Here is a 55,356-nt window from a genome sequence, read left to right on the forward strand (position 1 = left end):
CCACTCGCCGTCCCGTCCGCCGCGACCGTGAGCCTGACCAGCGCCTCCCCGCCGTAGTCCGGCCCCCACGGCGCGAGGATCACCCCTCCGACCGTCGACTGCTCGACCCAGGCGTGTGGCACATCGCCGACGGAGCACGTTGCCATGACGACGTCGTACGGCGCGCCCTGCGGGTAGCCCTCAGCGCCGTCGCCGACGACGGTCAGCGGGGCGTAACCGACCCGCGCGAGCCGTCGCTGTGCCCCTGCTGCGCTCTCCTCGTCCACCTCGATGGTGACGACATTGGCCGCCCCGACGCGTTCGCAGAGGAGGGCAGAGGTCCAGCCCGTACCGGTGCCGATCTCGGCCACCCGGGCACCCGGGGTCAGCGGCACCGCCCCGAGCATCGAAAACACCATCGTGGGCATGCTGTTGGACGTACTGGGCATGACGCCGGGCTCGTCGCCCTGGTGCTTGCCGTTGTCCCACTGGGTCGTCAGCGGAACGTCGGAGTAGACGGCACCCCACCAGGCAGCAGGATCCGTCCGCCGGTCGACGGCCCGCCCCTGCCGCACCCCGTCAGCGTGTCCTGGCCAGATGCGGTCAGGTACGAACAGGTGGCGCGGCACGTTGGTGTACGCCGGCAGCCACTGCGAGGACAGCGAGCCGTTGGCGATGAGCGCGGAGGCCAGCCGCGTACGACCCGCCTCCGCCATGTTCTCGGCATCCATCAACTACTTGCCGTCCGCCGGGCCCTGGCCGTCGGAGGTGTTGCCACCCTCCGAACTCCCCCCACCGCCATGCTTGTTGCCCGAGTTGCTGTCGTCCTGCTGACTGCCCCCGCTCCCGGAGCCGGTGCCCCCGCCGTGCTTGCCACCGTCGGCGTACAGCATCCATGCGCGCATGGTCTTCCCTTCGCAGTCGGTCGGTCGGTCCAAGGATGCTTCCTCGCACCGTTGTTCTCGACTCCATCGCCTTCGACGAGGATCAGGTGGCCTGCTCATGACTCAGCATCATGAGCGCCACTCTCGCGCCGCCGGAGCGAGCGCCGCGCGAGCAGCCGTCCATACTCGCCAGCCTCCGGCGCAAGTTCCTCGTAGCGGTCGATCGCGTCGCCCGCGCGGACGGTGTCCGATGCACAACCCACGCACCAGTTCCGGCCGGTGTCCAGGTCGCGCAGGGCGGCGACCACTGTCTTGCACCAGGAGCAGCGCTCTGCCAGGACGACTGCGCGCAGACAGGGTTCGCACCAGTTCTGACGGGTCTCGTGGTCGTGGAAGCGCGGGTCGGCGGCGTGACAACCGTGGCACGTCCGGCGGTGCCTGCCCCAGGTGACCGACGAGCCGCCGCCGGCCCTCAGCGGGTTACTCCGACGACTGCCAGCTGCTGGCTGGTATGGATCTGCGCGCCGGCCCGGACCGGGTCGAGCGCCCCGAGCCACGACAGCAGGGTGGTCGCCGTGTCCGCGACGATGTCCTCGACCCGCTGCGCGCTGAGGTTCGGGGGAAGGGCCGCGCGGAGCGCCGGGTGTTCGGCGGCCTGGTCGGCGAGCTGCTGGAGGATCCAGTGTCGGGTCAAGAGCTGGACGCCGAAAGTCATGTGCAACGACGCTGCGGTCTCCGTATGCCCGTAGTGAATCCAGCCCCGGGGAATGAACAGCACCTGCCCGGCCTCCAGACCGACCGTCATTGCGTCCCGCTCGACCCGCGCAAGCTGCTCGTCTGTGAACCCCACCCGAGTCCAGCGGTGACGGTCCAGCGGATCGGTGACGATTGGCGGATGCAGACGCCACACCTTCGCACCCTCGACCTGCGCGAGCAGGACGTGGTGGGTGTCCCAGTGCGGCCCGTAGCCGCGCGATTCGGCTGGAGTGCGATAGACGTTCGCCGTCACCGGATGACCGAGTTCGGAAGCCAACTGCCTTGCGAACGCAGTCAGCGGCGGCCAGGTCAGGTGCAGCCCGTTGAGGACCAGCGTGTACGTGGCGTGGTCCGCGTCGGGGGCGATCGCCGCAGTCGCGCCTTGATGCACCATGCCCACCTCGATCGAGCGCAGCGCGGGGTCGGCGATGATCCGTCTAGCGTCGTCCTGGGTGAACAGGGCGGCTAACGGGGGGACGCCTCGCTGATAGACCGTGGGCCGGTCGGGCCACCCGGTGAGGAACACACGCGGGTCGTCAACAAGCCATTCGAGAGCGGACATTCACGGCTCCGAATCAGAAGGGACGGGGCTCCTCACCGCCGGCACGACACGCGAGGAACCCGGTTCGGGGTGGTCAGATCAGGTGGTCGAACTCGCCGGCTCGCGCACCGTCGATGAACGCGCGCAGCTTGGCCCTGCTCGCGATCAGCGGAGCCTGCGACGGGTCGGTGGTGATGCCGATCGCGATCCGGCCCCCGGCGGTGAGGGCGAGCCCGATCGAGTCGTCGAGGTGGTTGACGTTGGACTTGCTGGACTTGATCCAGGTCAGGCCCGGCAGTGCAGGAGGGTTGTAGCCGGGGACTGTGACGGCGGTACTCATGTGAGTCTCCGTTCTGGAGCCGAGCGGCCACGCCAGATGACGGGCCGGAGCCTGCCGGGGTACACCAGAGGCGCCCCGAAGAGAGCAGCATGGCCGACAACGGTTATACGCATGTGCCAAGTTCTGCCATGACCAGCACGGTACTGAGCGGCGCCTACCGGGCTCTACCAACGTGTGCGGACTTGCGCGGGATCACCCGAGAGAGGTAATCGCCGATGTGATCAACGCACGTGCCGAGGCCCCATGGACTGCAAGCTCAGCAAGCGTCGCGAACGCCTCGGCATACAGCGCGATCTCGTGAGGTTGAGTGATCGTCAACCACGCGGACACGAGTTCCACGTTGACCTGTGCGTCGTCGAAGATCCAGAAATCCTCTACCGGATGCATGCCAGTCCGGTCAGCGGACTCTGGGATAATTCCAAGGCTGACGCTCGGCAGAGTGCTCACTGCCACAAGATGTCCAAGCTGGCCAGCCATCACGTCAGTTCCACCGATCAGCTTTCGAAGCGCGGACTCCTCGATCAGCGCAGCGAAGCGTCGGGAACCCTCGTAGAGCACCCGCTGCCGCCTGACGCGAACCGCAACAGCTTCTTCTACGTCCTCCGACAGCCTCCGTCGACGTGCCGTGCCCAGCAGAACCGCTCTCGTATACGCAGCAGTCTGGAAGGGGCCGGGAACCAGCCAAGAGGAGTACGAACGAAACCACCGCGTACGCTCGAACAACGGGGTGGCCGACTCCTGTGCACGCTTCAGACCAGCTCGCTCGAGTCGCCGCCACTCGACGTACGTCCCCTCGATTCCGCGGGCGGTGGCGATGAGGTCCGCGACCTGTTCCTCAGCTCCGCAGAACACTGTCCACAAACGGATGTCGGCGTCTGAGGGCGGCGTGCGGCCGTGCTCAATCCTTGAGCACTTCGACTCGTGCCAGCCCGCAAGAGCGGCCAACGCCCGCGCGGTGAGTCCGGAGTCCTTCCGAATCTCGCGCAGACGCTGGCCGAGGTCCCGCCGGGCCTGCTGAACTGTGGAGTACTGCGCAGCCATGAACGTCAGACCGGCCTGTACTCCTCGTGCGGTACCGCCCGACCCCAGACCGCCTCGAAGGCAGTCGAGCAGAGCTGGACGACAGCCTTGTCATCCGTCAGTTCCGGCGCCGTCGGCTCGCCGCTTCCGTCGAAGTGGTTGACGAGGAGCAGACGGTCATCGAACAGCCAGAAGTCGTTTCCAGGAAGCGCCAGATCGGTTGCCCGACGCCGAGACAGCCAACGGACATCCTCGCCTGCAGCGATGTTCAGACCGCTGGTGATCTCGTGCTCGAAGCGAACGTAGTCACTGATCGGCTCAGAGACGATCCGAGCCCGACGGAACACGACCCCACGGCTGATGGCCTCCGCCAGCAGTCCGGGCCACTCGGGAAAACGGACATCGGGATCGATGTGGCGACCAGCAGCCCAGTCGACGAACGCGGGGTCAGAGCGCATGTACCCGTCCCGCATCTCAAGGTGAACAGCCGACTGCGAACAATGCCGCAGCAGATCGTCAAACCTGTTCGGGTCCAGCGTCACTGCTCACCTCCGGGAAGAACTGCATCATGCGCTTCGGCCACTCGACCACGGTCTCGTGGTCCGGGATGTCCAGCTCGGCGAGACGCTGGGGATCCGTGACTTTCCAAGACTGCACCAGGTAAGTGTCGGTCTCATCGTCGTAGTAGAGCGTCGGCGAGTTGTTGACCGGCGACTCCGGGTCCTTGCCCAGCTTGTGCAGCGCCATGATGACCTCCGGCTCGACTGTGGACCATCGCTGGACTCATGCTTGCGCAACTCCGCGTCGGATCACCACCGATGTGCGCGAACTTGCACAGCCCAACAGTGTTCAGGGCCTCGTCCGCCGTGGACTTGTCCAGCAAGCTTCAGCGAGCCGCCCCGCGATCAGCAACCTGAGTGAACGGGGGCGGGGAAAGGGCGGGTACCGCCCCCGGCCGATGTGGGCTAGACGAGGAGGTGGTCTGCCCGGCCGGCCTTGATGTCGAGGATGAGAGCGCGGAGGGCATCGATCGAGTCGGTGAGGGGGTGCTCCTCCAGGCCATTGACGGCGATGTAGCCGTTGCCAGCGGCGTCAGTGCCCAAGCGGAAGCAGTTGCCAGAGTCCTGGCAGTAGGGACCTTCCCAAGTGATGTGAGCCATCAGCACTCCTGAGGACGGCAGAGGGTCAAACCGGGGCAACGGAGATCCGCTGCCCCGGCCGCCACGAACTACAGCAGATGGTCCGCCTTGCCCGCCTTGATGTCCAGGATCATCGTGCGCAACGCCTCTGCTGAGTCGGTGAGGTAGTGCTCCTCTTGACCCTTGACGGCGATGTAGGCGTTGCCTGTCTCGTCGGTACCCAGGCGGAAGCACGAGTTGCCTTCAGCGCAGAAGGGATCTTCCCAAGTGATGGTGGACATAGAGCTTCTCCTCAAAGTTGACGGGCGATCTCGCGGATGAAGTCACGGGACCGCTCCGGGCTCAGCGACAGCTCTTCCAACCGATCCAGCTGGGCCCGGTATTTCGAGAGCTGCCCCTCCGCATCCAGAAATTCGGGACCGTGTGCCCTGTCCACCTGCACAGTATCGAGCTGCGGCACGGGACCCTCGGCATAAAGGACGGTCTGACCTGCGCCGGGGAAGGCACCGCGCTCGAAGAGGACAACACGCACGGTGATGTTCTCCCGTTCGGACATGCCAAGCAGGTGCTCCAACTGCGCACGGGTGACCTGCCGACCTCCGAACTGCATCCGCAGGGCAGCCTCGTGCACAACAGCGACATAGCCCGGCAGCGCTTCGCGGGCGATCACCTGTTGACGCTCCGCGCGGTGGGCGAGTCGAAGCCCGACCTCGTGTTCGGGCAATGCTGGGACGGCGGCACGGAAGAGCGCCAATGCGTGGTCCGAGGTCTGCAACAGGCCAGGAACGTGCACGGTGTTGGCGGTACGCAGTCGCGTCGCCCGGGCTTCGAGTTCGGCGATGTCGAGCAGACCCTGAGGGAGACTGCCGCGATAGCGCTCCCACCAGCCCTTCTCGCCCGGCTGTGCCATCTCGACCAGCGCGTCGACGTATGCCTGGTCCGTGCAGTGGCAGTTGTAGGCCAGCGTGCGCAGGCGCTCAGGAGTGATCGGGCGCAGGCCTGACTCCATGTTGGAGATCTTGCCGCGATCCACACCGAGTAGACCCGCCGCGTACTCGGCGCTCATGCCCGCCGAGGTCCGGATCTTCCGCACCTCACTCCCCAAACGCTTCTGACGTTCAGTGAGAGCCGTTCTGGGAGTCATGCCGTTCCTTCCGTGCGACGTGGGACAAGTCTGCCTCGCCATGACACGAACCCACATCACCGGGACAAGTTGGCAGGAACGCGTGGCAAATTTACCCCGCCGCAGGCTACTCTCAGTATGGCAAGGATCACAGAAGGCGATGTCCTGAAGTGCACCGCGCGAGCATGCCCACCTGCCCCGGGAGCATCCGCGCCGGCTCAACTACCCCATCCCCGCGAGGAGTCAGCCATGCCTGGAATCCCGCTCCCGTCCATCCCCACCATCCCCGCCGTGCCGTCCTACTGGCGGTTCCCTGCCGAGCTGGCCTCCGTGCCGCGGGCCCGGCGGGTCGTCGGGGAGGCGCTTCCCAGGCCGGCCGATCCGCAAGTCTCCTATGAGCTGCGGCTCCTGACCTCGGAGCTGGTCACCAATGCGGTCCGACACGGTGCCCGCAGCAACGACGAGGAGATGATCGAACTCGTCTTCTGGACCGCTGACGGGCACTACTGGCTGGCGGTCTCCGATCCTGGATCGGGGCGGCCAGCGGTAGGTTCACCCGACTCCGAGGCTTGCGGCGGGCGCGGGCTCCTGCTGGTCGAGGCGCTCAGCGATGTCTGGGGTGTCGTTCCGCGACCGACGTGTGGGAAGTCCGTGGTAGCGGGGAAGCGGCTGCCCTGACCGGAGGGGGCAGGGCAGCCGCTCAGTGAATGGCTAGTCAGTCCTTGAACGTGCCGCCCTCTGCCGCCACCCGCTCCAGCAGTGCCGGCGGCGTGAACCGCTCGCCGTAGGCGGCGGCCAACTCCCGGGCCCGCGCGAGGAATCCGGCGACGCCCCCCTCGTACCCGTTGATGTACTGGAGCACCCCGCCCGTCCAGGCCGGGAAGCCGATGCCGAGGATCGAGCCGACGTTGGCGTCCGCCACGGACGTCAGCACGCCCTCCTCCAGGCAGCGGACCGAGTCCAGCGCCTCTGCGAAGAGCATCCGCTCCTTGAGGTCGAGGAAAGGCACCTCCGAAGCGCCGGGACGCGAGAAGTGCTCGCGCAGCCCCGGCCACAGCCGCACGCGCCGCCCGTCCCCGTCGTACTCGTAGAAGCCCGCGCCGCCGCTGCGCCCCGGGCGGCCGAACTCCTCGACCATCCGGTCCATCACCACATCGGCCGGGTGCTCGACCCAGGCCTCGCCCGCCTCCTCGGCGGCCCGTCGGGCCTCGCCGCGGATCCGGCGCGGGAGGGTCAGCGTCAGTTCGTCCAGCAGCGAGAGCACCTTCGCGGGGTAGCCCGCCTGGGCTGCGGCCTGCTCGATGCTGGCCGGCTCGACGCCCTCGCCGACCATCGCGACGCCCTCGTTGATGAACTGGCCGATCACGCGCGAGGTGAAGAAGCCGCGCGAGTCGTTGACGACGATCGGGGTCTTGCCGATCTGGCGGACCAGGTCGAACGCGCGCGCCACCGCCTCGTCCCCGGTCCGCTCGCCCTTGATGATCTCCACCAGCGGCATCTTGTCAACCGGCGAGAAGAAGTGCAGCCCGATGAAGTCGGAGGACCGCTCAACTCCCTCCGCCAGCAGGCTGATCGGCAGCGTGGAGGTGTTGGAGCAGAGCAGCGCGTCGGCCGCCAGCACCCCCTCCACCTCCTGGAAGACCTTGTGCTTGAGCGCGACGTCCTCGAAGACGGCCTCGATCACCGCGTCGCAGCCCGCCAGATCTGCCGGGTCGGCGCTCGGGGTGATCCGCGCCAGCAGCTCGGAGCGCTGCTCGGCGGTGCTGCGCCCGCGCGCGACCGCCTTGTCCAACAGCCCGGCGGAGTAGGCCTTTCCGCGCTCGGCGGCGTCCAGACTGACGTCCTTGAGGACGACCTCCATGCCCGCCTTGGCGCAGGAGTACGCGATGCCCGCGCCCATCATCCCGGCGCCGAGCACCGCGACCCGGCGCACCGTGCGCTTCTCGACCCCCGACGGGCGCCCGGCACCGGAGTTGACCGCCTGGGTGTCGAAGAAGAGGCCCTGGATCATGTTCTTGGCGGTCTGCCCGCAGACCAGCTCGGTGAAGTAGCGCGCCTCGATGACCATCGCGGTGTCCACGTCGACCTGGGAGCTCTCGACCGCCGCCGCGAGCACGTTGCGCGGCGCGGGGTAGGGGGCACCGGCCAGCTGCTTGCGCAGGTTGGCGGGGAACGCGGGCAGGTTGGCGGCCAGCGCCGGGGTGGCCGGGGTCCCGCCGGGGATCTTGTAGCCCTTGACGTCCCAGGGCTGCCGGGCGGTCTCGTTGGCCTCGATCCAGGCCTTCGCCTTCTCCAGCAACTCCTCCTGAGTGGAGGCGAGTTCGTGCACCAGGCCGACTTCGAGAGCCGCCGCAGGGCGGTACTGGCGACCGGTCAGCAGCACCTTCAGCAGCGCGTCCGCCAACCCGAGCATCCGGACGGTGCGGACGACGCCGCCACCGCCGGGCAGCAGGCCCAGCGTCACCTCGGGCAGGCCGATCTTGCTGCCCGGCGCGGTCAGCGCGATCCGGTGGTGGCAGGCGAGCGCGAGCTCCAGCCCGCCGCCCAGCGCGCTGCCGTTGATCGCCGCGACGACCGGCAGGCCGAGCGTCTCCAGGGTGCGCAGTGCGCGCTTGATCCGCAGCGAGGACTCGAAGACCTGCTCGGCCTGGTCGGGTCCGGCCGAGGAGAGCAGGCGCAGGTCGCCGCCGGCGAAGAAGGTCTTCTTGCCGGAGGTGACGATCACACCCCGCAGACCCTGCGCCTCCGAAAGGCGCGCCACCACGGCGTCGAACGCCTCGCTGAAGGCCGCGTTCATGGTGTTGACGGACTGCGTGGGGTCGTCCAGGACCAGCGTGACGATGCCGTCCTCGCCCTGCTCCCAGCGGATGATGGTGTCAGTCATGACAGAGTTCTCCAGAGAAGTGGGGAGGATCAGGCGAGGCGCTCGACGACGGTGGCGACGCCCATGCCGCCGCCGACGCACAGGGTGACCAGTCCGTAGCGCAGGTCGCGCCGCTCCAGCTCGTCGATCAGGGTGCCCAGGATCATCGCGCCGGTGGCGCCCAGCGGGTGGCCGAGCGCGATCGCGCCGCCGTTGACGTTCACCTGGTCGTGCCGGAAGCCGAGTTCGCGCATGAAGCGCAGCACGACCGAGGCGAAGGCCTCGTTGATCTCGACCAGGTCGATGTCGGCCGCGGTCAGGCCCGCCTTGGCCAGCGCCTTGCGGGCCGCGGGGGCCGGGCCGGTGAGCATGATGGTGGGCTCGGAGCCGGAGACCGCCGCCGAGACGATCCGGGCGCGCGGGCGCAGCCCGTAGCGCTCGCCGACCTCGCGCGAGCCGATCGCCACCAGCGCGGCGCCGTCCACGATGCCGGAGGAGTTGCCGGCCGTGTGGACGTGGTCGATGCTCTCCACCCAGTGGTACTTCTGCAGCGCGACGGCGTCGAACCCGCCCGCCTCGCCGATCCCGGCGAAGGCGGGCTTGAGGCCGCCCAGGGTCTCCACCGTGGTGCCGGGGCGCAGGTACTCGTCGCGGTCCAGCACGACCAGGCCGTTGCGGTCCCTGACCGGGACCACCGAGCGGTCGAAGAGGCCGTCCGCCTGGGCCTTGCCGGCGCGCGCCTGCGACACGGCGGCGAAGGCGTCCACGTCGGCGCGGGAGAGGCCCTCGATGGTGGCGATCAGGTCCGCGCCGATGCCCTGCGGGACGAAGCCGGACTCGTAGTTGGTCATCGGGTCCATCGCCCAGGCGCCGCCGTCCGAGCCCATCGGCACCCGGGACATCGACTCCACGCCGCCGGCCAGCACCAGATCCTCCCAGCCCGAACGGACCTTGGCCGCAGCCAGGTTGACGGACTCCAGGCCGGAGGCGCAGAACCGGTTCAGCTGCACGCCGGCCACCGTGTCGGGCAGGCCGGCGGCGACGGCCGCGATCCGGGCGATGTCGGAGCCCTGGTCGCCGAGCGGGCTGACCACGCCGAGCACCACGTCGTCGATCGCGGAGGGATCCAACTCAGGCATCCGGCTGCGGAGTTCGTGGATCAGGCCGACCACGAGGTCGACCGGCTTGGTGCCGTGCAGGGAACCGTTCCTGCCACGGCCGCGCGGCGTGCGGATCGCCTCGTAGACGTACGCTTCGGTGCTCACGATGACTGCCTCTCCGGGGAGTTGGTCGTACGGTCGAGGTTGGTCGTACGGTCGAGTTCTGGCAGACCCCAGTCGCGGGCCACCTCGGCGGTGTCCGCGCCGGGGCGTGCGGGTGGCAGGCGCAGCGCGCCGGGGGTGGCCGAGAAGCGCGGGGCCGGCGCGGGCTGGGTGACGCCGTCCACCCGGGGGTAGGTTCCGCGGGCCACCAGGTGCGAGTGGGCGGCGGCTTGACGCAGCGTCAGGACGGGTGCCACGCAGGCGTCAGTGCCGGCGAACACGGCGGTCCACTCGGCCGTGCTGCGGGTGGCGAAGCGCAGCGCGATCCGGGCCCGCAACTCGGGCCAGCGGGCCGTCTCGTACTGGCCGGGGGCGTCGTCGCCGAGCTCCAGCAGCCGGGCGAACTCCGCGTAGAACTGCGGTTCCAGCGCGCCGACCGCGAAGTGGCCGCCGTCCGAGGCCTGGTAGACGGCGTAGCAGGGCGCGCCGCCGTCCAGCAGGTTGACGCCCCGGCGGTCCTGCCAACTGCCCTGCGCCAGCAGGCCCCAGAACAGCGTGCCGAGGTGGGCGGCGCCGTCCACGATCGCGGCGTCCACCACCTGGCCGGCACCGGTGGTCCGGGCGTGCTGAAGGGCGGCGAGCAGGCCGACGGCGAGGTAGAGCGAGCCGCCCGCGTAGTCGCCGAGCAGGTTGACGGGTATCGCCGGCGGGCCGTCGGCCGGGCCGACCATACCGAGCAGCCCGCTCAGCGCGGTGTAGTCGATGTCGTGGCCGGCGCTGGCGGCCAGCGGGCCGTCCTGCCCCCAGCCGGTCATCCGGCCGTAGACCAGCGCGGGGTTTCGGGCCAGGCAGGCGTCCGGGCCGACGCCCAGGCGCTCGGCGACGCCCGGCCGGTACCCCTCGATCAGCAGGTCGGCCCGCTCGGCCAGCGCGAGCACCAGCTCCGGCCCGTCCGGCGCCTTGAGGTCGACCAGGACGGAGCGTTTGTTGCGGTTGGTGAGGTCGAGCGCCGGATCCCCGGCGAGCGGGGACGGACCGGGCCGGTCGACCCGGACCACGTCCGCCCCGAGGTCGCCGAGCAGCATGGCCGCGAACGGGCCCGGCCCGATCCCGGCCAGCTCCAGCACTCTCACTCCGGCCAGCGGGCCGGTCGGCGGTACCACCTGAGTCGTCTCCTCCAGAGCGTGACAGTGGAGCTGTAACACTCGCGATGGTATGCCGGTGACCCGCCGGTAACAAGGGCGTCCCGCCGGGCACTCGAAGGAGAGCGGAACGACCGACTCCACTCCCTGGCTACCCGCGGGTAGAGTGCAGCATTCGACCCGTACGACGAACTGGTGAGCACATGGCAGTCTGGACCCGACCCGCCCTCTGGTGGCGGCTGGCCATCGTCCTCTCCTCCGGGCTCGGACTGATCACCGGCACCGGTTCGCTGGTGTACTTCACGGTCGAGAGCAACGTCATCGTGCTCGGCTACTTCGCCGCGGCGGTCTACTGGATGACCAAGCGGGCCACCGTGGACGCCCCGGCGCCCCGGCTGCGCGGCGCGGCCACGCTGTACATCCTGATCACCGGCCTGGTCGCACACATCCTGCTCAACCACGGCGCCAACCCGCTGCCGGGTCTGGTCTCGGGGCCGGACCGGCTGCAGAACTGGTCCTCGTTCTTCCTGCACTACGTCTCGCCGGTGATGGTGGTGCTGGACTGGATCGTCCTGCGGCCGCGCAACGCCTCGCGCTGGAAGGACCTGCCGCTCTGGCTCTCCTTCCCGCTCGGCTACGCCCTGGTGACCGAGCTGCGGGCCGCGCTCTTCCCCCAGTTCCCGAACAAGTACCCGTACTTCTTCCTCGACCCGAGCCGGAACGGCTACGGCTGGGTGTGGCTGCAGATTGCGCAGCTCACCGTCGAGTTCGTCGTGCTCGCCTCGGTCGTGGTGGGCCTGGACCGGCTCGGTACCGCCGTCCGGACCAGGCTCCTGAAGCCTGCGGAAGCCTAGATCCGCCAGGAACGGATCCGGTCGGCCGCCGCGAAGACGTCCGCCTTGGTGTCCGCCACGTCGCGGGCCAGCTCGACCAGGGCGCCGTACGGCGGGTCGATGCCCTCCTTGGCGGCGTGCATGTACGCGGCGGTCGCCATACAGGCGTAGAGGTTGTTGCGGACCGGCAGCGGCCGCAGCAGCACGATGGTGTGCATCAGCGCGGCCGCGCACCACGCCGGGTCGGCGTCATGGCCGAGCTGCGCGGTGTTCACCCGGTGCCGGGCGACGGCGGCCTGAAGGGCCGAGTAGTCGCGGACGCTGAGGTCCTCCGGCGAGGCCTGCTCCTGGACGTCCAGGAGCCAGCGGATGTCGACGTGCAGGATCATCAGGCCGCACTGCGCTTCGCGGCAGGGGCGTCCTCCGGGAAGGCCGCGTCGAACTCCTCCAGGTGCGCGTTCCAGAACGCCACCGCGTGGTTGACGAACGTCCGGCGCTGCTGCTCGCGCACGCTGAGGTCGTGCACATAGGCCTTGACGCTCTTGCCGTCGGCCGCCGCCGCCTCGCGGATCGCGGCCAGTTCGGTCTCCGTGTACTCGATGTTGAGAGCTGGCATGCCGCCAGGGTACCGGACAGGTACCGCCTCCGGGAGGCCGCTCGGGAAGCACTCGAACAGATCCCGAAATCCACCTGCAACAGCACCTGCAACAGCACCTGCAACAGCACCGACCACTCACGGCGTTACTCGGACATGGAACACACCGCGACCACCGACTCGGCGCCACCAGGCCCGCTGGACTTCCTGGATTTCGCCGCCGCACGCGGGGGCCAACTGTTCAAGACCGCCTACCTGCTGACCGGCGGTGACAGCCACCTCGCGGAGGACCTGGTGCAGGAGGCGCTCAGCCGGATGTACGTCCGCTGGCGCCGGCTCTCGCGGCTGGAGAACCCGGCCGGCTACGCGCAGACCGTCCTGGTCAACACGTTCTTGTCCTGGCGGCGCAGGCGCAGCAGCACCGAGCGGGTGACCTACGAGTTCCCCGACATCGCCATCAACGACACCGACCCCACTCTGCGCCTCGCTCTCCTCCAGGCCCTGGCCGACGTCTCGCCGCAGGACCGCGCGGTTCTGGTGCTGCGCTTCTGGGAGGACCGCAGCGTCGAGGAGACCGCGGTCGCCCTGCGCCTGACCGCCACCGCGGTGCGCTCGCGCAGCCATCGGGCGCTGGCCCGGATGCGCGCCCTGCTCGGCGACAGCCTTGCCGAACCCGAACCCGAACGCACCGCGCGCTGATCCGCAGCTCGGCGCCCCTGCACAGCCGCAACCACCAAGGAAACGGTGCTCTGCCATGCCCATTGACGAGTCTTCGGACGACCCCTTCGAGAACGCCTTCGCCCTGGCCCTGCGCACGGCGGCCGACGTCTCCCCCGCGCGCGGCACCGAGGCCCTGGCGCTCGGCGCGGCCCGGCGCGGACAGCGCCGCAAGCGGCGCCGCAACGCCCTCGCCGGGGCCGGTGCCCTGGTCGTGCTGGTCGCCGGCGCCGGCGCGCTGACCGGCTGGGCCGATCCGGGCGGCGCGACCCGGGTGACCAGCCCGGCCACCACCTCCAGCCCGCCGCCCGCCGCGACGACCCCCACGGCCACCCTGCCCGCCGCACCCATCAGTGACGCGCAGCTGCTGACCCTCTTCAAGGCGCAGCTGCCAGCCACCTGGTCCCTCAGCGAGGCGACGAGCCACGGCACCGAGCCCGATCCGCAGCACACCGCGGTGGGCACCCTCGCCTCCGCCACGGTCGACGACGGCCACGGGAAGTCCTATGTCCAGATCGATTTCCAGCGTCTCTCCACCCCCGTGAACATGAACGCGGACTGGACTCAGTGCCCGGACAGGACGGATGAGCCGTTCACCGTGTGCAGCCGCACGACCCGCCCGGACGGCTCCACGCTGCTCGTCCTCCAGCGCTACGACCGCCCCGACCGCCGGGACGGCATCAAGCGCTGGTCCGCCCAGCTGCTGCGCCCGGACGGGACCGGGCTGACCCTCGTCGAGTCCAACACGCCGACCAACTCCAGCTACCAGGTCACCCGCGCGGATCCGCCGCTGACCGCGGACCGACTCGCCGCGATCGCCACCGACCCGAGCTGGAACCAGGTGATGGCCGCGATGCCCGCGCCGTACGTTCCGCCGTCGGGCCTCTACACCGGCAGCGACCCGATGCGGCAGAACTTCAACTGGCCCCCGACCGACAAGATCCTCGCCACCGCTGCCCCCCTGCTGCCCGCCGGCCTGACCGAGGCGGACACCGCCGGCAGTACCGACACGGCCCACTTCACGGTGGACGACGGCCACGGAAAGAGCCTGGTCGAGGTCACCGTCCAGGACTGGAGCATCTTCAAGGCGGGTGTCAGCAGCGGCGCCGACATCCCCGTCAACTTCCAGGGCGCCACCGTGCTGCCGGACGGCACCCAGGTGCTGCGCACCAGCGAGAAGGACTACGGCGGTGAGCCGGGCCTGGTCCGCAACACCGTGGACATCCTGCGCACCGACCACCTGCGGATCCTCGTGCAGGCGTTCAACGCCACCTCGCAGGCCCTCGCGCCGACCCGGGCGCTGCCCACCCTGACGCTCGACCAGCTCCAGGCGCTGGCCACCAGCGCGAGTTGGGAGAACGCCAAGAGCTGAGGCCTGGCCCGGGCCTCCCGCACAGGGGAGGGGAGGCCCGGGCCGCCTCCTACCGTGGAGCTACTGCGGATCCACCGGGTGCAGCCCGTCCTCGTCCAGGCTGAGCCAGCGGGTGATGCCGAGGCCGCGCAGGAACGGCAGGTCGTGGCTGGCCACGACCAGCGCGCCCTGGTACGACTCCAGTGCCTGGGTGAGCTGGCGGGTGCTCGCGAGGTCGAGGCTGTTGGTCGGCTCGTCGAGCAGCAGCAGCTGCGGCGCCGGGTCGGCCAGCAGCAGAGCCGCCAGGGTGGCCCGGAACCGCTCGCCGCCCGAGAGCGTGCCGGCCGGCTGGTCGGCCCGGGCGCCGCGGAACAGGAAGCGGGCCAGCCGCGCCCGCACCAGGTTGTCGCCGTGCGCGGGCGCGAACGCCTTGACGTTGTCGACCACGCTCAGCGCGTCGTCCAGCAGGTCGAGGCGCTGCGGCAGGTGGCGCAGCGCCACCGGGGTGGTGAGTTCGCCCTCCAGCGCCGGGAGTTCACCCGCGATGGTGCGCAGCAGGGTGGACTTGCCGGCGCCGTTGCGCCCGATCAGCGCGACCCGCTCCGGGCCGCGCAGCTGGAGCTTGACGCTCGGCCCGTACGCCGGGCGGACCCGGTCCAGGATCAACACCGTGCGCCCGGCCGGGACTTCGGTGCGCGGAAGGTCGATCCGGATCTCCGCGTCGTCGCGCACCGCCTCCTCGGCCGCCGTCAGTCGCCCGCGGGCGTCCTCCAGCCGCTCGGTGTGCATGCCGCGCACCCGCCCGGCGGTCTCCTCGCCCTGCCGCTTGAGCTTGCCCGAGATGATCTTCGGGTCGTTCCGCTGGTCGGAGCGCTTCTTGCCGTAGCGCGCGCTGCGCTCCAGCTTGATCCTGGCGTCCGCCAAGTCCCGTTTCTGGCGCTCGACATCGGCCTCGGCGTTGCGCAGGGCGCGCTCGGCCGTCTCCTGCTCGGCCGCCAACACCCGTTCGTAGGCAGCGTAGTTGCCGCCGTACCAGGTGACGCCGCCGTCCCGCAGGTCGGCGATCTGGTCGACGTGGGCCAGGAGTTCGCGGTCGTGGCTGACCACCACCAGCACGCCGGTGAAGCTCCGCACGGCCTCGTAGAGGCGGGCGCGAGCGGACAGGTCCAGGCTGTTGGTCGGCTCGTCCAGCAGCAGGATGTCCGGGCGCTCCAGCAGCAGCGCCGCCAGGCGCAGCAACACCACCTCACCGCCGGAGAGTTGACCGGTGGTCCGGTCGAGCTCGAGGGCGTCCAGGCCGAGCCGGTCCAGGGTCGCGCGGGCCCGTTCCTCGACGTCCCAGTCGTCCCCGAGGACGGTGAAGTGCCGCTCGTCGGCGTCGCCGGACTCGATCGCGTGCAGCGCCCGCCGCCGCTCGCGGATCCCGAGCGCCTCGTCGACCCTCAGTGTGGTGTCGAGCGCGATGTCCTGCGGCAGGTAGCCGACCTGGCCGGCCACCCGGACGGTGCCGAAGGTGGGCGTCAGCTCGCCCGAGAGCAGGCGCAGCAGCGTCGACTTGCCGGCGCCGTTGAGCCCGATCAGGCCGGTGCGGCCGGGGCCGACCGCGAGGTGGAAGCGGTCCAGGACGGTCCTGCCGTCGGGCCACTCGAAGCTCAGGTCGGTGCAGAGGACGGAGGTGGTGGTAGCCGATGCCATGGATGGCCTCCTGCGTGGTTGCTCGGAAAGGGCGGACGGCAACAACGGGAGAACACCGCGGGAGGACGTGCGGATGTGACGGGAAGGGTCCAGCGGACGGGCGTCACACCGAGGTCGAACAGCACGCTCCATAACCACCGCGCGGGGACTCAGCGCGGCGAGCGGTGTCTCGTGACCTCAGTAGAGCAACGGCCTTCTCCTGTTCCGGTGAACCAACGGGCACCACGGTAGGGCGGCCTCGCGGGACCGCGCAAAGTATTTTCCGGGCCGGGAGCCAACTAGGATCGAGCCATCATGAGTGCCACTCTCGTAACCAAGGATCTGAGCGCCGGCCACGGCGACCGCACCCTCTTCACCGGCCTTGACCTGGTCGTCGCCCCCGGCGAGGTGACCGGTCTGGTCGGCGTGAACGGCGCGGGAAAGTCGACGCTGCTGCGCCTGCTGGCCGGTCTCGACCAGCCCGAGGGCGGCTCGATCGCGCTCAGTCCGCCGTCCGCCACGGTCGGCCACCTGCCGCAGGAGCCGGACCGCCGTCCGGGTGAGTCGGTCCGGGAGTTCCTGGCCCGGCGCACCGGCGTGGCGGCCGCCCAGGCGGCCCTGGACGAGGCGACCGCGGGCCTGGTGGAGGGCCGTCCGGGCGCCGACGACGCGTACGCCGACAGCCTGGACCGCTGGCTCAACCTGGGCGGAGCGGACCTGGAGGAGCGGGCCGAGGAGGTCGCCGACTCGCTCGGCCTCAAGGTGAGCCTGGACCTGCCGATGACCGCGCTCTCCGGTGGCCAGGCCGCCCGCGCGGGCCTGGCCTCGCTGCTGCTCTCGCGCTACGACGTCTTCCTGCTCGACGAGCCGACCAACGACCTGGACCTGGACGGCCTGGCCCGCCTGGAGTCCTTCGTCACCGGGCTGCGCGCCGGCACCGTGGTGATCAGCCACGACCGCGAGTTCCTGGCCCGGACGGTCACCCGGGTCCTGGAGCTGGACCTCGCCCAGCAGCAGATCCGGCTGTACGGCGGCGGCTACGAGTCCTACCTCGCCGAGCGTGAGCGCGCCCGCACGCACGCCCGCGAGGAGTACGAGGAGTACGCCGACACCAAGGCGAGCCTGGAGGCCCGCTCCCGGATGCAGAAGGGCTGGGCGGACAAGGGCGTGCGCAACGCGCTCAAGAAGAGCCCGGACAACGACAAGAACCGCAAGGCCGCGGCCCTCTCCTCCTCCGAGAAGCAGGCCGCCAAGGCCAAGCAGACCCAGCGCATGATCGAGCGCCTGGACGTGGTGGAGGAGCCGCGCAAGGAGTGGGAGCTGCGGATGGAGATCGCCGCCGCCCCGCGCTCCGGCTCGGTGGTCGCCACGCTGCGACAGGCCGTCGTGCGACTCGGCGACTTCGTCTTCGGTCCGGTGGACCTGCAGATCGACTGGGCCGACCGGGTGGCCATCACCGGCGCCAACGGCTCGGGCAAGTCCACGCTGCTGGCCGCTCTCCTCGGGCGGCTCGAACTCGACTCCGGCCAGGCCTCGTTGGGATCCGGCGTGGTGGTCGGCGAGGTGGACCAGGCACGCGGCCTGTTCCTCGGCGGCGAGCCGCTGATGGAGGCCTTCGGCGCGGCCGTACCCGAGCTGAACGAGGCCGATCTGCGCACCCTGCTGGCCAAGTTCGGGCTCAAGGCGGCGCACGTGCTGCGGCCCGCGGCCACCCTGTCGCCCGGTGAGCGGACCCGGGCGGCGCTCGCTCTGCTCCAGGCCCGCGGGGTCAACCTGCTGGTCCTGGACGAGCCGACGAACCACCTGGACCTGGCCGCCATCGAGCAGCTGGAGTCGGCGCTGGCCGGCTACACCGGGACGCTGCTGCTGGTCACCCACGACCGGCGGATGCTGGAGGCGGTCTCGGTGAACCGCCGGATCGCGGTCGAGGGCGGCCGGGTCACCGAACTGTAGTTCCCAGTGGTCTGAACCACCCTCTTCCCTGCCGCGCGGTCATGTGCTGTGCTGTCGACCATGGTTGACAGCACAGCGGCCGCGACGGACCACCCGACCGTCCCGCTCCGCCCGATGACGGTGCCCGCCCACGAGGCCGAGGCCCGCAGCAGGACCTTCCACCAGGTGATGGCCCAGCGCCGGACCGTCCGCGACTACTCGACCCGCCCGATCCCGGACGGGGTGATCGACTGGGCCGTCCGGACCGCCGCCACCGCGCCGAGCGGGGCACACGTCCAGCCCTGGCGCTTCGTGGTGATCACCGACCCCGAGCGCAAGCGCGCGCTGCGCGAGGCCGCCGAGGCGGAGGAGCGCGAGTTCTACGCCCACCGCGCCTCCGAGGAGTGGCTGGCGGCGCTGGCCCCGATCGGCACCGACTGGCGCAAGCCGTTCCTTGAGGACGCGCCGGCCGTGATCGTGGTCTTCGAGGTGCACAAGGGCCCGCAGTCGCCGCGGCCGTACTACACCAAGGAGTCGGTGGGCATCGCCGTCGGTCTGCTGCTGGCGAGCCTGCACCAGGCGGGCCTGGCCACCCTCACCCACACGCCGAGCCCGATGCGCTTCCTCAACGAGGTCTGCGAACGCCCCGCCGAGGAGCGGGCCTCGTACGTCATCCCGGTCGGCTACCCGGCCGAGGACGCCCGGGTTCCCGACCTGCACCGCAAGGGGCTGGAGGAGGTCCTGATACGCCTGTGACACCCGAGGAATCCCCTGGTCAGCGGCCTGACCGGGTGCCATCATGCTTGTCATGAACCGCACTCTGGACGAGACCGTCCCACCCCTGCCCGCCGGCGTACGCCCTCCGGAGCGGCTCGACCTGCCGGGCGGCGTCTCGCTGCACCGGCGCGCCCCCGCCCACGCCGGCCCGATGAACGCCGCGGTGACCCGCAACCTGGAGCACCTGCGGCCGTGGATGCCCTGGGCGGGGTCGGCGCCGACGATGGAGGAGAGCCGGGAGATCGCGCAGAGCGGATGGCAGGCCTGGGCGGACGGCACCGACTTCCTGTACGTCGCCGGGCTGGAGGGCGAACCGGACGTCATCGTCGGCGCGTTCGGGCTGCACGGCCGGATCGGCCCGGGCGCCCTGGAGATCGGCTACTGGGTGGACTTCGACCACACCGGCCGCGGCATCGCCACCCAGGCGGCGGCGGCGCTCACCACCGCCGCCCTGGAGCTGCCCGGCATCCACCGCGTCGAGATCCGCTGCGACGAGTCGAACGCGGCCAGCGCCGCCGTCCCGCGCAGGCTCGACTACCGCCTCGACCGGATCCAGCAGGACGCCCCGATCACCGCCCCCTCCGAGACCGGCCGCAAGCTGATCTGGGTCAAGGAGGCGTAGGGCCGTAGGGAGCTACGCCAGGAACTCGCCGACCAGCGCGGCGAACTCCTCGGGCGTCAGCACCTGGATCCCCAGCTGCTCCGCCTTGGCCCGCTTCGAGCCGGCCTTCTCCCCCGCCACCAGCATCGCCGTCCGCGCGGAGACCGAGGAGGAGGCCGTGCCGCCGGCGCGCTCGACCAGCTCGTTCACCGCCGTGCGGGAGAGCTGGGCGAGTGCGCCGGTCATCGTGCCGGTGACCACCACCGCCTGGCCCGCCAGCGGGCCCGGCTGCTCCACCACCGCTACCTCGGGAGCAGCACCACCGGTCACCCCGGCGGCCGCCAACTTGTCTAGTACCTCGGAGAGTTCGGTGAGTTCCTCGACCACCAGCGCGGCCTTCTCGGCGCCGATCCCGGCCACCTGCGCGTACTGCTCGGCGTCCGCCGCCCGGATCGCCGCCATCGTGCCGAAGTGCCGCGCGATCCGCCGCGACATCGAGCGGCCCGTCCCGCGCACCCCCAGCGCGCAGAACACCTTGCCCAGCGGCTGCCGCCTGGCCTGCTCGATCGCGACCAGCAGGTTGTCGGCGCTGACCTCGCCCATCCGGTCCAGGCTCAGCAACTGCTCGCGGGTGAGGGTGAAGAGGTCGGCGAAGTCCGCCACCAGCCCTGCCTCGACGAGCTGGACCGCCCTGGTGCCGCCGAGGCCGGCGATGTCCAGCTGGTCGCGCCCGACCGCGTAGCGCACCGAGGCGACCGCCTGGCAGCTGCGGCCGCGCACGCACCGCCAGCGCTGCTGGGTGGTGTCGACGGCGTCCCCGCAGCACGGGCAGACGGCCGGGAACTCGATCGGCTGCTCCTCGCCGGTCCGCAGGTGGACGAGCGGCGCCTCGACCCGCGGGATCACGTCGCCCGCGCGGTAGAGCGAGACCTGGTCGCCCAGCATCAGGCCGCGCCGCGCGATGTCGGCGGGGTTGTGCAGGGTCGCATAGCGGACCGTCGCGCCGTCCACCACCACCGGCTCCAGCACCGCGCGCGGCGCGATCACGCCCGTCCGTCCGACGTTCCACTCCACCGCGAGCAGCCGGGTGATCCGGTGCGCGGCGGGCAGCTTGTACGCGACCGCCCAGCGCGGTGCGCGGGAGCCGGACCCGGCCGCCTCCTGGTCCGCGGCGGCGTCCGCCTTCACCACGATCCCGTCGATGCCGTACGGGAGTTCGGGGCGGGCGGCGGCGATCTCGGCGATCCGCTGCTGCACCTCCTCGACGCCTGCGCAGTGCCGCACCGCCGCCGTGGCCGCGCCCAGTTCGGCGATCCGGGCGATCACCTCGTGGTGCGGTCCGGCCAGGCCGGGCGCCGCGTACCCGAAGAAGCTCAGCTCCACCCGGTAGGGGCGGTCCTTGGCGCGCAGGGTGCCCGCCGCGCCGTTGCGCGGGTTGGCGAACGGGGTCGCGCCGTGCTCCGCGCGGGTGGCGTTGGCGCGCTCGAACTGCTCGTCGGTCAGCAGGACTTCACCGCGCAGCTCGATGTCGATCGGCTCGCCGAGCAGCGCGGGCAGGCCGAGCACGCTGCCCGCGGCGTGCGTGATGTCCTCGCCCGCCAGACCGTCCCCGCGGGTGACCAGCTGGACCAGGTGCCCGCCCCGGTAGTGGGCGGCCACCGCCAGACCGTCCAACTTCGGCTCCACCGACCAGCCGCCGGCCACCGGGCGGCCGAGCCGGCGCTCCAGCGAGGCCACCCAGGCCGCCAGCTCCTCGGGCGAGAAGACGTTGTCCAGGCTGAGCATCGGCACGCTGTGCGGCACGTCGCCGGAGACCGTGCCGCCCGCCACCCGCCCGGTCGGCGAGAGCGGCAGCACGGCCTCCGGGTGCGCCGCCTCGAAGGCGGCGATGGCCCGCACGAGCGCGTCGTACTCGTCGTCGTCCAACGCGGTCGCGCCGTCGGTGTAGTACGCCTTCGCCGCCTGGGCGGCGTCGGCGACGGCCTGGGCGTAGGCAGCAGGGGACAGCGAAAGGGTGGCTTCTGAGGTCATGTCGAACATTCTCGCGACCCCCACTGACAGTCAGGCCCGGTTCGGAACCATCTGCGCCCGGGACAGGATCGCCTCGGTGTCGACGCCCGAGGGCAGGGTGCCGAACGCGCCGCCGTGGTCGCCGGCGAGCCGCGAGGCGCAGAACGCGTCGGCCACCGCCGGGTCACCGTGGCGCACCAGCAGGGAGCCCTGCAGGGCCAGCGCCATCGACTCCACCAGCCGCCGGGTGCGGTACTCGACGTCCGCCAGGTCGCCCAGCTGCTTGCGCAGTTCGGCCACCGACGCGTCCAGCCGGCGGTCCGCGCCGGCGGCCGCGTCGACCTCGGCGAAGTAGGCGTCCAGCGACTGCGGGCTGCGCGCCATCGCCCGCAGCGCGTCCAGCGCGGCGACGTTGCCCGAGCCCTCCCAGATCGAGACCAGCGGCGCCTCGCGGTAGAGCCGCGGCATCCCCGACTCCTCGACGTAGCCGTTGCCGCCCAGGCACTCCAGCGCCTCGGCCGCGTGCGCCGGACCGCGCTTGCAGACCCAGTACTTGGAGACCGCGAGCCCGAGCCGCTTGAAGAGCGCCTCGCCCTCCTCGCCCGCCACCGCCCGGTCGGTCGCCTCGGCCAGCCGCAGCGCCACCGTGGTGGCCGCCTCGGACTCCACCACCAGGTCGGCCAGCACGTTGCGCATCAGCGGCTGGTCGATCAGTGCGGCGCCGAACGCCCGCCGGTGGGTGGCGTGCTGGACGGCCCGCAGGGCGCCGAGCCGCATCCCGGAGGCGGCCCCCAGGGTGCAGTCCAGCCGGGTCATGTTGACCATCTCGATGATGGTCGGCACCCCGCGCCCCTCCTCGCCGACCAGCCAGCCCACCGCGCCGTCGTACTCCAGCTCGGCGGAGGCGTTGGAGCGGTTGCCCAGCTTGTCCTTGAGCCGCTGGACGTACAGCGCGTTGCGCGAGCCGTCCGGCAGCACCCGGGGCAGCAGGAAGCAGCTCAGGCCGCCGGGCGCCTGGGCGAGGGTGAGGAAGACGTCCGACATCGGGGCCGAGGTGAACCACTTGTGGCCGGTGAGCCGGTAGGTGCCGTCGGCGGCCGGGACGGCGGTGGTGGTGTTGGCCCGGACGTCCGAGCCGCCCTGCTTCTCGGTCATCGACATGCCGGCGATCAGCCCGCGCTTGCCGTGCGGCTCGCGCAGCCCGAAGTCGTACTGCGTGGAGGCCAGCAACGGCTCCAGCCACTGCGCGAGTTCGGGCGTCGCGCGGAGCGCCGGGACGGAGGCGTAGGTCATCGAGATCGGGCAGCTGTGCCCGGCCTCGACCTGGCCCCACAGGTAGAACTTGGCCGCGCGGGCGGTGTGCGCGCCGGGGCGCGGGTCCTGCCAGGGCGCGGCGTGCATGCCGTGGCCGACCGCGACGCCCATCAGCTCGTGCCAGGCGGGGTGGAACTCCACCTCGTCGATCCGGTTCCCGAAGCGGTCGTGGGTGTGCAGCACCGGCTCGTTCTCGTTGGCCAACCGGCCCCACTCGGCGGCCTGTTCGCTGCCGGCCAGCGCGCCGAGCTCACGCAGCTCGGGCTCCACCCAGTCCGCGCCGGCCCGGCGCAGGGCGGCGAGCAGCGCCGGATCCTCGGCGGTGTTGTGGCCGTAGGGCAGCGGGACCTGGTTGGTGACCTCGTGCGTGCGTGCCATGACTGTCTCCCTACTCGCGGGTAATGTACCCGCCCAGCCTGCCGCATGGGTCCGCGGAATGGGAGGGGGCTCAACCTGTCCAGGGCCTAGGATCATGCGATGACGGAAACCACCGACCTCACGCAGCACGCCAGTGGCCGTTACCCGCTCCTCTTCGCGCCGCAGCGATGGGAGTGGGGCGGCATGGACGCCCAGTTCTCGGACCGACTGCCGCCGGACGAACTCATCACCAACATCCACCTGGTGGGGTTCGCCGACGAGTTGGTGGTGCTCTGCCGGGACGCCCGCGACCACTGGTTCCTGCCGGGCGGGACGCGCGAGCCGGCCGAGGGCATCGAGTCCTGCCTGACCCGCGAGCTGCGCGAGGAGGCCGGCGCGCGGATGCTGACCGCACCGGCCTGGATCGGCGCGCACCGCTGTGTGACGGACCGTCCGACGCCCTACCGGCCGTGGCAGCCGCACCCCGAGAAGGCCTGGCTCTGGGGCTGGGCGGAGGTGGTGGTGGACTCCGCGCCGACCAACCCGGACGACGGCGAGGAGGTCGTGGAGGTCCGCGCGGTGCCGCTCGCCGAGGCCTGCGAGCTGCTCACCCGCGGGCGCGAGCCGTGGTGGGCCGAGCTGGTGACCTTCGCGGCCGAGCAGCGGGCCGCTCACTGACCCGGCGGCGGGGGCGTGGAAAGTCGACAGAGCCGACTTTCCACGCCGTCACAGCTGCTACTTCGTCAGCCCCGCACGCCGCAGCGCGTCGGCCATCGCACTGTTGCCTGCTGCGGGGGCCTGCGCGGCTCCGCCACCGCCACCACGCCGGTCCTGCCGCGGCGGACGCGCGGTGCGGTCGGCACGCTCCGAGCGCTCCGGGCGAGGCGCCCGCTCGACCTCGTCGTCCAGCCGCAGCGTCAGCCCGATCCGCTTGCGCGCCACGTCCACCGAGACGACCCGCACCTTGACCACGTCGCCCGACTTGACCACCTCGCGCGGGTCCTTGACGAAGTTCTTCGACAGCGCGGACACGTGCACCAGGCCGTCCTGGTGCACGCCGACGTCGACGAACGCGCCAAAGGCGGCGACGTTGGTCACCACACCCTCCAGCACCATGCCGGCCTCCAGGTCGCCGATCTTGTCGACGCCCTCCTTGAAGGTCGCGGTCTTGAACGCCGGACGCGGGTCGCGCCCCGGCTTGTCCAGCTCGCCGAGGATGTCGGTGACGGTCGGGATACCGAAGGTCTCGTCCGCGAACTCGGACGGACGCAGCGCCCGCAGCGCAGCGCCGTTGCCGATCAGGTCCTTGACCGAGCCGCCGGTCGAGGCCAGGATCCGGCGCACCACGGGGTACGCCTCCGGGTGCACGCTGGAGGCGTCCAGCGGGTCGTCGCCGCCGGGGATCCGCAGGAAGCCCGCGCACTGCTCGAACGCCTTCGGGCCCAGCCGCGCCACGTCCTTGAGCGCCCGCCGGGTGCGGAACGGGCCGTTGGCGTCGCGGTGCGCCACGATGTTGTCGGCGAGCGTGGCGGTGACGCCGGAGACCCGGGTGAGCAGCGGCGCGGAGGCGGTGTTGACGTCCACGCCCACCGCGTTGACGCAGTCCTCGACCACCGCGTCCAGCGACCGCGAGAGCTTCAACTCGCTGAGGTCGTGCTGGTACTGGCCGACGCCGATGGACTTGGGGTCGATCTTCACCAGCTCGGCCAGCGGGTCCTGGAGCCGCCGCGCGATCGAGACCGCGCCGCGGATCGAGACGTTGAGCTCCGGCAGCTCCTGCGAGGCGAAGGCGGAGGCCGAGTAGACCGAGGCACCGGCCTCCGAGACGATCGCCTTGGTGAGCTTCAGCTCCGGGTGGCGCTTGATCAGGTCCTCGGCCAGCTTGTCGGTCTCGCGCGAGGCGGTGCCGTTGCCGATCGAGATCAGGTCCACCCGGTGCTTGGCCGCCAGCGCCGCCAGGGTGGCGAGCGAGGCGTCCCACTTGTTGGCGGGCTGGTGCGGGTAGATCGTGTCGTGCGCGACCACCTTGCCGGTGTCGTCCACGATCGCGACCTTGACGCCGGTGCGGAAGCCCGGGTCCAGGCCCATCGTGGCGCGGGTGCCGGCCGGGGCGGCGAGCAGCAGGTCGCGCAGGTTGGCGGCGAAGACCTTGACCGCCTCGTCCTCGGCCTCCTGGCGAAGCCGGGTGCGCAGGTCGATGCCGAGCCGCACCAGGATCCGGGTGCGCCAGGCCCACCGCACGCTGTCGCCGAGCCACTTGTCGGCCGGGCGGCCGCGGTCGGCGATGCCGAAGCGCGCGGCGATCCGCTGCTCGTAGTCGCTCTCGCCGGGCAGGTCGGCCTCCTGTGCGCCGTCGAACGGCGACAGGTCGAGGTCGAGCACCTCCTCCTTCTCGCCGCGCAGCATCGCCAGGATGCGGTGCGAGGGGAGCTTGGTGAACGGCTCGGCGAAGTCGAAGTAGTCGGCGAACTTGGCGCCCTCCTGCTCCTTGCCGGCCCGCACGGTGGCGACCACCCGCCCGCGCGTCCACATCCGCTCGCGCAGCGTGCCGATCAGGTCGGCGTCCTCGGCGAACCGTTCCACCAGGATGGACCGGGCGCCCTCCAGCGCGGCGGCGGCGTCGGCCACCTGCTCGTTCAGGAAGGTCGCGGCCAGCGCGGCCGGGTCCTGCGAAGGGTCCGTCAGCAGCTGCTCGGCGAGCGGCTCCAGGCCGGCCTCGCGGGCGATCATCGCCTTGGTGCGCCGCTTGGGCTTGAACGGGAGGTAGATGTCCTCCAGCCGGGCCTTGGAGTCGGCGGCCAGGATCTGCGCGCGCAGCGCGTCGTCCAGCTTGCCCTGGCCCGCGATGGACTCCAGGACGGCGCTGCGCCGCTCCTCCAACTCGCGCAGGTAGCGCAGCCGCTCCTCCAGGGTGCGCAGCTGGGTGTCGTCGAGTTCGCCGGTCGCCTCCTTGCGGTAGCGGGCGATGAACGGCACCGTCGCGCCGCCGTCCAGCAGCTCGACGGCTGCCTTCACCTGACCTTCCCGGACGCCGAGTTCCTCGGCGATCTTCTGCCCGACTGCCCGTTCGGCTGCCTGTGCTGCTTGTGCTGCCTGTTCGGCTGGCGTGCTCACGAAGCCGGTCACCTTCTCCAGAGTTGCTCTCCGCGTACGTTCTGCATTCTGGCAGCTATGTCGGCGCTCCGGGACGGGCACGAGCGCGTACAGTCCGGTCATGGACGAAGCGCTGCTGGACCGGCTGGGTCGCGACAAGTACCTGCTGGTCACCTCCTTCCGCAAGGACGGCTCGCCGGTGGCGACCCCGGTGTGGGTGCTGCGCGACGGCGACGCGCTCGGGGTGTGGACGGCCACCGACTCCTGGAAGGTCAAGCGGATCCGCCGCCGCGCGGACGTCCTGGTCGGCCCGTGCGACATGCGCGGCAGGCCGACCGGCCCGTCGGTGCCGGCCACCGCCGAGGTCCTGGACGCCGCCGGCACCGCGAACTACCGGGTGCTGCTGGCCCGCAAGTACGGCCTGTTCGGGCGGCTGACGATGCTTGGCAGCCGCCTGCGCCGGGGCACCGCGGGCACGGTGGGCATCCGGATCACCCTGACCTAGACCACGGTCACCACAGCGGCCGCAGCCGCCCGGACGGCGCGAGTCGCGCCAGCGTGTCGCGCAGTTCGCGCAGCCGCTGCGGCCCCAACTCGGCCTCCCACGGGCGGACGGCCTCCGCCGCCGCCTCCTCGGCCGCGCGCGTGCAGGCCCAGCCGCGTTCGGTCAGCACGATCAGCCGGGCGCGCGCGTCGGCGGGGTGCGGGTGGCGCTCGACGTAGCCCTTGCCGACCAGCTCCTCGACCAGCTGGCTGGCCGCCTGCTTGGTCACGTCCAGGTGCTCGGCCAGCTCGCCGACGCTCGCGCCGTCGGGCGCGAGCCGCGCGAAGGCGTAGCCGTGCGCCGGGCGCAGGTCCTCGAAGCCGCGCCGCCGTACGCCGTCGTCGATCCGCCGGACCAGGTCGGCGGCCAGGCCCAGGACCAGCGGCGGAAGGCTCAGCGCGAGGTCGTCAGTCATGCCGGAAGTCTGCCAGCCGCTTGACTTTATAGGCAAGCTGCTTGACTATATAGACAAGCAGCTTGCCTACTTACCTCCAAGGAGCCCCGCCATGCCCGTCATCACCCCCGCCGACGCCACCACCCACGACCTGCACAACGCCCGCTTCAGCTCCTACGCCACCCCGACCACCGGCAGCACCGAACTCGCCGCCTGGCAGCTGGAGATCACCGCCGGCAGCGTCGGCGTGCCGCACACCATCACCCGCGAGGAGATCCTGCTCGTCCTCGACGGCGAGCTGCGCGTGTGGATCGACGGCGCCGAGCACACCGCCCGCACCGGCGACGCCGTCCTCGCCCCCACCGGCGCCCTCTTCGCCGTCGACAACCCCGCCGACCGCCCGGCCCGCGCCTGGGTCACCACCTCCGTCGGCCTCCAGGCCCGGCTCGCCGACGGCACCCTCATCACCCCGCCGTGGACCGTCTGAGTACGAGCCCGCTGCCTGCGGCCAGCACCACCACGACGGCCGGCAGCGCCCAGGCCGTGGCCCGCACGCCCCAGCACGCGATGACGTAGCCGCCCAGTGCCGCACCGAGCGGGACGGCACCGCTGGTGATCAGCGACACCAGGCCGACCAGGCGCCCCAGGGCGTCCGGGGGCACTGCACCGATCCGGCCGAGCGTGTTCACCACCGAGACGACCGTGCCGACCGCGCCCACGCCGCACCAGGAGAGGGTCAGCACCACGGGGTTCGCGGTGAGCGCCATCGGGAGGAGCGTGGCGGCCCAGAGCCAGAGCCCGGCCACGAACACCCGGCGCGGCGCGAAGCTCCTGGTGATCCGGGGGGCCAGTGCGGCCCCGACCACGCCGCCCGCTCCGGCGCTCGCCAGGATGATCCCGACCACCCACTCCGGGCGCCCCTCCTGCCGCGACTCCACCATGAGCAGCAGGATGGTGACCTGGAACAGCGCGTTGGTGGCCCCGGTGGCCACCGTGGAGACGGCGACGAAGCGGGACTGCCGGATCCACGAGAAGCCCTCCCGCGCCCGGCTCCGGAACGACTCGGCGCCGGTCGCCGACCGGGCCGCCACCGGGCCGAAGTCGCCCCGCAGCGCGGTGATGGTGCCCAGCGAGAGCAGATAGGAGAGGAAGTTCCCCGCGAACGGGATCCAGCGCGCGAGCTCCAGCAGCGCCGCCGCCAGCACCCGGCCCACCAGGATCGCGGCCGGCTGCTCGGCCTCGTAGAGCGAGAACGCCAGGCCGTACTGCGCTCTGGGCACCAGGTCCCGGATCGCCGCCACCTCGGCCAGGCTGAAGTACGCGAAGAGGACGCCCTCGCAGAGCGCGACCGCCACCAGGACCTCCGGCAGGTCCGCGGCGCCGACCAGGATCCACAGCGCCAGGGTCGCCGAGGTGGCCGCGCCGACCAGTTGGCAGCAGAGCATCGTCCGTCTGCGGTCCGCGTAGTCGGCCACGATCCCGGCGTGGACGTAGAACAGCAGGCTCGGACCGGACGACGCGAAGCTCACCCAGCCGGCCGTGACCGGCGAGCCGGAGACCTCCAGGGCCAGGATCGGATAGGCGATCCTGGCCCCGTAGGTCCCCATCAGCGAAATGCCGTTGCCGCCCCACAGCAGCAGGAAGTTCCGGTCGCGAAGAACACTGGTTCGAGCGATGCCCACAGATCTCCCATCGGCCTCAGACCCTCAGACCCTCGGACGCTCAGACCCTCAGATCGGAAAGCGCTCCAGCGCGGGCCGCTTGGGCGGCCGGCCGTCCCCTGAAGACTTCCCGGTGATCCGCCGCAGCAGCCACGGCCCGACGTGGATCCGCAGCCAGCGCAGATCCGCCCGGAGCTTCACCCCCCGGCCCACCGGGGCGGCGGGCGGCAGCGGTGCACGCCAGTCGAAGACCGCCGGACGCCCCAGCGCCTGGAGCACCGCCTCGGCGACCCGGCGGTGGCCCTCCGGCGACAGGTGCAGCCGGTCCTCGGCCCAGAGCCGGCGGTCGTCGAAGCAGTCGGCGGAGAACAGGTCCACCACCGCGACCCGGGGCCGGGTCCCCAGCCCCTCCACGAACTCCTTCATCCGCAGGATGGCCGGCAGCAGCCGTGCGCTGCCCGCCATTCTGCGGGTCGGATCGGTACTGGTGAAGAGCACCACCGTGCCGCCGGCGGCGAGCAGTTGCTCGGCCGCGGCACCCAGCTTCGCCTCCACGTCGGCGATGTCGCAGCCGGGCCGCAGCACGTCGTTCAACCCGCCGGCCAGCGTCACCAGCTCGGCGCCCAGCGCGACCGCCTCCCCCACCTGCTCCGCGCAGATCTGGCCGATCAGCTTGCCGCGCACCGCGAGGTTGGCGTACCGGAACTCACCGGGCGCCGCCTCCGCCGCCAAGCGGGCGGCCACCCGGTCGGCCCAGCCCCGGAACTGGCCGTCGGGGAGCAGCTCGTCGCACATGCCCTCGGTGAAGGAGTCTCCGACGGCGACCATGCTGCGATAGGACACCGGAGTGTCAGCGGGATAGCTCATACGCCCGACCCTACCGAGGAGTACCCGACTCACTGCGGTGCGGGCGCGGGGTCACGCCGCCGGGGACGCCGGCGGGTCGATCACGGAGCTGGTGATCCCGTTCGCGCCCAGGCCCCACTTGTCCAGGATCCGCCGGTAGGCGCCGTCGGCGATCAGCTCGTTCACCGCGTCCCTGACCGGTCCGGCCAGCGGCGAGCCCTTGGGGAGGGCGAAACCCACGTTGCTGCGGTCGTAGTCGTTGAGGTAGCGCAGCCCGGGCTGCTGGGTGACCGCGTAGCGCAGCACGCTGGCGGTGGTCATCAGGATGTCCACGTGGCCCTGGCGCAGCGCCAGGAAGTGGGCGGCCGCGTCCGAGTAGGTCTCGACCCTGTACGGCGGGCGGCCCTCCTTCGCGCACTCCCCCTGGGCCGCCGCCAGGGTGGCCTCGAAGGTGGTGCCCGCGCCGGTGCCCACCGTCAGCCCGCAGAGCTGGGAGAGCGCGGAGACGGAGTGCAGGCTGCTGTCCTGACGCACCGCGAAGCCGCCGCCGTCGGTCAGGTAGAGGACGAAGTCGACGGCCTGTTCACGGGCCGAGGTGACGGCGAGGTTCGCGGTACCCAGCTGGTAGTGGCCGGCGGCGAGGCCGGTGATCAGGGCGGCGCCGCTGACGGGCTGACGCTCGACGGTCAGGCCGAGCACCTTGGCGACCGCGTCCGCCATGTCGATGTCCACGCCGCGCGGCGGCCCGCCACCCTCGGGGCTGAAGGCGATGGGAGCGATGCCGACGGAGGAGCCGACCGTGAGCTTGCCGGTGGAGCGGACGGCTGCGGGCAGGCGGGCGGCGATCTCGGGGTCCGTCGCGATCGCCGAGACCACGTCCTCGGTGCCGAGCGTCCGGGTGTCCCGGTTCTCCGGCAGGGCGTCGGGCGAGCCACCGCACCCGGCGGCGGCCAGCAGCAGGCAGAGCAGCAGGCCCGCCGCCGCCGCCGTCGGCCGGCGACGAGGGCGGTGGACGGTCCGGGTGCGGCCGCGGGTGGGCATGCGTCCTCCTCAGGAATCGGGGCTCAGGGGTCAGAGCTCAGTGCGGGACGCCGGCAAGGAATCTGGCGGTCCGTTCGCTGGTCGGCGCGTCGAGCACCGCCGACGGTGGACCGCTCTCGACGATGCGGCCCCCGTCCAGCAGCGCGACCTGGTCCGCTACCTCGCGGACGAACCCCATCTCGTGGGTCACCACGAGCATCGTCATCCCGTCGTCCGCCAGGGATCTGATCACCTTCAGCACCTCGCCGACGAGTTCGGGGTCGAGCGCGCTGGTCGGCTCGTCGAAGAGCATCACCCGGGGTGCCATGGCCAGCGCCCGGGCGATGGCGACGCGCTGCTGCTGGCCGCCGGACAGCCGCCCCGGCAGGACGTCCGCCTTGTCCGCCAGGCCGACCCGGTCGAGCAGTTCCCGAGCCTGCCGCTCGGCCTCGCGCCGGGGCGTTCGGCGGACGGCGACCGGCGCCTCCACGATGTTGCGCAGCACGGTCAGGTGCGGGAAGAGCTGGAAGTTCTGGAAGACCATGCCGATCTGGGCGCGCCGGCGTGCGACCACGCGTTCCGGCAGCTCGTAGAGCCGGCCGCCGCGCCAGCCGTGGCCCAGCAGTTCACCGCCGACCAGGATGTGGCCGCGGTCGATCCGCTCCAGGCGGTTGACGCACCGCAGCAGGGTGCTCTTGCCCGAGCCGGAGGGCCCGATCACGCAGGTGACCGTTCCCGGTGGGACGGTGAGGCTGACCCCGTCCAGCACCTGCCGGCCGCCCAGGGCCTTGCCGACCTCGTGGATCTCCACCGCGGCCACCGTCACCGCGGGCTCCGGTGCGCGCCGAAGAACCGTTCCAGGTAGTGCTGGAGCACGCTGAGCACGGTGGTCAGCACGAGGTACCAGAGCGTGGCGACCAGCAGCAGCGGCACCACCAGGTAGTTGCGGTTGTAGACGAGCTGGGTGGCGAACAGCAGGTCCTGGACGGCGATCACGCTGACGATGGAGGTGCCCTTGATCAGCCCGATGACCTGGCTCCCGGCCGGCGGGAGGATCGCCCGCATCGCCTGCGGCAGCACGATCCGCCGCAGGGTCCGGGCCCGGGAGAGCCCGAGCGCCTGGGCCGCCTCGGTCTGCCCGCGGTCCACCGACAGGATCCCGGCGCGCACGATCTCCGCCGCCTGTCCGGCCTCGTGCAGGGTCAACCCGATGACGGCGGCGGCGAATCCGCCGATCAGGTGCCCGGTCGGGAAGCGGACGAACGCCGGCCCGAACGGGACACCCAGCGAGAGCCTCGGATAGAGCAGCGAGAGGTTGTACCAGAAGAGCAGTTGCACCAGCATCGGCACCGAGCGGAACAGCCAGGTGTAGCCGAAGCTCAGCGCGGACAGCACCGGGTTCCCGGACAGCCGCATCACGGCCAGCACGGTGCCGAGCGAGAAGCCGGCGACCAGGGCCACCGCGGTGAGCCACAGGGTGGTCAGCAGGCCCTGGACGATGACGTGCGAGGTGAAGTAGGTCCGGACGACGTCCCAGCGGAAGACCGGGTTGTCGCACAGCGCGTGCAGCGCCATCGCCGCCAGGAGCAGCGCGGCGGCGGCCGCGATCCACCGGCCCGGCCGCGGACGCGGACGGGCGAACGCGGCGTCGGGCACGGCGGGGTGCACGCCGTGCCGCGAGGACCGCACCGCGAGGGACGAGATCATGCCTGCTCCTAGCCGAACGCCGGCAGGACGTGCTCGGCGAAGAGGGTCATCGAGCGGGCGGACTCCTCGTACGGCATGTCGCCCGAGATCACCTGGAGGCTGACGGTGATCTCACCGAACCACTCCCGGATGTCCTCCAGTCGGGCCCGCACCTCGTCCGGCGTCCCCACCAGGGCTTTGCCTTCGGAGAGTTGGCGATCGAAGTCACCGTGGCCGACCCGGTCGACGATCTTCTCGTAGCCCGCGTAGTCGGCGCTGCTGGTGGTGCGCCAGGACGCGACGGCACTCGCCAGGGCGCGGTTGGCCCGCTCGGAGTAGGCGCGGCCGCGCTCGCGGGCCTCCTGCGGGTCGGGCGAGAGGTAGCAGCTGTAGCTCATGTGCACGTCCTCGTCGGTCGGTTGGAAACCCGCGTCGACCGCCGACTTGCGGTAGAGCGCGAGCATGTCCTGGACCTGCTCGCGCTTGTTGATGGACGGGACGAGCATCACCCCGTACCCGTTGCGGCCGGCCGCCTGCGCCGACGCCGGTGTCTTGGCCGTGGCCACCAGGATCCGCGGATGCGGCTGCTGGTACGGCCTGGGCAGCATGGTCACCGGCCCGAAGCGGTGGAAGCGCCCCTCCCAGACCACGTCCTCCTCCTGCCACAACCGGCGGCAGGCCTCGACGCCCTCGTCGAAGCGGGCCCGGCTCTCGTCCATCGACACCTCGAACGCCTCGAACTCGTCCGGCAGGAACGCCCGGCCGAAGCCGACGTCCAGCCGCCCCTTCGAGATGTTGTCCAGCATGGCGAGCTGGCCGGCCAGCTTCAGCGGGTGGGTGAAGGCCGGCAGGACCGCGCCGGTGACCAGGCGGACCCGGTGGGTCCGGGCCGCCGCCGCGGCCAGGAAGGTGACCGGGTCGGGGCTGTAGCCGCCGTACTCGGTGAAGTAGTGCTCCACCGTCTTGATGTGGTGGAAGCCCAGTCGGTCCGCGAGCTCCGCCAGTCGCAGGCACTCGTCGAAGTGCCGACCGGCGGGCTTCTCGGCCGGCCCGACCGTGGGGAAGAAGTTGATGCCGAACTTCATGGGTCCGCCTCGCTAGTCGAACCTGCCGGTCCTCGCCGGCAGGTGCACGGGTGGGGGCCAGGCCTGGTAGGCGCGGCGGTGGTAGATCAGGGTCGAGCGGTCCGACAGCGAAGCGGCCTCGATCCGGCCCAGGAACAGCCGGTGGTCCCCGGCCGGGATCTCGCGGTGGACCACGCACTCGGCACGGGCCGCCGTCCGGTCCGTCAGCAGCGGCGCTCCCCCGGCGTACGGCGACGGCCGCCAGCCGACGCCCGAGAACTTGTCCGGGCCCCGGCCCGCGAACCGCTCGGAGAGCTGCTCACCGTCCTCCGCAAGGAAGTTGACCGCGAACGCGCCGGCCCGCCGGAGCACCGGGAGGGTCCGCGAGTCCTTGTCCACGCAGACCAGCAGCAGCGGCGGGCTCTTGGAGACCGCGCACACCGTGCTGCTGGTGAACCCGTACGGGCGCCCCGCGGCGTCCGCCGCCGTCACCACGGCGACCACCGCCGGCAACGAGCCGAACAGCGCGCGGAACACGTCCTCCTCGACGGCCATCCCGATCCCTCCCCTCGGTGTCGCGGCCCACGCTCGTCGCGGGCACTAGAGACGGGATGGACGGGTGTTGGAGACCGCCGCCGCCGGGGCCCGCTCGGCGAGCACCCGGTCGAGCAGCGCGGTGGCGTTGCGGTGCAGCGGGACCTCGGTGCCGGGGGGCAGGACTCCGCTCTCCGTCAGCAGCCGGGTCACCCGTGCGGTCGCCACGCAGAACCGGAAGGCCGCGAAGACCTCGTAGTACTCCAACGAGCGCACCGGGCGGCCGGCCAGCTCCTCGTAGCGGGCCACCGTCTCGGCCCGGCCGGGCAGGCCGGGCAGTCTCTCGGCCCCGATCCCCTCGCTCAGATGGCGGTCCAGGTGCAGGAACCAGGCCAGGTCCGCCTCCGGTTGGCCGAGTGCGGCCATCTCCCAGTCCAGCACCGCGGCGGGTTCCGTGCCGGCGAACACGATGTTCCCCAACCTGGCGTCGCCCCAGAGCAGTCGGGGAGCGTGCGGCTCGGCAGGCCGGTGCTCCCGCAGCCAGCTCAGGGCGGCCTGCGCCACGGGGTTGCCGGCCGCACCGTAGAACCCCAGGTGCTCCTGGTACTCGCGCAGCTGCTGGCCGACCCCCACCGGCCCGTACTCGGGCCGGGAGAGGAAGTGCAGGCCCAGCTCGGCAGGGTCGAGCCGGTGCAGTCGGGCCAGCATCCGGACACCGCCCCACCACACCTCGGCGCGGGCGGGTTCCGGCAGGTCTGCCAGCCAGCCCTCCCGGTGGTACGAGGGGAGGTCGGCCGGAACCAGCCCCCGGACCCGGCGCATGACCACGAAGGGCGCGCCCAGCAGCTCACCGGACGGCTCGTGGAAGAGGATCTCCGGCACCGGGACGTCGGTGGCGGCCAGCAGGGCCTGCAGGCGCACCTGCTCCGCCCAGCGGTCCTCCGGGAAGACCCGGTGCCCGGTCGGCGCCACCCGGACGACCAGCGGCTCGGTCCGGGTGGTGCCGCTCTCGCTCCACTCGGCGTCGCAGAGCAGGATCTCGGCGGAGAACCCGGCCGAGCGGGGGACGGTGATCGGACCGAGCCGGATCTCGGCGGGCCGCGCGGCGGCGGTCAGCCAGCGGCCGAGCACCGCCCGGGTGAGTTCGGGGTCGCGCTGCGGGGGGACGGGCACGGGTGCTCCTCGGATCGGTGGTGCGCGGGCCGTCAGACGACGGCGAAGGGTCCGGGTACCTGCTCGGGCGCGCTCTCGCCGGCGCAGATGACCCGTTGCAACTCGCGGATGCGCCAAGAGGGTTCGACACCCAGCTCGTCCGCGAGCGAGGCGCGCAGCCGGGTCTGGACGGCCAGCGCCTCGGCCGGGCGGCCGCACCGGTAGAGCGCGAGCATGAACTGCCCGTGCAGCTGCTCGTTCGTCGGGTACTGCCGTACCAGCACCGCGAGTTCGGCCAGGATCCGACGGTGCCTGCCGAGCCGCAGCTCGGTGTCCAGGTACTGCTCCAGAGCCGCAAGCCGGAGCAACTCCAGGTGGGTGACCGCCGGTTCCAGCACCGGCCCGGTCCGTACGTCGGCGAGCACCGGGCGCGGCCACAGCGCGAGGGCGGCGGCCAGCAGGCGGCAGCCGCGCTCTTCGTCGCCCGCCAGCACCTGGCGGGCCTCGGCGACTTGGCGCTCGAAGCGGAAGAGGTCGCACTCCTCGCGGCCGACCCGCAGCACGTAGCCCTGTCCCTGGATCTCCAGACGGCGGTGGGCGAGCTCCTTGGAGCCCACCGACGGCAGCCGGGCCAGCAGCCTGCGCAGATGCATCACGTAGGTCTGCAAGGTGGTGGTGGCACTCTCGGGCGGTGTCTCGCCCCAGAGTTCGCTGATGCAGGTGCCCACCGAGACGGTCCGGTTGGCGTGCAGCAGGAGCAGGCCCAGCAGTTGGCGCTGCTTCGGGGCGGTCGGCAGGTGCCGCCCGTCCACGTCCGTGATCGCCAGGCCGCCGAAGACTTCGAAGTACATGGTCGTCCCTCCATCAGAACTTGAGCTGGACATCGGTTAATTGGCGCGGCAGTGATCCGATCGACCGGCAGAGGAGGCTTCATGGACGCGGTCACCGAGGAACTGGCCCCGGGCGTCTACGCCTACGTCCAGCCGCACGGCGGCTGGTGTGTCAACAACGCGGGGATCGTGGTCGGCAGGAACGCGGTCGTGGTGGTGGACACCGCGGCGACCGAGGCCCGGGCCCGCGCCCTGCTGGCAACCGTCGGCCGCCTCGCGCCGGGCCGGCGCCGACTGGTGGTCAGCACGCACCACCACGGCGACCACACCTTCGGCAACTCGCTCTTCGCCCCCCGGGCCCTGCTGATCTCCCACCGGCGCGGTCCGCAGGAGGTGGCCCGCCGCGGCCTGGCCCTCCAGCAGCTCTGGCCCGAGGTCGAGTGGGGCAGCCTGCGGCCGGTGCTGCCCACCGTGACCGTGCACGAGGGGATGACGCTGGATCTCGGCGGCACCACGGTGGAGTTGCTGCACCTGGGTCCCGCCCACACCTGCGACGACCTGGTGGCCTGGCTGCCCCGCGAGCGGGTGCTGTTCGCCGGGGACATCGTGTTCTCCGGTTGCACGCCGTTCGTGCTGATGGGCTCGTTGCAGGGCTCGCTGGACGTCATCCGGCGCCTGCGCGAGCTGGCGCCGCGGGTGGTCGTCAGCGGCCACGGCGCGGTCGGCGGCCCCGAGGTACTGGACGCCACCGAGGCGTACCTGCGCTGGGTGCGCCAGATCGCGCAGGCCGGTCTCCGGGACGGCCTGGAACCGCTGGAGGCCGCGCGGCGCGCGGATCTCGGCCGCTTCGCGCAGCTGCTCGACGCCGAGCGGCTGGTGGGCAATCTGCACCGCGCCTACCTGGAGAGCCGGGGCGAGCCGCTCGGGGCGCACATCGGCTCCACCGCGGTGATGCGCGAGATGGTCGCCTTCAACGGCGGTCGCCCGCTCTCCTGTGCCGCCTGACATCAAACCCACCGTTCGAGGGAGAAGGACATGAAACTGCAGGGCAGTTGTGCCGTGGTGACCGGCGGGACCCGCGGACTGGGCGCGGTCGTCGCCCGGGCTCTGGCGGCGGAGGGCGCCACCGTCCTCGCGGCGGCCCGGGAGGCTCCCGCGGAGTCGGACGGGCCGCCGGACGGCGTGCTGACGGTCAGCGCCGACGTGACCCGGCCGGAATCACTGGCCGCACTGATGCGGACGGCCCACGAGCGGTTCGGCGGACCGCACATCGTGGTGGCCAATGCCGGGGTGAGCAGGCCGGGACCGGTGGCGGCGCTCTCCGCCGAGCACTGGCACGAGGTGCTGGAGACCAACCTGACCGGTGTGCTGAACACCGTGCAGGCAGCGCTGCCGTACCTCGCGCAGGGCGGACGGATCATCACCCTCTCCTCCCTGCTCGGCCGGCGCCCGATGGCCGGGGCGGCCGCCTACTGCGCCTCGAAGGCGGCCGTGGAGATGCTCACCCGGGTGTGTGCGGTGGAGCTCGCGCCGCGCGGGATCACGGTGAACTGCCTGGCGCCCGGGTTCGTGGACTCCGGCATGGGCCGGCAGCTGATCGGCAACGAGGCGCTCTGGGCCGGCCTGCGCGACACCATCCCGGTCGGCCGCCCGGGCACCGAGGCGGAGGTCGCGCACGCGGCGCTCTTCCTCGCCTCCGAGGAGAGCGCGTACATCACCGGCCATGTGCTGAACATCGACGGAGGCTCGACGCTCTGAAAGCTCAGGGCCCGGCCCGCGTGCGCCGTCCGCCGGCGGCGCACGCGGGTCGGCCGCCGACGGCTCAGGAAGCCGGCGGCGCGCCCTGGAAGACCGGCTCGGTCAGGTGCGGTTCACCCTTGATCAGCCCGGTGAGGGCGTCCAGTCGGACCCGGAACTCCGGGTCCTTCAGGGCGGTGCGGAAGGTCTCCTCGTCCTCCCACTCGGCGATGTTGAAGTACACCGAGGGATCCTTGGGCGAGCGGGTCAGGGCGTACCTGATCAGTCCCACCTGGGTCTCCATGAACTCCGCGACCTTCTCGTAGCGCTTCTCGAACTCCTCGGCCGAGCCGATCAGGGTGAGCTTGTTGACGAAGATGACCACGGGTCTGCTCCTTCAGGGGGTGGGGACCGCGCGCCGCGGTACGTCCAGCGCGGGGTAGTCGGTGCATCCCCGGCTGCCGCCTTCGTAGAAGGTGGCGCGGTCGGGGGTGTTGAGCGGGGCGAGCCGGTCCAGCCGGTGCGGCAGGTCGGGGTTGGCCAGGAACTGCCGTCCGAAGGAGAGCAGGTCGAAGCCGTCCGCCAGGGCCCGCTCGGCGGCGTCGACGGTGGCCCGGGCGTCCAGCTCGCCGGTGCCGAGGTTGATGATCGCCTGCCCGGGCCAGTGCCCGCGCAGGGCGCGGACCAGCTCGGGGGTGCTCCCGGCGACGAAGTGGACGTGGGAGAGGCCGAGTCCGGCGAGTTCGCGCAGCAGCACGGGGTAGACCTCGGCCGCGTCCGGCTCCGCCATGTCGTTGAGGAGGAAGCCCGGGGACAGCCGCATCCCCATCCGGTCCGCGCCGACCTCCGCCGCGACCGCCTCGGCCACCTCCACGGGGAACCGGATCCGGTTCGCCACCGCGCCGCCGTAGCGGTCGGTCCGCCGGTTGACCACCGGGGAGAGGAACTGGTGCAGCAGGTAGCCGTTGGCGCCGTGCAGCTCGACCCCGTCGAAGCCGGCCTGCATGCCGCGCCGGGCGCAGGCGACGAAGTCGGCGACGGTGCGGGCGAGTTCCGAGGCGTCGGCGGCCTGCGGCACGGGGTAGTCGAGCGGCCCCTCGAAGGTCCGCGCGGCCCCCGCCGGACGGACGGCCGAGGGGGCGATCGGGGTTCGGCCGTGCAGCTGCGGGTGGCTGATCCGCCCGGCGTGCATGATCTGCAGGTAGATCCTCCCGCCGGCCCGGTGCACCGCCTCGGTGACCTCGGACCACCCGGCCTGCTGGGCGTCGGTGTGCAGCTGCACGCTGAACGCGTGGCCCACGCCGATCGGGCTGGGGTTGGTGGCTTCACCGATGATCAGACCGGCGCCGGCCCGCTGCGCGTAGTACTCGGCCATCACGGGCGTGGGCACGCCCTCGGCGGTGGACCGGCCGCGCCCCATCGGGGCCATCACGATCCGGTTGGCCAGCGTCGTGCGCCGCAGGGCGACGGTGTCGAAGAGGCTCCGCACGGCACTCACGTCCCGTCATGCGTGACATGGCGGCTGCGGACCAGCCACCGTCCGTCCCGCTGGACGAGTTCGTCCTCGGCCGTGGTGCTGAGGTAGACCGAGGCCGTGCCGCCGCGCGGGGTCTCGTAGACCATGGCGTAGTACTCGGTGCGCACGGCGCCGTCCGGCAGTGCGCCGGCGCTGACCATGCCGAACCAGTGCCGGCGGGTCAGGCCCCGCTCGGCCAGCACCGCCATGCCGCGCCGCATCGAGTCGGCGATCTCCTGCCGGCCGCGCTTCGGTTCGGGCTTCACGTTCTGGCCGAAGACGCCGTCCTCGGTGAACTGCTCGGCGAACTCGTCGGCACGTCCCTGGTCGAGCAGCCGCACCTGGGCGGCGTAGAAGGCGAGGATCTGCGCATAGTCCTCCGCCGCGATCGGCGGTGCGTCGGGAGGCGCGGGATAGGTCACGGTCTTCCTCTCGGAGAAAGGGTCTGGCGAGGCCCGCGGCAGCGCGGCGCAGGGCCGGTGCCGACGGCTCGGCCATGCTGGCGACGGCCGCTGGAAGGGAGGTGGAGCCGCCGTACGAGGTTCGGCGTGCGGGTGCTCAGCCCACGGCGGAGGCCTGCGGCAGCACGGGGTCCAGGGCCGGGTCGGCGGTCAGCATCGCCTGCTGGAGGCGGCGCAGCTGGAGCGAGGGCTCCAGGCCGAGCTCGGTCGAGAAGGCCCGCCGCAGCCTGGCGTAGACCTCCAGTGCGTTGGCCCGGCGGCCCGAGCGGTAGAGCGCGGTCATGAACTGGGCGTGGATGTTCTCGTGCAGCGGGTAACGCTGGGTGAGCATCTTCAGCTCGCTGATCAGACCGCGGTGCCGGCCCAGCCGCAGGTCGGCGTCGATCCGGTCCTCCAGGGTGCCCAGCCGCAGTTCCTCCAGGCCGCCCAGGCGCATCTGGAGGATCGGGCCGCAGGTGATGTCGCCCAGCGCCGGACCGGACCACAGGTCCAGCGCCCGGTGCAGCAGCCACCCGACCTGCTGGTCGTCCCCGGCGGCCTGCGCCTGGCCGGCCTGGCGGACCAGGCCCAGGAAGACGTCCAGGTCCAGTTCGCCCGGGGCCACCGCCAGCGAGTAGCCGCGGTCCCGGGTGACCAGGCGCGGCCCGCCGTCCGGCGCGGTGCCCAGCCCGCCGCGCTGGAGCTCCTTGCGGACCTGCATGACGTACGTCCGCACGGTGGACTGGGCGCTGTCCGGTGGTCGCTCCCCCCACAGCTCGTCGACGCACTCGTCGATGGTCACGACCTGCCCGGGGTGGAGCAGCAGCAGGGCGAGCAGCTGGCGCTGCTTGGGCGCCCGGGGTGCGGCGGCGCCATCGCTGAGGAAGAGCGTCGGCGGACCGATCATTCGGAAACGCAGCATCGTGGCCTCCAGCGGTGGGCGGAGCGAACCGGCTGAACCCACCTTGCGCCGTGCCGCTTGCGCCTGCCCTACCGGCGACTTACGCCCCTGTGGTCCCGCTTGCGTCGGGCAGGTCGGCCAGCCAGGGGAAGGCCCGGCACGGCCCGTCGGGGCCGGTGTCGCCGACCATCGCCGCGCTGATCGCCGCAGCGGCGCTCAGGTGCCGACTGCCTGCCGCGGGATCGCCGGCCCGGGTCTCCGCAACGCCGAGCACCGCCAGCGCCCGGGCCTGGTACAGCTTCAGCCCGGAGCCCGAGGAGGCCTCCAGGGCCCTGGCGGCATGGTCGCAGGCCTCGAGCGGGCGGCCGACCGCCAGGTCCAGCCGGGCCAGGCCGATCAGGGCCTCGGCAGCGGCCTGCGGGTGGCCGATCTCGTTGGCCGTCGCGCGCGCCGCCTGGAACTCCGTTCCGGCCAGCTCGAGATGACCCTGCGTCAGCCGCAGACTGCCGAGCAGGTTGCGCGCATTGGCCTCCAGCGCAAGGTAGTTCTGCTCTCGCGAGATCCGCAGCACGTCCTCGGCGTGCTGGAGGGCGAGTTGCGTCTCGCCGGTCCCGCGGTAGACCCGGGCCAGTCCGTACGAGGCGAGCGCGGCCGAGTGCACGGCCTGGAAGTCCTGGCTCATCCGCAGCGCCCGGCACAGGTATCCGGCCGCCTCGTGGTAGCGGCCGAGGTCGCAGCAGACGACGCCGAGCCGGACCAGCACCTCGGACAGCGAGCGCTGCACGTCCAGCTCCTCCAGGATCGCCACCGAGCGGCGCAGGTGGTCGTACGCCGGCGAGAGCTCGCCCTGCCCGTGCCGCGCCATGCCCAGGTACATCTGGCTGCGGGACTCGACGTGCAGCAGTCCGAGCGTGCGGGCGAGGTCGAGTCCGCGCTCCAGCAGGGCCACGGCCTGGTCGAACCGCTTGGTGGGCTGCTGGAGCTGGTTCATCGCCAGCGCGTTGACCGCCACCGCCTCGAAGTCGCTCACGCCGAGCCGCTCGAACTCCCGGCAGGCCGTGGTGAGGCAGGCCGTCGCCTCCTCCAGCCGGTTGAGGCCCTGGAGGGCCAGACCCATCCCGAGCCGCATCACGGCGGCCGCACAGGGCTGGTCGGTGGCTTCCGCGGCGGCCAGCCCGGCCTGGGTGACGGTGAGCCAGTCGGTGGAGTGCCGGCCGAGCATGAAGTAGCCGCGCAGCATGTCGGCGAGCCGGACGCTGACCAGTCCCAGGCCCTCGTCGGAGGCGCGGACGGTGACGGCCACCAGGTTGGCGTGCTCGGTGCGCAGCCAGGCCTGCGCGACGTGTTCGTCCTCGTCCGGACGGACGTCGGGCTCACCGCCCTCGGGCGACGGCATCCGGATGAAGCCCGGGTAGCACGCGCGCACCGCGGCCTCGGTGCGGCGCAGGTACCAGTCGCACAGGCGCCGCAGGGCCTGCTGGCGCTCGGCGTGCTCGTCCTCGGCCCGGCCGCGCTCGGCGGCGAACAGGGCGATCAGGCGGTGGAACCGGTAGCGCTCCGGCGCCTCGATCTCGATCAGGTGGGCGTCGGCGAGCCGGTAGAGCAGTTGGGCGGCCACGCTGGCGTCGACGCCGAGCAGCCGGGCGGCGGTGTCGGCGGTCAGGGTGACGTCCGGCGCCGTGCCCAGCATCCGGAAGAACCGCTGCGAGAGCGCGGGCAGAGCCCGGTACGCCAGGCTGAACGCCGCCCGCAGCGCGGTCCGCGGCGTGTCGCCGACGGCGAGCACGGCGAGCGGGTCCCCGTCCCGCAGCTCCGCCACGAAGGACTCGATACTGCGCCAGGGGCGGCTGGCCAGCTGCCCCCCGGCGATCCGCAGTGCGAGCGGTAACCGCCCGCAGATCTCGACGAGTTCGGCGACGTCCGAGGCGGCCGCCGCGGTGCGCTCGACCCCGACCATGGCGGTGAGCAGCCGGGCGGAGTCCGTCGCGGAGAGCAGGTCCACGGTGAAGGTGCGGGCGCCGTAGAGGGTGACCAGCTCGGGCAGGTTGTCCTGGCTCACCGCCAGCACCGCGCAGGCCGGTGTGCCGGGCAGCAGGTCGTTGATCTGCTCCGCGTCGTGGACGTCGTCGAGCACCAGGAGTACCCGGCGACCGGCCAGTCTGCTGCGGAAGGTCTTGGCGAGGTGGTCGCGGCCCACCGACGGGCTGCCCACCTCGGCGCCGGAGGCGCGCAGCAGTTCCGAGAGGATCTCCTCCCCCGTCCGGCGCACCCCGCAGGTGTCGCTGAGGCGGACGTACCACTGGCCGTCGGGGAAGTGCGGTGCCAGCCGGTGCCCGGCCCGCAGCGCGAGTGCGGTCTTGCCCCCGCCGGGCGGGCCGACCAGGCTGATCACCGGGACGGCGGTGCGTAGGGCGTCCGGGCTCAGCTCGGCCAGGACGGCCTCCAGCAGCTCGGCCCGGCCCACGAAGTCCGGTATGTCGGTGGGGAGCTGGCACTGCACCTGCCAGAACCGGCTGGCCTCGCCGAGCGGCGGCACGGTGGCCGGTTTCGGCGTCCGGACCGGGGCATCGGCCGGCAGGTCCAGCTCGGCGGCGTTGGACAGCATCCGGCTGTGCAGCAGCTGGATGTCGTCGCCGGGGCGGATGCCGAGTTCCCGGTCGAGCAGCCGGGCGTACGCGCGGTAGGCGTCGAGCGCCGCCGCCGGTCGGCCGCTGCGGTAGAGAGCGAGCATCAGTTGGCCGCGGAACCGCTCCCGCAGGAGGTGTTCCGCGGCCAGCGCCCTGATCTCGGCGATGACGTCGGCGTGCTGCCCGAGGGCGAGTTCGAGGTCGAAGCGGCGCTCGAGCTGCGCCAGCCGGTCCTCCTGGAGCTGCGGGACCACCTCCCGTTGCAGCGAGGCCGAGCCGACCAGGCTCAGCGCCTCGCCCCTCCACTGGCCCAACGCCTCTTTGATCAGGGCGAGTTCGCCGGTCAGGTGGTCCGAGCGACGGGCCTCGCGGGCCCGGTCGACCAGCTTGCGGTAGCGGAACAGGTCGAGCGAGTCGCGCGGGACACTGATCCGATAGCCGCCCGGCTGGGTCGAGATGAGCGGCCGGTCGCCGTTCGAGAGAGCGCCGTCGGCCTTGAGGAGCCCGCGCAGCCTGGCCATGTGCACCTGGAGCGCGGCCCTGCTCTCGCGCGGCGGGTCCGCGTCCCACAGGCGCCGGACGAGTTCCTCCGTGGGGACCACCCGGTTCGCCCGCAGCAGCAGCGAGGCCAGCAGGACCTGCTGCTTGGGCGCGTTCACCTGAAGCGTCCGGCCGCCGTACACAACCTCCAACGGACCGAGAATCCTGAAGTCCACACCTTGCGCAGCGTCCCCGTTCACAGCCAGCTCCGCCCTCGGATCGCTTCCTGCACAATCAAGTTGGGGCGATACCTACCCAGGACCGGACAGCGGCATTCGAGAAATTGTCCGAGTCCAGTCAATCTATGGCATGATTCCGCCCGGCCAGCTCGAATGCCTCGGCGAGTAGTTCGTATGAACGCATCCGCGCCTTCGGCGAGTGGATCGTGGACAGCACGATGAACTCCTCCACCTCCAACGCGCGGGACATCGACTCCAGCTCGTCCCGCACCTGCCCCGGGTCGCCCACCACGCAGCGCGGCCACTCGCTGCGCTCGGAGGCGAGCGGCTCCACCTCGCCGCGCAGCAGCTCCAGCGCGGTCTCCGGCGCGGGCAGCGGCAGCAGGACATTGCGGCTCATCCGGAGCCGGAAGAGCCGCTGGCTGGCGAAGACCGCCTCCGCCTCCTCCTGGGTCTGCGCGCAGTAGACGCCGATTCCGACCGAGAACCGCGGACGGGCCCCACTGCCGTGGTCGAAATTCTCCCGGTAGGCCTCGGCCGCCGCCCTGGTCAGCTGCGGCCGGCCGAAGTGCGCGAACACGTACGGCAGTCCGAGTCGGCCCGCCATCACCGCACTGCCCGTACTGGCGCCCAGCAGCCAGATCTCGGGACCGCCCGGGACCGCGGGCATCACCTCGATCCGGGCGTACGGATGGCCCTCGGGGAACCCGTCTCCCAGGAAGCCCATCAGTTCGGCCAAGCCGGCCGGGAAGTCACCCCCGCCGTCCTGGGCCTGCCCCGGACTGAGGGCGTGCGCCTCCAGACTCCCCGCGCCGGTACCGCGCCCTATCCCCAGGTCGATCCGGCCGGGCGAGAGCGCGTGCAAAACCCGGAAGACCTCGGCGACCTTCAGCGGGCTGTAGTGCGACAGGAGCACGCCGCCGGAGCCCACCCGGATCCCCGAGGTCTCGGCGGCTATTCGGGCCACCATGATCTCCGGAGCCGGGCCCGCGAAGGACGAGGTCGCGTGGTGCTCGGCCACCCAGTAGCGGTGGTAGCCCAACCGGTCGGCCAGCTTGGCCAGGTCGAGGCTGTTGCGCAGCGCGTCGGACGGGCTGGAGCCCTCGGGCACCACGGACTGGTCCAGGACGGATAACTTCACGAACGCCTCTCAGCTGTCGACATGTCAGGACTCCTTGGTGGCAGGTGCGTTGTACCGAAGCCGGGCGATCAGTGCGGCGGTGCGGTCGTCGAAGGCCGCCGCGTCGAAGACGGCGCCCAGCTCTCTTCGGCAGACGGCCTCGGCCTGTTCGCTGCGCTCGCGCCCCAGCGGCGTGAGTTCGCAGTAGACGCCGCGCCGGTCGTAGTCGCAGCTGACGCGGCTGGTCAGGGCCTTCTTCTCCAGCCGGGTCACCATGCGGCTCATCGAGGACTGGTCGAGGCCGACCGCGTCGGCCAGGTCCTGGATGCGCATGCCCCGCTGGTGCCCGCCTCGCAGCTCGACCAGCACCAGCAGCTCCGGCAGGGAGATCTGGTAGTCGCGGACCAGCTGCTTCTCCAGCACCTGGACCACCCGGCTGGTCAGGACCGACACCTGGCGGAACAGATCGAACTCGTCCGGGCGTCCCGTACGGCGGTTCTCCGACACGCTACCTCTCCCCATCCAACCGGCGTCTGCGAGCTCCACTGTAACCGACTCGCATGCATAGTCCATGTACTTGCACATGGTTCAAGTAGACAGGGATGGGCATCTCCCACGAACAGGCAGTTCGTTCCGGGAAGTTGGCTGGATCTCGGCAAAGCAACTACATGCTTCTGCATTGATACTATGGTGGACGTCACCCGGAGTCCGACGGCCTCCGATGGTTCCACCCGTCCCCTCTCGCTCTGGCGGTGTGTGCTCATGACCAGCGATACCTCGCTCCCCTCCTCCCCCTCCACCTCCGCACCACCGGACAGCAGCGGCGACCTCGATCCCGCCTTCATGCGGATGGCCGGCGTGCTCCTGCTCGCCCTGCTGATGGCGCTCCTCGACGAGACGATCGTCAACGTCGGTCTCAAGACGCTCACCGCCGAGTTCAACTCGCCGCTGTCCACGATCCAGTGGGTCACCGGCGGCTACCTGCTGGCGGTGGCCGTCGCGGCGCCCTTCGCCGGCTGGGCCGTCGACCGCTTCGGCGGCCGGACGATGTGGCTGGTCGCGGTCTCGGTGTTCGTCCTCGGCTCGCTGCTCTCCGGTCTGTCCTGGTCACCCGGCTCGCTGATCGTCTTCCGGGTCCTCCAGGGCCTGGGCGGCGGCATGATCGTCCCCGTGGTGCAGAGCGTGCTCGCCGCCGCGGCGGGCCCCTCCCGGGTCGCCAAGGCGATGGGGCTGATCTCCATTCCGCTGACCCTGGGCCCGATCCTGGGCCCGATCGTCGGCGGCGCGCTGATCGACTCGATCAGCTGGCGGTGGATGTTCCTGATCAATCTGCCGATCGGCCTGATCGCGCTGCTCCTGGCGGTGCGCACGCTGCCCGCCGAACGCCCGAGCCGGACCTCGGAGCCGCTCGACCTGCTCGGGCTGGCCCTGCTCTCCCCCGGATTCGCCGCCCTGGTCTTCGGCCTCACCACCGCCGGCCACGACGGCGACTTCGGCGCGCCGAAGGTGATCGTGGCGTTCGTGCTGGGTGCCGCCCTCCTGGTCGGCTACGTGGTGCACGCCCTGCGGACCCGCGAGGTCCCGCTGATCGACCTGCGGATGTTCTCCAAGCGCGGGTTCACCATGGCCGTCATCACGATGTTCTTCGTCGGCGCGGTCGCCAACACCCTGCTCTTCCTCACCCCGCTCTACTACCAGGAGTCCCGCGGCTTCAGCGCCCTGCACGCCGGCCTGCTGCTGATCCCGTCCGGCTTCCTGGGCGCGGCCGGCGCGATCACCTCGGGCAAGACCGCCGCGAAGGTCACCGCACGGTTCACCTCCACCGTCGGCATGCTCATCACCATCCTGGGCACGCTCGCGCTCTCGCAGGTCGGCCCGGCCAGCAACCAGGCCTGGCTGTGCGTGGTCTTCGGCGTCACCGGCTTCGGCATCGGTCTGACCGCGCCCGGAACCATGGCGTACATGTACCAGGTGGTCGGCCCGGCGAACGGCGCCCGGGCGACCAGCGCGCTGTTCATCTTCAACCAGATCGGTGGCTCGCTCGGCATCGCGCTGATCGCCGTCACCCTGCAGAACCGGCTCACGGGCACCGTCGGCTCCCCCGCCGGCGCCTTCGGCACCACCTACTGGGTGATCATCGGGTTCGGCGCCGTGGCGGCCCTGGCCGCACTGCTGCTGCCGGTCGCCTTCCGCGCCGCGGCCCCGACCGGGGGCGCGCTCCAGGAGAGCGCTCCGAGCTGACCCCGGCGGCGGCGTGGCGCACGGGGCGGGCACCACGCCGCCATACGCCCTGGATCAGGAATCAAGCGAGTCTTCGTAAACCTGAGCTACCCCCGCTGACCTGTTGACGAGGAGTCCGTATGAAAGCGCTGGTCACCTCCGGCCGAGGCCCCCTGGACCTGCGACTGGAAAGCGTCGCCGACCCGGTTCCGCGCAGCGACGAGGTTCTCGTCGAAGTACGGGCCACCTCGGTCAACCGCGCCGACCTGCTGCTGGCCGCCCGTCAGCCGGTCGGCTCCCAGCTCGGCCTCGACGTGGTGGGCACCGTGGTCCGGGCCGCCGCCGACGGCAGCGGCCCGCCGCTGACCAGCAGGGTCACCGGGCTCGCGTCCACCGGTGCCTGGGCCGAACTCGCCACCGTCCGGACCGACCGGCTGGCCACCGTGCCGGACGGCGTGTCGGACACCGACGCCGCCGCGCTCCCGGTGGCCGGACTGACCGCGCTCTACGCCCTGCAACGCGCGGGCTGGCTGCTCGGGCGACGCGTCCTGGTCACCGCGGCCGGCGGCGGGGTCGGCCGGTTCGCGGTGCAGCTCGCCGCCGCCGGCGGCGCCGCGGTCCTCGCCTGGGTCGGCTCCCCGGAACGCGGCCAGGGGCTGGCCGACTTCGGCGCACAGGTGCTCAGCGGCTACGACCGTCCGCCGGCCGAGCCGGTGGACATCCTGCTGGACAGCGTCGGCGGCGAGGTGTTCAGCCAGGGCTACCGGCAGCTCACCCGCGGCGCGACGGCCGTGGTGTTCGGCAACACCGAACGGGCCGAGCTGCGCCTGCCGGCCGACTGGGGCCACGCCAGGCCCGGAGTCCGACTGGAGTACCTCTTCCTGCTCGACGAGATCTGTCGGCGGCCGGCCGGCGCGGACCTGGCCCTGCTGGCCCGGCTGGTCCAGGACGGCCGGCTGGACCCCCAGGTGGGCGTGCTGGCCGGCTGGACCGACGCCGCCGGAGCGATCCAGGCGCTGCTCGACCGCAGGGTCAACGGCAAGGTCGTGCTCTCCGTCTGACCGCCCCTCCTCGGAAGGACTGCTCATGCGCGTCATCAGCTACCCCCGGCACGGTGCCCCGGACGTCCTCCAGCTTCAGGAGGTGCCCACGCCCCGGCCCGGCCCCGGCCGCCTGCTGCTGCGGACGGAGGCCGTCGGCGTCAACTTCATCGAGACCCAACTGCGCTCCGGCACCGCGCCGTTCCCCTCCCCGCTGCCGGGTCGGCCGCACGGCGACGTGGTCGGCCGGGTCGAGGCCGTCGGCCCGGACACCATCGGCTTCGCGGTCGGCGACCGGCTCGCCGCCTGGGCCGTCGACGCTGCCTACGCGGACTACGTGGTGGTCGACGCCGCGCGCGTGGTGGCCGTCCCCGAGAGCATCGACGCGCCCACCGCCACCGCGCTGGCCTCCACCGCCCAGGTCGCGCACAACGTCCTGCGCGTCGGCCGGCTGGCGCCCGGCGAGACGGTGCTGGTGCACGCCGCCGCCGGAGCCATCGGCCATCTGGTCACCCAGCTGGCTGTGCTGTACGGCGCGGGGCGGGTGATCGGCACCGTCGGCTCCGCCGCGAAGGCCGACTTCGTCCTGGCCCACGGCGCGGACGAGGTCGTCGACTACGGCCGACCCGACTGGGCCGATCAGGTCCGGGCCGCCACCGACGGAGCCGGCGTCGACCTGGTGCTCGACAGCGTCGAGGGCAGGGTCTTCCAGCCCAGCCTGGATCTGCTGCGGCCCTTCGGCCGACTCGTCTACTACGGCTTCGCCGACGCCGGCGGCGAACTCGCCAAGGTCTCGATGAAGGACCTGTTCGGCCTCAAGTACGTGGTCGGGTCCTCCTTCGACGCCTGGCTCGCCGCCGCGCCGGACCAGGCCGCCGCCGCCAGGCGCGAGCTGGTCGGGTACGTGGCCGACGGGCGGCTGAAGGTCGCCGTCCACGCCGTGCTGCCGCTGACCGAGGCCGCGCAGGCCCACCGGATCATCGAGGAGCGCACCCAGCTCGGCCGCGTGGTCCTCGTCCCATGACGGCGCAGGGAGCGACCATGACCGTCGAACAGACAGCCGTCCTGATCGTCGGCGCCGGCCCGGCCGGGCTGAGCACCGCCGTCTTCCTGGGCCTGCACGGCGTCACGCCCCTGGTGCTGGAGCGGCGACCCGGAACGTCCACCGCGGTGAAGGCCACCGGCCAGTACCCGCACACCATGGAGGCGATGCGCGCGGCCGGCGTCGCCGACCGACTCCACGCGCTCAGCCGTCCGTTCGCCTCGGACTTCCACATGGTCATCGCGCGGACGCTGGCCGGGCCGGTGCTGCGCACCCTGGTGAGCGGCCGCGAGCTCAGCATGCGCCAGGTGTCGCCCGAGGAGTGGTGCACGGCCAGTCAGTCCTCGGCCGAGGCGGTGCTGGCGGCGCGCGCCGGCGAACTCGGGGCCGAGCTGCGCTTCTCCACCCGGCTGGTCTCGCTGGACCAGGACGCCGACGGCGTCACCGCGGTGACCGAGCACACCGTCACCGGTGAACGCCGCACCGTCCGGGCGCAGTACCTGGTGGCCGGCGACGGCTGGCGCAGCGAGGTGCGGCAGGCGCTGGGGATCGGGGTGCGGGGCCGCGGCGTGGTCGGGCGGGTGCTGCGGGTGCTGTTCGAGGCGGACCTCGGCGAGGCCCTCGCGCACACCCCCGGAGCCGCCGACGGGAGCCGGTTCGCGGCGTTCCACGTCGGGCGCGCCGTCCTGTTCAACACCGAGGTCCCCGGCCTCTTCGGCTACTTCCGCAACCTCACCGACGACCTCCCGGCCGGCTGGGAGCAGAGCGAGGAACAGGTCGCCCGCCAACTGGCAGCCGACCTCGGTCTGGCCGGCACGGCCCTGAAGATCACCGAGATCGGCGAGACCGAGATCGCCTGCGCGGTGGCCGAACGGTTCCGCGAGGGGCGGGTCCTGCTGGTCGGCGACGCCGCCCACGTGATGCCGCCGACCGGCGGCCTGGGCGGCAACACCGCCTACCTGGACGGCTTCTACCTGGGCTGGAAGCTGGCAGCCGTGATCCGGGGAGCGGCCGGCCCCGGCCTGCTGGACAGCCACGACGCCGAGCGCCGCCCGTACGCCGAACTCCTGGTGGACCAGCAGTTCGCCAACCTGGTGGAGCGGATCGCGCCGGAACTCGCCGACGACGACGTCCCGGCGCTGCTGGCGCCGTCGACCGTGGCCTTCGGCTACCGCTATCCGGTCGGCGCGCTGATCGCCGAGCCGGACGACGACGGCGCGCTGATCGAGGACCCGTCCCACCCCACCGGCCGGCCCGGTTCGCGTGCCGCCTACCTGCCGCTGCTGACCGCGCAGGGCACCGAGACCTCCACCACCGCGCTCTTCGGCCACGACTTCGTCCTGCTCACCGGCCCGGACGGCGCCGCCTGGCAGCAGGCCGCCACGACCGCCGCGGCCCGGCTGGGCCTGCGGCTGGCCGTGCACGGCATCGACGGCGCCGACCGCGGGAGCGGCCAACTGCGGGACGGTACCGGCCGGTTCGCGGCCGCCTACGGCATCGGCCGGCAGGGCGCCGTGCTGGTCCGCCCCGACCGCTTCGTCGCCTGGCGTTCGCCGGGCGCCGTCCCCGATCCGGCCGACCGGCTGCACGAGGTCCTGCGCACGCTGCTGCACCGCTGAACATCCGCCCTTCGGAAAGGACCCACCATGACGTCTCGACCGAGCGCACCCCGCCCGCCGCTCCCCCCGCAGCGAGCCGCGCTGGTCACCGGCGGCACCAGCGGGATCGGCCTCGCGGTGGCCGAACTGCTCGCCGAGCAGGGCCACGCGGTCTTCCTCTGCGGGCGCGACGGCGACAAGGTGGCCGCCGTCGCCGACGAACTGCGCGGCCGGGGGCTGGAGGTGGACGGAACCGCGGCCGACGTGACCGACCGCGAGGGCACCCGCAAGCTCGTCACCGCGGCCACCGAACGGTACGGACCGCTGCACGTCCTGGTGAACAACGCCGGCCGCAACGGCGGCGGGGTGACCGCCGAACTGCCCGACGAACTCTGGGACGACGTGATCGAGACCAACCTCACCAGCGTCTTCCGGGTGACCCGCGAGGTGCTCACGACCGGCGGGATGGTCGAGCGCGGCAGCGGACGCGTCATCAACATCGCCTCCACCGGCGGCAAGCAGGGCGTCATGCTGGCCGCCCCCTACTCGGCCTCGAAACACGGCGTGATCGGCTTCACCAAGGCCCTCGGCCTGGAACTGGCCACCTCCGGCATCACCGTCAACGCGGTCTGCCCCGGCTATGTGGAGACGCCGATGGCGGAGCGGGTCCGCCAGGGCTACGCCCAGCACTGGGACACCACCGAGGACGACGTGCTGCGGCGCTTCCAGGCGAAGATCCCGCTCGGCCGCTACTCGACCCCGCAGGAGGTGGCCGGCCTGGTCGGCTACCTGGCGGGCGACGTGGCCGCCGCCATCACCGCCCAGGCGCTCAACGTCTGCGGCGGCCTCGGCTCCTACTGACACACAACCCACCGCCCTGCCCCACCCCGCAGAACGGAACGAGTGTCAACTTCTCGGTCCGGAAGACCGAGCTTGTCACCCGGTCCTGGAGCCGTGATTGCAAGTCGTACCCGTGGCTGGCTGCCGCGAGTCGCCTGCGTCCTGCACCGCGCTAAGCGGTGCTGGGGCAGTTGACCTTGCCCCGCTGCCACACAGCATCAGCCCGATGGGCGATGTTGCGGGAGCTATTGAGGTCCGCGTTCATGACCACTCCGCAGGAGCGGCAGGCGAACCACGCTTGGGACACCCTGTTCGACCGGTGGGTGTGCCGGCACTCCGAGCACTGGCGGGAAGTGTTGCGCGGGTCCACACGGACCACGGGCACACCCACCCGCTTCGCCTTGTACTCGACGAAGGAGCCGAGTTGGGCGAATGCCCAGGAGTGCAGTCCGTACCGCTGTTCCTTCTTGGCCGTGACCCTCTGCCGGATGCCCTTCAAGTCTTCGAGGGCGATACCGCGCGAGGTGCGTTCAGCGATGACGACGATGCGCTTGGAGATGACGTGGTTGGTGTCGGTAGCAAAACGGGATTCACGACGGCGCAGCGCCTTCAACCGGCGCTTGGCGGATTTCGTGCGTTTGGCCTGGAGTTTGGCGACGGTGGTGCGCATCCGCTTGCGGTACCGGTTGAGTCGGCGTCCGGAGAGCTTGTCGCCGTCGTTGGTGGTGGCGATGTTGACGATGCCGAGATCCACGCCGAGCCAGCCCGAATGCTCGTGGAGCCCGGGTTCCGGGAGGTCGATCGTGGCGATCAGGAAGAACGTTCCGTCGCGCTCGACGAGGTCGCTTTCGCCCTTGCGCGAGGCAAGGAGCTTCAGTGCCTGCGGGGAGCAGGCGAATCGGATGCCCTTCAGTCGTCCGGCGACCGTCCAAATGCTGATAGTGCGCTGGTCCAGGTTCCAGCTGAGACACCTGTCATCGAACGGCTGTGCGGCGTCCTCGCGAAACACGATCGGCTTGGACTGTGCCTTCCTGCGGGCCCTCCCGGTCAGGTGCCCGTTGCGGATGTTTCCCCGAAGTGTGTTGTAGGCGTCGACGACCTTCTTGACCACCCGCACGGCGGGTTGCGCGGACAGGTCGAACGCGCCCTTGAGGTCGAGGTAGACAGCCTTCTGCAAGTCGTTGCGTCCGTAGGTGCCCGTCTCGAACGCCACCTTGGCCGTGTACGACGCGGCCCGGTTGCAGGCACGCAGTGTCGCCGCCAATGCGTCCGCGTCATGCGCAGACGCGGTCAGCAACTTCACCTGCACCACGATCTTCACACGAACGACCGTAATAGAGATCTGACGGGAGATCAAATCCTTATGTCGAGCCTTACCGAGCGGCGTTCCGGCGCTCCGCGCCGAGAGCCACGGGCCCGATTCCTCCCCGGCGTGAACGCCGGGGCTTCCTCGGGAGAAGCACGGTGAAGTACTACACCGCCGATCGCCTGCTCACCGGAGACCTGGGCGTCGTCGTCCCGCACGCAGGCGTACTCGTGGACGGCGCCGTCATCCGCTGGGCCGGCCCGGCATCCCAGCTCCCCGGCGGGCTGCGGGAACGGGCCGAGCCGGTACCCCTGGGCAACCGCACCCTGATGCCCGGGCTGATCGACTGCCACGTCCACCTGGCCCTCGACGGCGCAACGGCGCCGATGGACCGGATGCGGGCCATGCCGGACCACGAGCTGCTGGCGCTGATGCTGGACAACGCCGCCGACCTGCTCGGCGCCGGGGTGACCACCGCCCGCGATCTGGGCGCCCGCGGCTACCTGGACGTCACGGTCCGCGACGCGATCGGCTCAGGTCAGGCGGCCGGCCCCAGGATGGTGGTGGTGGGGCGGCCGCTGACGGTCAGCGGCGGGCACTGCTGGTTCATGGGCGGGGAGTGCGACACCGCGGACGACCTGCGGCAGCTGATCCGCACCCAGCACGACCGGGGCGTCGACGCCGTGAAGATCATGCTGACCGGGGGCGCGCTGACCCCCGGTTCGGCGCCGTGGACCGTGCAGTTCACGGATCACCAGCTGGCCGCGGCGGTGGACGAGGCCCACCGCCTCGGCCAGCGGGTCGCCGCCCACGCCCACGGGGTGGAGGGCATCCGGCAGGCCGTGCGGGCGGGCGTGGACACCATCGAGCACTGCAGCTTCGTCACGCCCGCGGGCGCGATCGCGCTGGACGGCGAACTGGCCGACGAGTTGGCGGAGCGGCGCATCCTGGTCTGCCCGACCATCAGCGCCCGGCTGGCGGACCGGCTCGACCGGCTGACCGCCGACCGCCGACCCGCGCTGCGGGCGCTGTACGAGCGGGGGGTGGAGATCATCGCCGGAACCGACGCGGGCACCGACCACGCCCCGCACCGCTCGTTCGTCGGCGGCCTGGAGGTGATGGCCCGACTGGGCCTGCCGGCCGCCGAGATCCTCCATTCGGCCACCGCCCGCGCGGCCCGGGCGCTGGACCTGGACCGGGTGACCGGCCGGATCGCGGCCGGCCTGGAGGCCGACCTGATCGCGGTGGACGGAGATCCCCTCCAGGACGTCTCGGCCCTGCGCCGGCTCGACCTGATCCTCAGCCGGGGCCGGCCCGTCCACTCCCGGCTCCCCGCCGCGGCCCGGGCGAAGTGACCGCGGTGCCCGGGCTCCACGAGCCCGGGCACCGCGGTCAGTCGGCCCAGTCCGGCGTGTGCCGCACCTCCAGCACGGCGCAGCTCCAGCTGTATCCGGCGCCCACCCCGACGAGCAGGCAGCGCTGTCCGGGCAGCAGCCGGCCGGACTGCGCCAGGTGGGCCAGCCCCGCGAACTGGTCGCCGGCACCCAGGTGGCCGACCGTGCGGCCCCAGGTCCAGGTGGTGTCCTCCGGGGCGACCTCCCAGCGGCGCAGGAAGCCGGAGGTGAGCCGCCGGAGCCCGAAGTGCGGCAGCACGAACCAGTCGATCCCGGCGAGTTCGGTGTCCGCCTCGGCCAGCGCCTGCTTGAGCACCTCCGTCTGCGCCGCGCTCACCCGGGCGACGCTGTAGGACGTCCCCACCTGCTCGATGAACCGGCGCTTGAGCACCTCCAGATCCATCGGCCGGCGCTGCTCGAAAGGCGCGGCGCCGAACGGATCCGCACCGCGGTGCATGGCTTCCAGGTCGGAGTCGCCCACCGTCACCAGGCTGCGCAGCCGCGCGAACCCGGGCCTGCGCGACAGCACCAGCGCGGTGCCGCCGTCCCCGTAGACCGTGCCGGGATCGCTGCGCCACCGGTCGAAACCCGGTGCACAGAACCGATCGCCGGTGGTCAGCAGCGCACCGACCCGCGCGCTGCCGGGGACCAGGTAACCGGCCGCCAGCTCCAGGGCCGCCATGCCGCCGTTGGACAACTGCCGGACCTCCACGGCGGGGCAGCGGTTGCCCAGCGCGCGCCGCTGGACGTAGGAGGCCGGCGCCCACAGGTCGTGCCCCTGGTAGTAGACGGTGGCGTGCAGCAGCAGGTCTATCTCGCCGG

56 protein-coding genes (2 of these 56 only partly in view) are annotated in these 55,356 nt (G+C 71.9%); 18 read left to right on the top strand and 38 right to left on the bottom strand.

Annotation, left to right across the window (positions count from 1 at the left end):
* The 10 genes from P3T37_RS08630 to P3T37_RS08675 form a co-directional block, all read right to left on the bottom strand.
* Positions 1-695: the 5' portion of a methyltransferase domain-containing protein gene (locus P3T37_RS08630; RefSeq protein ID WP_280722883.1), read on the bottom strand. The gene continues 550 nt to the left of window position 1, outside the view; only the first 695 of its 1,245 coding nucleotides appear in the window; it begins with the start codon at positions 693-695; its stop codon lies off the left edge, out of view.
* Positions 696-713: 18 nt separating this feature from the next.
* Positions 714-917 (bottom strand): hypothetical protein, encoded by a 204-nt coding sequence (locus P3T37_RS08635; protein WP_280722884.1) that lies wholly within the window; start codon positions 915-917, stop codon positions 714-716.
* Positions 918-1,335: 418 nt separating this feature from the next.
* Positions 1,336-2,181: a cupin domain-containing protein gene (locus P3T37_RS08640; protein WP_280722885.1), complete on the bottom strand. Its 846-nt coding sequence runs from the start codon at positions 2,179-2,181 to the stop codon at positions 1,336-1,338.
* 73 nt (positions 2,182-2,254) lie between these two features.
* Complete coding sequence (locus P3T37_RS08645) at positions 2,255-2,500, bottom strand: DUF397 domain-containing protein (RefSeq protein ID WP_280722886.1); 246 nt, start codon at positions 2,498-2,500, stop codon at positions 2,255-2,257.
* A 192-nt stretch (positions 2,501-2,692) separates the two neighbouring features.
* Entirely contained in the window at positions 2,693-3,541 is an 849-nt protein-coding gene (locus tag P3T37_RS08650) for a DUF5753 domain-containing protein (RefSeq protein ID WP_280722887.1), read from the bottom strand.
* Positions 3,542-3,546: 5 nt separating this feature from the next.
* A complete protein-coding gene (locus P3T37_RS08655) occupies positions 3,547-3,993 on the bottom strand; it encodes a DUF6879 family protein (protein ID WP_280723139.1) in 447 nt (148 codons plus the stop codon).
* A 43-nt stretch (positions 3,994-4,036) separates the two neighbouring features.
* On the bottom strand, positions 4,037-4,267 hold the full coding sequence (locus P3T37_RS08660) for a hypothetical protein (protein WP_280722888.1): 231 nt from the start codon (positions 4,265-4,267) through the stop codon (positions 4,037-4,039).
* A gap of 218 nt (positions 4,268-4,485) precedes the next feature.
* The gene (locus P3T37_RS08665) at positions 4,486-4,680 is read right to left on the bottom strand and encodes a hypothetical protein (protein ID WP_280722889.1); all 195 of its coding nucleotides are present in this window, start codon (positions 4,678-4,680) and stop codon (positions 4,486-4,488) included.
* A 68-nt stretch (positions 4,681-4,748) separates the two neighbouring features.
* The gene (locus P3T37_RS08670; protein ID WP_280722890.1) at positions 4,749-4,940 is read right to left on the bottom strand and encodes a hypothetical protein; all 192 of its coding nucleotides are present in this window, start codon (positions 4,938-4,940) and stop codon (positions 4,749-4,751) included.
* Positions 4,941-4,951: 11 nt separating this feature from the next.
* Positions 4,952-5,803 (bottom strand): helix-turn-helix transcriptional regulator, encoded by an 852-nt coding sequence (locus P3T37_RS08675; RefSeq protein ID WP_280722891.1) that lies wholly within the window; start codon positions 5,801-5,803, stop codon positions 4,952-4,954.
* 228 nt (positions 5,804-6,031) lie between these two features.
* Here P3T37_RS08675 and P3T37_RS08680 point away from each other — a divergent pair, with 228 nt between their 5' ends.
* Positions 6,032-6,460: an ATP-binding protein gene (locus P3T37_RS08680; RefSeq protein WP_280722892.1), complete on the top strand. Its 429-nt coding sequence runs from the start codon at positions 6,032-6,034 to the stop codon at positions 6,458-6,460.
* Positions 6,461-6,497: 37 nt separating this feature from the next.
* Here P3T37_RS08680 and P3T37_RS08685 read toward each other — a convergent pair whose 3' ends face one another.
* From P3T37_RS08685 to P3T37_RS08695, 3 genes are read right to left on the bottom strand one after another with little or no spacing between them, the layout of a single operon-like run.
* Positions 6,498-8,666 carry a 3-hydroxyacyl-CoA dehydrogenase NAD-binding domain-containing protein gene (locus P3T37_RS08685; protein ID WP_280722893.1) on the bottom strand — a complete coding sequence of 723 codons (2,169 nt, stop codon included), beginning with the start codon at positions 8,664-8,666 and terminating at the stop codon, positions 6,498-6,500.
* A gap of 29 nt (positions 8,667-8,695) precedes the next feature.
* On the bottom strand, positions 8,696-9,910 hold the full coding sequence (locus tag P3T37_RS08690; RefSeq protein WP_280722894.1) for an acetyl-CoA C-acetyltransferase: 1,215 nt from the start codon (positions 9,908-9,910) through the stop codon (positions 8,696-8,698).
* A complete protein-coding gene (locus tag P3T37_RS08695) occupies positions 9,907-11,070 on the bottom strand; it encodes a CaiB/BaiF CoA-transferase family protein (protein ID WP_280722895.1) in 1,164 nt (387 codons plus the stop codon). Before P3T37_RS08695 ends, P3T37_RS08690 begins: the two co-directional genes overlap by 4 nt.
* 182 nt (positions 11,071-11,252) lie before the next feature.
* Here P3T37_RS08695 and P3T37_RS08700 point away from each other — a divergent pair, with 182 nt between their 5' ends.
* The gene (locus tag P3T37_RS08700; RefSeq protein WP_280722896.1) at positions 11,253-11,903 is read left to right on the top strand and encodes a Pr6Pr family membrane protein; all 651 of its coding nucleotides are present in this window, start codon (positions 11,253-11,255) and stop codon (positions 11,901-11,903) included.
* On the opposite strand, the gene P3T37_RS08705 is transcribed toward P3T37_RS08700, so the two are convergent.
* Positions 11,900-12,271 carry a hypothetical protein gene (locus P3T37_RS08705; RefSeq protein ID WP_035805209.1) on the bottom strand — a complete coding sequence of 124 codons (372 nt, stop codon included), beginning with the start codon at positions 12,269-12,271 and terminating at the stop codon, positions 11,900-11,902. The two genes, P3T37_RS08700 and P3T37_RS08705, sit on opposite strands and share 4 nt — an antisense overlap.
* Complete coding sequence (locus P3T37_RS08710) at positions 12,271-12,498, bottom strand: hypothetical protein (protein ID WP_280722897.1); 228 nt, start codon at positions 12,496-12,498, stop codon at positions 12,271-12,273. Before P3T37_RS08710 ends, P3T37_RS08705 begins: the two co-directional genes overlap by 1 nt.
* Positions 12,499-12,633: 135 nt before the next feature.
* Here P3T37_RS08710 and P3T37_RS08715 point away from each other — a divergent pair, with 135 nt between their 5' ends.
* A complete protein-coding gene (locus P3T37_RS08715) occupies positions 12,634-13,176 on the top strand; it encodes a SigE family RNA polymerase sigma factor (RefSeq protein ID WP_280722898.1) in 543 nt (180 codons plus the stop codon).
* A gap of 55 nt (positions 13,177-13,231) precedes the next feature.
* Complete coding sequence (locus P3T37_RS08720; RefSeq protein ID WP_280722899.1) at positions 13,232-14,566, top strand: hypothetical protein; 1,335 nt, start codon at positions 13,232-13,234, stop codon at positions 14,564-14,566.
* Positions 14,567-14,626: 60 nt separating this feature from the next.
* On the opposite strand, the gene P3T37_RS08725 is transcribed toward P3T37_RS08720, so the two are convergent.
* On the bottom strand, positions 14,627-16,240 hold the full coding sequence (locus tag P3T37_RS08725) for an ABC-F family ATP-binding cassette domain-containing protein (protein ID WP_280722900.1): 1,614 nt from the start codon (positions 16,238-16,240) through the stop codon (positions 14,627-14,629).
* A 294-nt stretch (positions 16,241-16,534) separates the two neighbouring features.
* Between P3T37_RS08725 and P3T37_RS08730 the strand changes: the two genes are divergently transcribed.
* The 3 genes from P3T37_RS08730 to P3T37_RS08740 are packed head-to-tail and all read left to right on the top strand — an operon-like array spanning position 16,535 to position 19,550.
* Positions 16,535-18,172 (top strand): ABC-F family ATP-binding cassette domain-containing protein, encoded by a 1,638-nt coding sequence (locus tag P3T37_RS08730; RefSeq protein WP_280722901.1) that lies wholly within the window; start codon positions 16,535-16,537, stop codon positions 18,170-18,172.
* Positions 18,173-18,232: 60 nt separating this feature from the next.
* Complete coding sequence (locus P3T37_RS08735) at positions 18,233-18,907, top strand: nitroreductase family protein (protein ID WP_280722902.1); 675 nt, start codon at positions 18,233-18,235, stop codon at positions 18,905-18,907.
* 52 nt (positions 18,908-18,959) lie between these two features.
* Positions 18,960-19,550 carry a GNAT family N-acetyltransferase gene (locus P3T37_RS08740; protein ID WP_280722903.1) on the top strand — a complete coding sequence of 197 codons (591 nt, stop codon included), beginning with the start codon at positions 18,960-18,962 and terminating at the stop codon, positions 19,548-19,550.
* Positions 19,551-19,562: 12 nt separating this feature from the next.
* On the opposite strand, the gene ligA is transcribed toward P3T37_RS08740, so the two are convergent.
* A complete protein-coding gene (gene ligA / locus P3T37_RS08745) occupies positions 19,563-21,569 on the bottom strand; it encodes an NAD-dependent DNA ligase LigA (protein ID WP_280722904.1) in 2,007 nt (668 codons plus the stop codon).
* A 21-nt stretch (positions 21,570-21,590) separates the two neighbouring features.
* Positions 21,591-23,231: an acyl-CoA dehydrogenase family protein gene (locus P3T37_RS08750; RefSeq protein WP_280722905.1), complete on the bottom strand. Its 1,641-nt coding sequence runs from the start codon at positions 23,229-23,231 to the stop codon at positions 21,591-21,593.
* Between the two features lie 99 nt (positions 23,232-23,330).
* On the opposite strand from P3T37_RS08750, the gene P3T37_RS08755 reads away from it, so the two are divergent.
* The gene (locus tag P3T37_RS08755; RefSeq protein ID WP_280722906.1) at positions 23,331-23,888 is read left to right on the top strand and encodes an NUDIX domain-containing protein; all 558 of its coding nucleotides are present in this window, start codon (positions 23,331-23,333) and stop codon (positions 23,886-23,888) included.
* A 57-nt stretch (positions 23,889-23,945) separates the two neighbouring features.
* Here the strand turns inward: P3T37_RS08755 and P3T37_RS08760 are convergent, their stop codons facing one another.
* Positions 23,946-26,258, bottom strand: a complete 2,313-nt coding sequence (locus P3T37_RS08760; RefSeq protein WP_280723140.1) for a Tex family protein — start codon at positions 26,256-26,258, stop codon at positions 23,946-23,948.
* A 166-nt stretch (positions 26,259-26,424) separates the two neighbouring features.
* Here P3T37_RS08760 and P3T37_RS08765 point away from each other — a divergent pair, with 166 nt between their 5' ends.
* Entirely contained in the window at positions 26,425-26,808 is a 384-nt protein-coding gene (locus tag P3T37_RS08765) for a PPOX class F420-dependent oxidoreductase (protein ID WP_280722907.1), read from the top strand.
* Positions 26,809-26,815: 7 nt separating this feature from the next.
* Here the strand turns inward: P3T37_RS08765 and P3T37_RS08770 are convergent, their stop codons facing one another.
* Complete coding sequence (locus P3T37_RS08770) at positions 26,816-27,262, bottom strand: MarR family winged helix-turn-helix transcriptional regulator (RefSeq protein WP_280722908.1); 447 nt, start codon at positions 27,260-27,262, stop codon at positions 26,816-26,818.
* A 91-nt stretch (positions 27,263-27,353) separates the two neighbouring features.
* Here P3T37_RS08770 and P3T37_RS08775 point away from each other — a divergent pair, with 91 nt between their 5' ends.
* Positions 27,354-27,728 carry a cupin domain-containing protein gene (locus P3T37_RS08775; protein WP_280722909.1) on the top strand — a complete coding sequence of 125 codons (375 nt, stop codon included), beginning with the start codon at positions 27,354-27,356 and terminating at the stop codon, positions 27,726-27,728.
* Here P3T37_RS08775 and P3T37_RS08780 read toward each other — a convergent pair.
* Genes P3T37_RS08780 through P3T37_RS08820 form a run of 9 tightly spaced genes read right to left on the bottom strand, consistent with a single transcriptional unit; the run spans position 27,706 to position 36,055 of the window.
* On the bottom strand, positions 27,706-28,923 hold the full coding sequence (locus P3T37_RS08780) for an MFS transporter (protein ID WP_280722910.1): 1,218 nt from the start codon (positions 28,921-28,923) through the stop codon (positions 27,706-27,708). The two genes, P3T37_RS08775 and P3T37_RS08780, sit on opposite strands and share 23 nt — an antisense overlap.
* Before the next feature lie 48 nt (positions 28,924-28,971).
* Positions 28,972-29,769, bottom strand: a complete 798-nt coding sequence (locus P3T37_RS08785) for an SGNH/GDSL hydrolase family protein (RefSeq protein ID WP_280722911.1) — start codon at positions 29,767-29,769, stop codon at positions 28,972-28,974.
* 51 nt (positions 29,770-29,820) lie between these two features.
* On the bottom strand, positions 29,821-30,789 hold the full coding sequence (locus tag P3T37_RS08790) for an ABC transporter substrate-binding protein (protein ID WP_280722912.1): 969 nt from the start codon (positions 30,787-30,789) through the stop codon (positions 29,821-29,823).
* A 37-nt stretch (positions 30,790-30,826) separates the two neighbouring features.
* Positions 30,827-31,594 carry an amino acid ABC transporter ATP-binding protein gene (locus P3T37_RS08795; protein ID WP_280722913.1) on the bottom strand — a complete coding sequence of 256 codons (768 nt, stop codon included), beginning with the start codon at positions 31,592-31,594 and terminating at the stop codon, positions 30,827-30,829.
* Complete coding sequence (locus P3T37_RS08800) at positions 31,591-32,475, bottom strand: amino acid ABC transporter permease (protein WP_280722914.1); 885 nt, start codon at positions 32,473-32,475, stop codon at positions 31,591-31,593. Before P3T37_RS08800 ends, P3T37_RS08795 begins: the two co-directional genes overlap by 4 nt.
* A gap of 8 nt (positions 32,476-32,483) precedes the next feature.
* Positions 32,484-33,539 carry an LLM class flavin-dependent oxidoreductase gene (locus P3T37_RS08805; protein ID WP_280722915.1) on the bottom strand — a complete coding sequence of 352 codons (1,056 nt, stop codon included), beginning with the start codon at positions 33,537-33,539 and terminating at the stop codon, positions 32,484-32,486.
* Positions 33,540-33,551: 12 nt separating this feature from the next.
* The gene (locus tag P3T37_RS08810; RefSeq protein ID WP_280722916.1) at positions 33,552-34,073 is read right to left on the bottom strand and encodes a flavin reductase family protein; all 522 of its coding nucleotides are present in this window, start codon (positions 34,071-34,073) and stop codon (positions 33,552-33,554) included.
* 45 nt (positions 34,074-34,118) lie between these two features.
* Positions 34,119-35,225, bottom strand: coding sequence for a phosphotransferase family protein (locus P3T37_RS08815; protein ID WP_280722917.1), 1,107 nt, complete (start codon positions 35,223-35,225; stop codon positions 34,119-34,121).
* A gap of 32 nt (positions 35,226-35,257) precedes the next feature.
* Positions 35,258-36,055, bottom strand: coding sequence for an AfsR/SARP family transcriptional regulator (locus P3T37_RS08820; RefSeq protein WP_280722918.1), 798 nt, complete (start codon positions 36,053-36,055; stop codon positions 35,258-35,260).
* A gap of 81 nt (positions 36,056-36,136) precedes the next feature.
* On the opposite strand from P3T37_RS08820, the gene P3T37_RS08825 reads away from it, so the two are divergent.
* Together P3T37_RS08825 and P3T37_RS08830 are read left to right on the top strand one after the other, a co-directional pair.
* A complete protein-coding gene (locus P3T37_RS08825) occupies positions 36,137-37,039 on the top strand; it encodes an MBL fold metallo-hydrolase (RefSeq protein ID WP_280722919.1) in 903 nt (300 codons plus the stop codon).
* Between the two features lie 30 nt (positions 37,040-37,069).
* Positions 37,070-37,792 carry an SDR family NAD(P)-dependent oxidoreductase gene (locus P3T37_RS08830; RefSeq protein WP_280722920.1) on the top strand — a complete coding sequence of 241 codons (723 nt, stop codon included), beginning with the start codon at positions 37,070-37,072 and terminating at the stop codon, positions 37,790-37,792.
* Positions 37,793-37,856: 64 nt separating this feature from the next.
* Here P3T37_RS08830 and P3T37_RS08835 read toward each other — a convergent pair whose 3' ends face one another.
* The 7 genes from P3T37_RS08835 to P3T37_RS08865 form a co-directional block, all read right to left on the bottom strand.
* Entirely contained in the window at positions 37,857-38,156 is a 300-nt protein-coding gene (locus P3T37_RS08835; RefSeq protein ID WP_280722921.1) for an antibiotic biosynthesis monooxygenase, read from the bottom strand.
* A gap of 12 nt (positions 38,157-38,168) precedes the next feature.
* Positions 38,169-39,260, bottom strand: a complete 1,092-nt coding sequence (locus P3T37_RS08840) for an alkene reductase (RefSeq protein ID WP_280723141.1) — start codon at positions 39,258-39,260, stop codon at positions 38,169-38,171.
* Between the two features lie 5 nt (positions 39,261-39,265).
* Complete coding sequence (locus P3T37_RS08845; RefSeq protein ID WP_280722922.1) at positions 39,266-39,709, bottom strand: nuclear transport factor 2 family protein; 444 nt, start codon at positions 39,707-39,709, stop codon at positions 39,266-39,268.
* 136 nt (positions 39,710-39,845) lie between these two features.
* On the bottom strand, positions 39,846-40,649 hold the full coding sequence (locus P3T37_RS08850) for an AfsR/SARP family transcriptional regulator (RefSeq protein WP_280722923.1): 804 nt from the start codon (positions 40,647-40,649) through the stop codon (positions 39,846-39,848).
* Between the two features lie 79 nt (positions 40,650-40,728).
* Positions 40,729-43,938 carry a BTAD domain-containing putative transcriptional regulator gene (locus P3T37_RS08855; protein WP_280723142.1) on the bottom strand — a complete coding sequence of 1,070 codons (3,210 nt, stop codon included), beginning with the start codon at positions 43,936-43,938 and terminating at the stop codon, positions 40,729-40,731.
* A gap of 154 nt (positions 43,939-44,092) precedes the next feature.
* Entirely contained in the window at positions 44,093-45,115 is a 1,023-nt protein-coding gene (locus P3T37_RS08860; protein WP_280722924.1) for an LLM class flavin-dependent oxidoreductase, read from the bottom strand.
* A 24-nt stretch (positions 45,116-45,139) separates the two neighbouring features.
* Entirely contained in the window at positions 45,140-45,601 is a 462-nt protein-coding gene (locus P3T37_RS08865; protein ID WP_280722925.1) for a MarR family transcriptional regulator, read from the bottom strand.
* A 255-nt stretch (positions 45,602-45,856) separates the two neighbouring features.
* Between P3T37_RS08865 and P3T37_RS08870 the strand changes: the two genes are divergently transcribed.
* The 5 genes from P3T37_RS08870 (at position 45,857) to fabG (ending at position 51,855) form a co-directional block, all read left to right on the top strand.
* Entirely contained in the window at positions 45,857-47,335 is a 1,479-nt protein-coding gene (locus P3T37_RS08870; RefSeq protein ID WP_280722926.1) for a DHA2 family efflux MFS transporter permease subunit, read from the top strand.
* A 119-nt stretch (positions 47,336-47,454) separates the two neighbouring features.
* On the top strand, positions 47,455-48,375 hold the full coding sequence (locus tag P3T37_RS08875) for a zinc-binding dehydrogenase (RefSeq protein WP_280722927.1): 921 nt from the start codon (positions 47,455-47,457) through the stop codon (positions 48,373-48,375).
* Positions 48,376-48,400: 25 nt separating this feature from the next.
* The gene (locus tag P3T37_RS08880) at positions 48,401-49,378 is read left to right on the top strand and encodes a zinc-binding dehydrogenase (protein ID WP_280722928.1); all 978 of its coding nucleotides are present in this window, start codon (positions 48,401-48,403) and stop codon (positions 49,376-49,378) included.
* 17 nt (positions 49,379-49,395) lie between these two features.
* Complete coding sequence (locus tag P3T37_RS08885; protein ID WP_280722929.1) at positions 49,396-51,015, top strand: FAD-dependent monooxygenase; 1,620 nt, start codon at positions 49,396-49,398, stop codon at positions 51,013-51,015.
* A gap of 27 nt (positions 51,016-51,042) precedes the next feature.
* Positions 51,043-51,855: a 3-oxoacyl-ACP reductase FabG gene (gene fabG / locus P3T37_RS08890; RefSeq protein WP_280722930.1), complete on the top strand. Its 813-nt coding sequence runs from the start codon at positions 51,043-51,045 to the stop codon at positions 51,853-51,855.
* Positions 51,856-52,006: 151 nt separating this feature from the next.
* Here the strand turns inward: fabG and P3T37_RS08895 are convergent, their stop codons facing one another.
* Entirely contained in the window at positions 52,007-53,155 is a 1,149-nt protein-coding gene (locus P3T37_RS08895; protein ID WP_280722931.1) for a transposase, read from the bottom strand.
* A 143-nt stretch (positions 53,156-53,298) separates the two neighbouring features.
* Here P3T37_RS08895 and P3T37_RS08900 point away from each other — a divergent pair, with 143 nt between their 5' ends.
* A complete protein-coding gene (locus P3T37_RS08900; protein WP_280722932.1) occupies positions 53,299-54,495 on the top strand; it encodes an amidohydrolase family protein in 1,197 nt (398 codons plus the stop codon).
* A gap of 37 nt (positions 54,496-54,532) precedes the next feature.
* Here P3T37_RS08900 and P3T37_RS08905 read toward each other — a convergent pair whose 3' ends face one another.
* A protein-coding gene (locus tag P3T37_RS08905; protein ID WP_280722933.1) for a ketoacyl-ACP synthase III family protein crosses the window boundary here: on the bottom strand, positions 54,533-55,356 show its 3' portion. It continues 208 nt past the right edge of the window; only the last 824 of its 1,032 coding nucleotides appear in the window; its start codon lies beyond the right edge, outside the window; it ends in the stop codon at positions 54,533-54,535.

Origin of the sequence: Kitasatospora sp. MAA4 (assembly GCF_029893355.1) — a bacterium.
In the GTDB taxonomy this organism is placed as follows: Bacteria; Actinomycetota; Actinomycetes; order Streptomycetales; family Streptomycetaceae; genus Kitasatospora.

Bases quoted from the DNA above. Each gene is read 5' to 3' on its own strand.
- ligA (WP_280722904.1), bottom strand. From the start codon at position 21,569: ATGTTCGACATGACCTCAGAAGCCACCCTTTCGCTGTCCCCTGCTGCC.
- P3T37_RS08870 (WP_280722926.1), top strand. From the start codon at position 45,857: ATGACCAGCGATACCTCGCTCCCCTCCTCCCCCTCCACCTCCGCACCA.
- P3T37_RS08825 (WP_280722919.1), top strand. From the start codon at position 36,137: ATGGACGCGGTCACCGAGGAACTGGCCCCGGGCGTCTACGCCTACGTC.
- P3T37_RS08680 (WP_280722892.1), top strand. From the start codon at position 6,032: ATGCCTGGAATCCCGCTCCCGTCCATCCCCACCATCCCCGCCGTGCCG.
- P3T37_RS08650 (WP_280722887.1), bottom strand. From the start codon at position 3,541: ATGGCTGCGCAGTACTCCACAGTTCAGCAGGCCCGGCGGGACCTCGGC.
- P3T37_RS08685 (WP_280722893.1), bottom strand. From the start codon at position 8,666: ATGACTGACACCATCATCCGCTGGGAGCAGGGCGAGGACGGCATCGTC.
- P3T37_RS08730 (WP_280722901.1), top strand. From the start codon at position 16,535: ATGAGTGCCACTCTCGTAACCAAGGATCTGAGCGCCGGCCACGGCGAC.
- P3T37_RS08770 (WP_280722908.1), bottom strand. From the start codon at position 27,262: ATGACTGACGACCTCGCGCTGAGCCTTCCGCCGCTGGTCCTGGGCCTG.
- P3T37_RS08810 (WP_280722916.1), bottom strand. From the start codon at position 34,073: ATGGCCGTCGAGGAGGACGTGTTCCGCGCGCTGTTCGGCTCGTTGCCG.
- P3T37_RS08880 (WP_280722928.1), top strand. From the start codon at position 48,401: ATGCGCGTCATCAGCTACCCCCGGCACGGTGCCCCGGACGTCCTCCAG.
- P3T37_RS08670 (WP_280722890.1), bottom strand. From the start codon at position 4,940: ATGTCCACCATCACTTGGGAAGATCCCTTCTGCGCTGAAGGCAACTCG.
- P3T37_RS08705 (WP_035805209.1), bottom strand. From the start codon at position 12,271: ATGATCCTGCACGTCGACATCCGCTGGCTCCTGGACGTCCAGGAGCAG.
- P3T37_RS08655 (WP_280723139.1), bottom strand. From the start codon at position 3,993: ATGCGGGACGGGTACATGCGCTCTGACCCCGCGTTCGTCGACTGGGCT.
- P3T37_RS08675 (WP_280722891.1), bottom strand. From the start codon at position 5,803: ATGACTCCCAGAACGGCTCTCACTGAACGTCAGAAGCGTTTGGGGAGT.
- P3T37_RS08850 (WP_280722923.1), bottom strand. From the start codon at position 40,649: ATGCTGCGTTTCCGAATGATCGGTCCGCCGACGCTCTTCCTCAGCGAT.
- P3T37_RS08715 (WP_280722898.1), top strand. From the start codon at position 12,634: ATGGAACACACCGCGACCACCGACTCGGCGCCACCAGGCCCGCTGGAC.
- P3T37_RS08765 (WP_280722907.1), top strand. From the start codon at position 26,425: ATGGACGAAGCGCTGCTGGACCGGCTGGGTCGCGACAAGTACCTGCTG.
- P3T37_RS08785 (WP_280722911.1), bottom strand. From the start codon at position 29,769: ATGAGCTATCCCGCTGACACTCCGGTGTCCTATCGCAGCATGGTCGCC.
- P3T37_RS08775 (WP_280722909.1), top strand. From the start codon at position 27,354: ATGCCCGTCATCACCCCCGCCGACGCCACCACCCACGACCTGCACAAC.
- P3T37_RS08755 (WP_280722906.1), top strand. From the start codon at position 23,331: ATGACGGAAACCACCGACCTCACGCAGCACGCCAGTGGCCGTTACCCG.
- P3T37_RS08740 (WP_280722903.1), top strand. From the start codon at position 18,960: ATGAACCGCACTCTGGACGAGACCGTCCCACCCCTGCCCGCCGGCGTA.
- P3T37_RS08660 (WP_280722888.1), bottom strand. From the start codon at position 4,267: ATGGCGCTGCACAAGCTGGGCAAGGACCCGGAGTCGCCGGTCAACAAC.
- P3T37_RS08750 (WP_280722905.1), bottom strand. From the start codon at position 23,231: ATGGCACGCACGCACGAGGTCACCAACCAGGTCCCGCTGCCCTACGGC.
- P3T37_RS08875 (WP_280722927.1), top strand. From the start codon at position 47,455: ATGAAAGCGCTGGTCACCTCCGGCCGAGGCCCCCTGGACCTGCGACTG.
- P3T37_RS08735 (WP_280722902.1), top strand. From the start codon at position 18,233: ATGGTTGACAGCACAGCGGCCGCGACGGACCACCCGACCGTCCCGCTC.
- P3T37_RS08720 (WP_280722899.1), top strand. From the start codon at position 13,232: ATGCCCATTGACGAGTCTTCGGACGACCCCTTCGAGAACGCCTTCGCC.
- P3T37_RS08800 (WP_280722914.1), bottom strand. From the start codon at position 32,475: ATGATCTCGTCCCTCGCGGTGCGGTCCTCGCGGCACGGCGTGCACCCC.
- P3T37_RS08710 (WP_280722897.1), bottom strand. From the start codon at position 12,498: ATGCCAGCTCTCAACATCGAGTACACGGAGACCGAACTGGCCGCGATC.
- P3T37_RS08790 (WP_280722912.1), bottom strand. From the start codon at position 30,789: ATGCCCACCCGCGGCCGCACCCGGACCGTCCACCGCCCTCGTCGCCGG.
- P3T37_RS08830 (WP_280722920.1), top strand. From the start codon at position 37,070: ATGAAACTGCAGGGCAGTTGTGCCGTGGTGACCGGCGGGACCCGCGGA.
- P3T37_RS08645 (WP_280722886.1), bottom strand. From the start codon at position 2,500: ATGAGTACCGCCGTCACAGTCCCCGGCTACAACCCTCCTGCACTGCCG.
- fabG (WP_280722930.1), top strand. From the start codon at position 51,043: ATGACGTCTCGACCGAGCGCACCCCGCCCGCCGCTCCCCCCGCAGCGA.
- P3T37_RS08820 (WP_280722918.1), bottom strand. From the start codon at position 36,055: ATGTACTTCGAAGTCTTCGGCGGCCTGGCGATCACGGACGTGGACGGG.
- P3T37_RS08725 (WP_280722900.1), bottom strand. From the start codon at position 16,240: ATGGCATCGGCTACCACCACCTCCGTCCTCTGCACCGACCTGAGCTTC.
- P3T37_RS08700 (WP_280722896.1), top strand. From the start codon at position 11,253: ATGGCAGTCTGGACCCGACCCGCCCTCTGGTGGCGGCTGGCCATCGTC.
- P3T37_RS08640 (WP_280722885.1), bottom strand. From the start codon at position 2,181: ATGTCCGCTCTCGAATGGCTTGTTGACGACCCGCGTGTGTTCCTCACC.
- P3T37_RS08885 (WP_280722929.1), top strand. From the start codon at position 49,396: ATGACCGTCGAACAGACAGCCGTCCTGATCGTCGGCGCCGGCCCGGCC.
- P3T37_RS08665 (WP_280722889.1), bottom strand. From the start codon at position 4,680: ATGGCTCACATCACTTGGGAAGGTCCCTACTGCCAGGACTCTGGCAAC.
- P3T37_RS08805 (WP_280722915.1), bottom strand. From the start codon at position 33,539: ATGAAGTTCGGCATCAACTTCTTCCCCACGGTCGGGCCGGCCGAGAAG.